The organism is Streptomyces sp. NPDC023527 (assembly GCF_055560115.1).
Genome location: NZ_JBVHJJ010000008.1, coordinates 1 through 57671 on the forward strand (window position 1 = coordinate 1; position 57671 = coordinate 57671).

Consider the following 57671-nt stretch of genomic DNA (forward strand, 5'->3'; position numbering starts at 1 on the left):
CCCCCACCCCCCGGCGAGCGGTCCCCCACCCCGCCCACTACGCCCCTTCGTACGTGATCTGGGCCCTATGCCCGGCCTCACACCGGAGGCCATTCCCCCTACCCCTCCGCAAGATCACGTGCACACAGCGTGTGCGGTGACAGCAGGGGGATCAGGGGGTGCGCTGCGCGCTCGTAGGCTCTGGTCCATGTGGCGATTCGAGACTGCGGTCAGCAAGGAGCGGGAGGACTGGCTCGGCGAGCGGCTGGGCGAGAGCAATGCGGCCGCCTCCCCGCCGATGGCCGCTCTGCGGGGCACACCGGCCGAGGACGAGGTTCCGCTCCAGCTGTACGCGCTGGACGCCGACGGCTCGGTGGTGGGCGGGGTCACCGGTCGCACGTGGGGGCGGTGGCTCCATATAGAGCTGCTGTGGGTCGACGCGCGCCACCGAGGTCGCGGGCTGGGCGCCGATCTGCTCCGGCGGGCCGAGGGGACCGCCCGTGACGAGCGCGGATGCGGGTACGCACGGGTGGAGACCTGGGACTTCCAGGCCCCCGCCTTCTACCGGCGGCAGGGGTACACGGTGGTCGGCGAGGTGCCGGACTATCCGCCGGGGGTGACCGAGTACATCCTGGCCAAGCCGCTGGACTGAGCAGGGGCCTCAGAACGTGTCGGCGCCGCGCAGGACGGCGTCGGCACCGCCGTCGAGGAAGACGACTTGGCCGGTGACGTGCGTGTTCTCGGGGGATGCGAGCCAGGCCGGCAGGTGGGCGGCCTGCCGCGGGGTCGCGTGGCCGTGCAGCGGCATGGGAACGCTCGCGTCCGCGATCGCGCGGATGGCGGGGTCGCCGAGCATGGGCTCGGTCATGGGGGTGAGGACGATGCCGGGGGCGACGGCGTTCAGGGCGATGCCCGTGCCCGTCCAGTCGGCGGTGACGGCGGTGCGGCGGACCCAGCGGGCCACCGCCTTCTTCGACGAACCGTAGATCACATGACCCTCACCGCGGTCCACAGCGGCCCGGGCCGCGGTGACGGCCGCGGCCTCGTCGCCGGCGAGGGCGGCGTCGACCATCGCCGTGTCGTGCGGGTGGACGGCGGCGACGGAGGAGACGGCGACGGCGCGCGGCCGCGTACCGGCGGCGAGCAGGGGGCGCAGGCCCTCCAGGACGGCGACCGTGCCGAAGTAGTTGACCCGGACGGTGACCGGCTCGAAGTGGCCCACGCCGGCGGAGGCGATGACGGCGTCGAGGCGGCCTCCGGTCAACTCCCCGGTCTTCTCGACGGGTTCGAGGCGCCCTTCGGCGGTGGCCAGGTCGGCGTCGATGTCGCAGCCCTTGAGGTCCGCGCCGATCACGCGGTGGCCCCGCTCGCGCAGGAGGACCGCCATGGCCCTGCCGATGCCGGAGGCGGCTCCGGTGACGAGGTAAGTGCGGGGCATGGTCGGCTCCTTCAGGTGCCTTCCGGCGGTGGCCGTGTCACCGTCTCTTTTTGGCACGACGTGCCATAAAATCCTTCCGTGACAACATGAGGTCCCACGTACGACTACGAGGAGATGGGATGACTGCCACCCGAGGGCGGCCGACACTGACCGAGGGGCGGCGGCAACACACCCGGCTGGAGATCGCGGAGGCGGCGGCGCGGCTCTTCGCCGAGCGCGGTTACGACGCGACGACCGTCGAGGACATCGCCGGCGAGGCGGGCATCTCCCTGCGTACGTTCTACCGCTACTGCCCGGCCAAGGAGGACGCCCTCACCCCCGTCCTGACGTCGGGCATCGGCCAACTCGTCGATCAGCTGGCGGCCCGCCCCGCCGACGAGCCGCTCACCGCGGCCGTCGAGGCGGCGTTCACCACCCCGGTGTCCGAGCGGCGGCTCGCCGACGCCGAGCAGGCGCGCCGGCTGATCCGCGTGATGGGCACCGTGCCGGCCGTCCGGATGCGCTGGCTGGCGGCCGGGCAGGAGATGCGGGACCGGCTGTTGCCAGTGCTCGCACCCCGTACGGGCCGGCCCGCGGACAGCCTCGAAACGCACCTGCTGGCCACCACCGTGATCGGGGCGATCACCACCGCCATGGAGCACTGGGCCCGACAGGACGATCCGGAGGACGTGCTGGCGGTGACCCGGCGGGCGCTGGCGTTCCTGCGCGTCGGCGAAGCACCGCGAAGGAGCTCCTCATGACACTCGATCTGCTCACCGAGGTCGCGCAGACCGGCCGTTACGGCTCCGTCCACTGCGGCCTGCGGATGTCCGACGTGGTGGCGGCACTGGGCGATCCGTGGGACACGGGGCTGCCCGGCGACGAGCCGCCCGGCCTGTTCGCGTACGGCGACCTGGAGTTCGGCGTCTGCCGGTGCCGCACCGTCCACACCATCTGCGTCCAGGCGTGGCGCGAGGTCATCGAGCTGCCGGATCCGGACGGCTCCGGGATACGGGTCCTGCCGGCATCGGTTACTCGGTCGCGGCTCGTCGCCGCGCTGGAGGAGCGGGGGTGCCCCTGGCAGCCCTACGAGGCGCTCACCTTCGGCGACCAGGTGTCGCTGACCGCCGGTGCGCATGGAGCGGTCTTCACGTTCGAGCTCCTGGACGGGGACGAGCCCGTACTCAACGTCCTCGGCGTCTCGGACTACGGACATTCCTGCCCGGCCACCTAGTACGCGCAGGAATCGCTGCCGGCGGCCGGCGGGCCTGATCGCGGCCGGACGCGGTGTCGTCATGGGCGTTGCTCCCATGAGGTGGACAGCCCTGAGGACGGGAAGGCGTGGTCGGTCAGTCGTTGGGACAGCCGCCACAGTCGCTCGACGGCATCGGCGTCACGCGCTCGTCGCGCGGGTACTCGCACGGGGAGACCGGACCATTCCAACCGCCCGCCCGGGCCGAGGAATTCGCCGCTGCTGACACGCGGGTCGTTGCTGCTCGCACCAGCGGCCAGGCCGCCTGCGAAGGAGGGTGCCATCGCGCCTGCACCCACTCCAGCAGCCGTGCCTCGACGTGCCGGCCGTCGGCGTGCAGCGCGCTGGAGCCGAGAGTGGTGTTGACCAGGCCGGGATGGGCGGCGATCGCGTGCAACGGCAGCTCGCGGGTTCGCGCCCACGTCGCGAGTCCCTGGGCGAACAGCAGATTCGCCAGTTTGGAGTCGAAGTAGGCCGGCCATCGGTGGTAGCGCCGGGGCAGGTGCGGACGGTTGGTGCGGCACCGGCCCAGCCAGTGCAGGACGGAGGAGACGTTCACCACCCGCGGCCGGGGCGCGTTCAGCAGGGCGGGCAGCAGATGGCCATGCGGCGCCCGGCCCTGCCTCGCGACCGAAGCCGCCGAAGCGACAGAGGAGCCACCCGACCATCCCCTGCCGTCGGCGAGCGATACCTGCCGGCGCGAGGAGTGACAGGCATGGACGGCCTCCTCGGCCCGTCCGCAGGTCTCTGCCCAACGTGCGGGCACAGGCGTCCAGTTTGCCAGGCCATGCCTTGTCAGATCGTACTTGAGTCGACCCGCAGGCACAGGTCGGCTGACGACGAGACCGTGGTGAGCCGGCCGTAGTAGTGGCGGGTGCGTAGGCAGAAGGTGAGCAGGGCCAGAAGGCTGGTGGCCGCGAACCAGTACAGAGCCGGGGCCGCGCAGGTGAAGGAGGCCGTGTGGGCGAAGGAGCCGGCCAGGGCCGCCTGCGCGGGTCCGTACAGCGGCAAGGCACTCAGAAATCCCTGGTCCCCGGCCGGGTTCGAAACCGGGCTTTGCATGCCGACATCGATCAGCGTGGCCATCACCACGACGAAGAATCCTTCCAGTTCGTTACGCAGCAGGTAGCCGGTCATGATGCCCAGTCCTCCGTAGGCCAGGATGGCCGCTGCCAGGGCGGCGGCCACTGCCCCGGGTTGGGCCAGCGGCCAGGACAGCCGCAGCAGGCCGAGGGTGTAACAGGTGAGCAGCGCCGTGACGACGAGGAGGGCACCAAGTTTGGCGGCCAGCAACTGCAGCCGGGGGTAGCCCGCCAGTACCAGGCGCAGGTCCATGTCCCGGGCGCTGAAGGTGGCCATGAACATCATGAAACCGGCGATCACCGTGACCGCGTGCAGGGAGCTGGAGACCTGGATGGTGCGGTTCATCGACGCCACCACGTCGATGCCGAGCGCGCTGCTGTTGAAGGTGATGTCCTTGTTGAGAGCGGTGACACGGACCAGGTAGATCCAAGTCGGGACAAAGAAGGCGATCATGGTCATCGCAAGGCGGTTGCGCAGGTGACCGGTCAGCGTGAAGCCGAAGGCCACCGTGAACGCCGTCCACTGATACCTCATCGCGGCACTCCCTCCTCGTGCAGGCGACCGTCGCGCAAATGGTGGACGGTGTCGAAGTGCTGCAGGTCGTGCAGCAAATGGGAAACCACCACCACCGAGCGCCCTTTGCTGCGCAACCGCCCTGCCAACTGCCAGAATCGCTGGTGCGTGTCCCAGTCGAAGCCCTGGTAGGGCTCATCGAGCACCAGCAACGGCGGATCGTGCATGAGCGCCAAGGTCAGGTTGAGCTTCTGCCGGGTGCCGCCACTGAGCTCGCCCGCCCGGGTGCGCCGCTCGCCGCCGAATCCGAGCAGGTCCATCAACTCCCAGGCGTGATCCAACCGGGGCAGCCGGTAGGCGACCTGGAACAGCCGCAGATGCTGAGCGACCGTCAACGTGTCATTGACCACCGCCCGTTGCGGGCAGTACCCCAGCGCGCTGAAACGCCGCACGGAGCCGCGATCCGGCATGAGCTGTCCCACCGCGATGCGCAACAGCGTGCTCTTGCCCGAGCCGTTCTCGCCCACCACACCGGCGAGCATGCCGGCCGACACCGTCAGGTCGGCGCCGCGCAGCACCGCCCGTCGGCCGTACGTCTTGTGCACGGCCCCGATGTGCAGCCGCGTGTCTGGTGCCATGTCGTTCCATCCCTCGCCACCTACCGCACAATCAACGTCCGCCCGGACAACGGGAACAGACGGCACGCGGACACGCCTGAACGGTGCCTGCCCGGACACGGAGGACACGCCCGGTGGGCGGGCAGTCGTGCACGCTGCGTACGTCGGGGCCCTGGGTGTCGTAGCAGGCTCACAATGGGCCGACCGTGGCGCGTTTCGGCAGTGAACTTCGCAAGGGCCGTTTCGTTTACCTGTCGTGACGATGATCACCGTAGGATCCGGCCGCACGAGACTGGCGCGGCAGTTGAGCCTGTACTTCTCTCCTCCCGTCATGCCGGTCGTTGCCGGCGGCGCAGTCAGCTGGCATACGACCTGGCCCCACTACGACGGCCTTCTGTGGGGGCTGTGCGGCAGCAGTTCCTGGGCGCTGCTGTGTGCGGCCCTGGCCTGTGCCGGCGCACGCCTGGGATGGTGGCCCGCCCCCGTTCCTTGTCAGCGCAGACACCGGCTGATGCTCCTGGGTGCGAGCGCCGTCGCCGCAGCAGTCGTATGGCTGATCTGCGGGCTCCTGGGAGCTCCCGCGCCACTGCTGGCCCTGGGAAGCACGGCCCCGCTGCTGGCAGCCCTCCTGCTCGCATGCACCTGGGCCGGCAATGTCTCCCTGCACACCAGCGCGGCAGCCGCCGGCGTCACTCTCCTCACCCTCCACCTGGGCCCCGGCTCGGCCTCGCTGTACCTTCTCGTCGCATCCATCGGCTGGTCCCGCCTGCATCTGCGCGTCCACACACTGGACCAAGTCCTCATGGGTGCCGTGCTAGGAGCAGCGACATGCGTCGTCATGTTGTGTTTCGGCCCGTAAGCGGGATCCAGGCGCGGATCACCCCGTCCACGACCTGATTCGTCGCGCCGGTCCGACCTGCGCGCGGGGCGCGTACCGCTCGGCGACGAAGTGGACGTCACACCATGGTGTAGCCGCCGTCCACCGGCAACGCCACGCCCGTCACGAAGGACGCGCGGTCGCTGCACAGCCATGCCGCCGCTTCCGCTATCTCCTCCGGCGCCGCCGTGCGGCCCTGCGGTGTCGCCCGGTGGAGCTCCTTCTCCATGCCCGGGTTGCGCTCGAACCAGCCCTCGATGATCTCGCTCCGGGTCGTCCCGGGGGCCACCGTGTTCACGCGGATTCCCTGCCCGGCGTACTCCGCGGCCGCGGCCTTCGTCAGGCCGATCACGGCGTGCTTCGAGGCGATGTACGGAGCCGCGGCCGGAATGGCCTGGAACCCAGCGACACTGCTGTTGTTGACGATCGCGCCGCCGCCGGTCTCCAGCATGGCGGCGATCTCATGGCGCATCAGGTTCCATACGCCGCGCACATTCGTGTCCATGACCTGGTCATAGACCTCGTCACCCATGAGATGGAGGGGTGATTGGTCCCAGCCGATCCCGGCGTTGTTGAACGCCGCGTTCAGCCGCCCGTACCGCTCCACCGCGAACTCCACCGCGCGCCGGGCGTCCTCGCCCCGCGACACGTCCGTGACGACGTAGTCGGCCTCGCCGCCGCTCTCGCGCACCTCGTTCACCAGCGAGGCGAGGCGGTCCTCCCGCCGCGCCGCCAGTACGACCGCGGCGCCCTCCCGCGCGAACACCCGCACCGCGGCGGCGCCGATCCCACTGCTCGCCCCCGACACCAACACCACTCGGCCTGACAACAAACCCGCGCCACCATGATCAACAGTCACGGCCGAATACTCCCATCCGCCACCATCAGACATCTACCCTCGGAACACCACATTCCGTATTTCATGCGCCCAAGCCGGGCCGGCCACCGCTACCGACGCCCCGTCAACCCCCCGTCGGCGGACACCGATACGGCGCGACCCCGCCCCGGTGAGGTTCCGGAACGGGGTACGTGGTGCGGCCGGGCGGTGGTCAGCCGAGCTTGGCCAGCTGGGCGTCGATGACGGCCTTCGGCTGCTCCGCCTTGCCCGCGAGGCTCTGCGCGTAGAAGGACGCGAGCGTGCCGCCCTTGCGCACCGCCACCAGGTGAGCCGTGCCGGTCTCGCCCTCCAGGTCGAGCGTCAGGGTGAAGGCGATCGCCTCGTCACCACCGCTGTAGGCGGCCGGGGCGACCTTGGTGATCTTCGTCTTGTCCGAGCCGGCCACCAGGTTGAAGCCACCGGCGCAGGCCTGGCCCGCCGAACGCAGCTTGGCGAACGCGTCCGAGGCGCCCTTGGCCTCGTACGAGCCGAGCGCGTCGGCCGTCACCGTCGCGCCGAGGGCGTTCAGTCCGGCCTTCGCCTTCTCCTCGGGCGAGGCGTTCTCGGCCGGCTTCGGGGGCATGGCCACGATCTTGCGGAGCGCGGACGCGGCGGGCGCGCCCACCGGCCGGAGCGCCATGACGTCGACGAGCGGCTTGCACTCGGCCTTGTCGGCGGTGACGGCCTTCGCCGTGGCGATGTCCGCCTCGGTGGCCTTGGCGACCTTGTGGTCCTTCAGGTCGCTCTCGGTCAGGGTGAGCTTGTCCAGCTCGGCCTGCGAGAGGGCCTTGGCCGCGGGGCCGGTGGCCGCGCTCTCCTTGGCCCCGTCCTTGCCCTTGGGGGTGGTGTCGGCGGCGGGCTCGTCGGATCCGCAGGCGCCGACGAGCAGGGCCAGGGAGATCGCGGAGGCGGCGACGGCGGTACGGCGGACGATGGTGCGGCGCATGAAACAGCTTCCCTCTTGGTCGGTGAACAACGTCCCCACGCGAAGTTCACTCGTTCGGTGACACGCGGAATCTGTTGTGAGCCCTGAAAATACGGCCTGTATCCGACCCGGTATCAACGGAATGCGCCCGCCTCCGCAATCGTGACGGCCACGCAATCCCAGAGGCGCGCAATCGAGACGCGTTCCCGTACAACCCTCGGCCGTGTGACCGAGGCCACCCGGCGGATCGAGGGCGAGGCCCCGGGCTCAAGGGCCGGCGATCGTAGGCGCGCGGCGGCGCGTCCCGGGTCACCGTCGCCGCCCCGCCGTCGATGACGACCGCCAGTCGAGGGCCGCCCCTGGTGGCGAGGTCGACGGCGACGCTGACGCCGCGCGCCTTCGCCGTGTCGAGGGCGAGCGGCATCATCGTCGGCATCGACTGGCCGAGCACCAGGCGCGCCTACGGGCCCGCGGAATACCGCCGGTAGCCCGCATGCGACAGACATGCGTGGAACAACTGTCGTGCGTTCCGAGGGAGATGGCCTAGCCGGACCGGGCGGAACGATCTACGATCACACCGGGCTCAGGCATACGTACGAGGGGGGCTCCTGATGCTGCCGGTCGAGATCTCGGAGACGGTGCAGCGAAGGAGCCGTAGCGCCTGCGTGAACGGCGTACGTGCCGGCGGCCGCCGCGGTGTGACGGTGACACCGTGACGGCGCGCGGCTACCGGGTGAGGTGTCCCCCCGTCCCTGCGAACCGTGGAGAGACGACTGAGATGCACTGGCGGAATCTGCGCCGCCGATGTCAGAAGGTGATCGGCTCGATTCCCGTGCCGGACCCGTTCTCCGCCCAGGCGCTCTGCGCCCGCCTCGCGGAGGAACGCGACCGGCCCCTGCGGCTGCTCGCCCTTCCCACACCGACGGTCCCCGGCACCCCGTCGGGACTGCTGCTGTCGGTCGAGCTGGAGGATTACATCCTCTACGACGCACAGACCAGCCCCTTGCACCAGGAACACATCATCGTCCACGAAATCGGTCATCTGGTGTGCAACCACCGATCGGTGGCTGAGGACATCCAGCTCACGCGGCATCTGGACATCGCCGATCCGCGGTCCGTCCGCCGGATGCTGCCGCGGATCACCTACGGCGACGAGCAGGAGCAGGAGGCCGAGATGATCGCCACGCTGATCCTCGAAGCCGCCGGGCGCATACCGGCTCCGACACCGCTGTCGGGGATGCTGGGCGGCCTGGAGTCGGCGATGGGGCTGCGGCCGGCCCGGACCGCGGGGGCGTCATGTTCGGCTGGTTAGAGGGCGAGTGGCTGGAGAACGCCGGCATCATCGCCCTGTGGACGGCGGCCCTGGTGCGCGCCCCGCAGGGGGTGCGCCATCGCGAGCAGCGGCCGCTGTGGTTCGCCGTCGTGATGATCGCGCTCGCGATGTCCATGCACCTGGAGCCGGTGACGGCGGTGCTGGCCCGCCTCGTGCCCGGCCCGCACTGGGTCGACCTGACCACACATCTGCTCAGCATCGTGGACGCGGCGGCCGTGCTGTGGTTCATCTTCGGAGCGGCGGGCCGGCGCCGGCGCGGCGGCGTGGTCTTCGGCGCGGCCGCGGCGGTGATGGTGACGCTGGTGCTGCTGGACGCCGGCGCCCCGCCGCACGCCCGTAACGCGATCGCCCCCTCGCCCGACATCCCCGGCGCGCCGGACGCCTATTGGTGGGTGTTCTTCGCCTTCCATCTGGCGGCGGACACCACCTGCGGGTTCGTGTGCTGGAGTTACGGCAGGACCGGCACACCGCGGCTGCTCCGTTACGGCCTGCGGCTCTTCGGCACCGGCATCCTGCTGGCCTCGCTGCTGTGGATCCTGAAGCTGTTCTATCTGCATACGCGCTCGGCGGTGTTCGCCCCGTTGTTCTCGCCCGTGACGGGTGTCGAGGCCGCGTTCATGGCACTCGGGGCGGCGCTCCCGGTAGGGGCGCGGATCCGGGCCCATCTGGCGGACCGCAGGTCCTACCGGGGCCTGGACCCGCTGTGGCAGGACCTGACGGCGACCACCCCCGATGTCGTCCTGCGGCCGGGCAACCGGCTCGGGACGGTGGCCGTACCGCTGCAACTGCTCCTGTACCGCAGGGTCATCGAGATCCGTGACGCGATGATCGTGCTGCGCAATTACGTACCGCCCGCCACCTTGGGCGTCGTCCGCCGGCACGTGCGGGACCGGTCGGTGCCCGAGGAGCTCGTCGAGGCGCATGTGACGGCCTGCTGGCTGGCGGCCGCCCTGCACGCCCGGCGGACCGGGCAGGAGCCGCAGGCCCAGACCGCCGATCTCGCCGGGCCGGGGGCGGACGACCTGGCCGAGGAGATCGGCAGCCTGCTGCGGGTGGCGTCCGCCTACCGCTCCCCCGCCGTGCGCGCCTACCGGGCCTCGTTGTCCGCCTGATCCCTCCGCCCGTCCCCTTGACCCCGCGCCCGTGTCGAGAAGAGGAAGTCCTGCCGTGCTCGTCGCCTTCACCCTGACCCCTCTCGGCGTCGGGGAGTCCTTCGCCGACCACATCGCCGACGCTGTGGAGATCATCCGTGAGTCGGGGTTGCCGACCCGCTCGGACTCCATGTACACGATGATCGAGGGCGAGTGGGACGAGGTGATGGACGTCGTCCGCCGGGCCACCGAGGCCGTCGCGGCGCGGGCGCCCCGCGTCCAGCTGGTGCTGAAGGCCGATCTGTGGCCCGGCATGCCCGGTCCGCTGGACGGGAAGATCGCGCTGCTGGAGCAGCGGATGACCGAGAGGGACGGTGCGGACGAGCCGGGCGCCGCTTCCGTGTAAGACGTGAAGGCCGCCTCACCCACGGCACGCCCGATCCGGACGCGCGGGTGTGACGCCGTGCGAGCGCGCTCGGACCTCGGCGCCGCGGAGGCCGCGCCGGCGTCCACGGCCGCTCGTTCGTCCGCCGCCCGGGCCCGGCCCTCAGTCGGCTGACAGCCCATCAGTGGCCGGCTCCGCCGAGCACCGGGCTTGAGGGAGCCAGTACCAGGCGGCGGCCGTCGCGGCCAGGGTGACGGTCGCGGCGGTGGCGGCCGTGGTGGTCACGGCGGCGGCGAACGCCTCCCGGACGGCGAACGGCAGCGGTCCGGGGACAACGCCGGCTGGCGGCGACAGCGGACCGGCCGGTCCGGCGCCGAGGGCGTCGAGGCGCGAGGTGAGGGCGGCGGCGAGGACGGATCCCTGGACGGCGACGCCGAGGGCGGAGCCGACCTGGCGGCCGGTGGCGTCGAGGAGCGGGCCCAGATGCGCCCGCTCGTGGGGAACGGCGCCCAGGACGGCCTCGCCGGCCGCGCGGGCGGCCAGTCCGGCGCCGAGTCCGGCGATGACCTCGAAGGTGGCGGCACGCCCGTAGCCGGAGTACGCGCGGGTGCCGGCCTGGACGGCGAAGGCGGCGGTGACCAGCGTCAGGCCCAGGACGACGGGAAGGCGCTCACCGAAGCGGGACACGAGCGGGGGCGCGCCGACGGCACCGGCGACCAGGGCCGCCGGCAACGGCAGGGTCCGCACGCCCGCCTGCCAGGGGGAGCAGCCCAGTACCTCTTGCAGATAGAGGGTGAGGACGAGCAGCGCGCCGAACAGCGCGAGGGACAGCAGCGTCAGGCATGCCGTCCCGGTGCTCACCCGGGCGTCGCGCGGCGGGGGCGGTGGGAGCGCCGGGCGGCGGCGCGAGCGGTGGCCGTCGGCGTCGCCGCCGCCCTGCGCCGCGAGGCCCCTCCACCGCCGGAGGCAGACCGGCAGGAGGGCCACGACGGCGAAGGCGGTGAGGGCGGCCGCGTGGGTCCGACCGTGGGCCGGGCCTTCGATGACCGCCCAGGTCAGGGCGAGGAGGCCCGTGGCGGGCAGGGCGAGCCCGGCGATGCCGGGGCGCGGGCCGTGGGACCGGCGGCGCGGCGCGGGTACGAGGACGGGCGTGAGGGTGACGGCGACGGCCGTGAGAGCGACGGTGGCCCAGAAGCAGCCGCGCCAGGAGCCCTGTTCCATGACACAGCCGCCGATGGCCGGCCCGGTCAGCCCGCCGAGGACCCCGGTGACCGCGCAGGCGGCGAACGCCCGGCGGCGCGCGGCGGGCTCGGGGAAGAGGTCGCCGACGAGGAAGAGGGTGGCGGGCATGGCCAGGGCGGCACCGGCGCCCATGCCGCAGCGCGCGGCGATCAGCTGCGGGGAGGTGTCGGCGAGGGCTCCGAGGGCGGCGGCGAGGGCGCAGACAGCGAGGCCGCCAGTGAAGGAGCGGCGGTGGCCGATCCGGTCGGTCACGGCGCCGGCCGCCGGCAGGACGGCGCCCACGGCCAGGGCGTAGCCGTCGACGATCCACTGGATACGGGCCAGGTCGGCGCCGAGGTCGCGGTGCAGGGCGGGGGCGGCGACGTCGAGGACGGTCAGGTCCGCGCCGAGGGTGAACAGGCCCAGCCACAGCACGGCCGCGGCCGCCCGCCACCGGACCGGTCGGCGAGGTCTTCGGTCCATCCCTGTCCCCCGCATCTGTCACCACCCGGCCGCTGGGAGCCTTCCCTGCGCGCGACCGGAAAACAGCCGCCGCCACCGGCCGCCCCGAACGAGTGACGGAAGCCGTCGCGTGGACGGCCCGGGCGGGCCCGGTGGCGCGTGGCGGGTCGGGGCCATCCGTGTTGCGATGGAAGGGAGACCACGCATGGAACACGACAGAGAAGATCACGTACGGGAACGCCCGAAGGAACGGAAGACGGAGCCACCGCACGGGAGACGGGAGCGATCATGGCAACGAGGAAGCAGCTCAAGGCCCGCGACATCATGTCGAAGGGCGTGCAGTGTGTCGGGGAGCACCAGTCGCTGTTCGAGGCGTCGAAGATGATGCGGGATCTGAAGGTCGGCTGCCTGCCCATCTGCGGGGACGACAACCGCCTCAAGGGCCTGATCACCGACCGTGACATCGTCGTACAGTGCGTCGCCGACAACCGCGATCCGTCGAAGGTGCGGGCCGGGCAGCTCGGTGGCGCGTTGCACTGGATCGACGCGGACTCCGACGCGAACGAGGCGCTGGAGATGATGGAGCGCCACCAGATCAAGCGCCTGCCGGTGATCGATGTCCGCGGTGACCACAAGCTGTGCGGCATGATCACGGAGGCCGATCTCGCGAAGAACCTGAGCGACGAGCAGATCGCCGAATTCGCCGCCCGGGTCTACGCGACCGCCGGCTGACCTGCCCCTGCCCTCGATCGCCGGGCGAGCCGGGAGATCCGGCCCGCCCGGCGATCGCGGTCCGGGATCGGGCTCGCACGGTTCTTGACATCTCCATCATTGCCATGGACATTCCCATCGCGCGCTCCCACCCCCCACGGAGCCCCGCCCTGGAGGAGCCCCATGACCGGATCCCGCTTCCGCCTGGCCGCCGCCGCCCTTCTCACCGCGTGCGCCCTCGCTGCCCCCGCCGCACCCACCGCGGCGGCCCGTACACCGTCGCCCGACGCCCCGCACCAAGGGACGGTCACCCTCGCCCGGGACCCGGCCCACTCCCCCGCCTCCGGACGCGACCGGGCCGTCCGCGCCTTCGCCGAAGGGCGGCGGGCGAGGAGCGGCGGCGCGTTCGAACACCACCCGCGGCTGTCCGGCCGCCCGGCGGACGCGGCCGAGCTCACGCACAACTGGTGGGGCGTCTACCCCCAACCCGGTACGCACGACGGCGTCATGGCCACCCACAGCGTCGACCCGAGCTACCGCGTAGGCGACTCCGAGAACTTCACGTACGCGCCCACGACCAAGGCCCAGAAGTCCTGCATGGAGGTCGTCACCGCCTATTGGGACACCGGCAACGAGCTGTGGGCCTGGGACTGGTGCTCCAGCCCCGGCGGCCCGGCCAAGATCCTCCCCATCGACGCGGCATTCCTCTCCACGTACACCGTCAACACGTCCGGACGCCCCGCCTACAGCGTGCGGATGGTCCAGGACGACGCCGGCGCCAACCGCTGGTCGGCCTATCTGTTCAACCACCGCACCGCCGGCTGGGACCTGCTCTACCGCCAGTCCGGAAAGGACCTGAGCGAGCTGGAGCACGGCTGGGACATGTTCGAGATCTACGCGAGCGTCAACCCCTCGACCGGCGTCGGCTACTACTGCACCGAGGCCCGCCGCACGGTCTTCGACAGCGGTGCCGTCCAACTCCGCGCCCACGGCGGCTGGCGGCCCGCCCGGCCGGCCGACTCGCCGTGGACCGAGGACCGCCCCGACGGCCGCGACTTCCTCTGCCCGCCCCTGCGCTTCATCCAGGCGGGCGCCAACGACCACTGGACCGTGCGCCAGTAGATGTGACACACCGTCAGTCGGGTCTCGGCCAGCCCCGATTCCGTCCGTCGTCACTCCTCGTCACCCCCGTACCGCGCGCACCGGGACGAAAGGGGCTACCCGGTGGGCACGCCGCTCACACCTCGTATCACCAGTGCGGGGGAGACTTTCGCCGATCTCCCCCTGCCGCCCGGGAAGTTCACGAGAGTTGACCGCATGAGCTTGACCACCGCAGGGAAAACCCCCGGGCCCGTCCGGTTCTATCTGGCATGCGATCACCGCGGCTGCGACGCACGGACCACCTTCGACCTCGTCATCGCCGACCCCGGCCCCTCCCGCGACGACGACCTGTGGGGGTATCTCCTCCACCACGCCCACACCGCCACCCCGCACATCAAGGAGCTCGGCTGGGCCTACATCAACGGCGACGGCTATTGGTGCCCCGACTGCCGCGTCCCGGCCCACCACCACCCCCAAACACTCCCCGGACCCACCTCCCACACCTGATACCGCCCGCACCGGACGTACGGTCTAATGGCAGAAAGGCACAGCAACCACAGCCGGACAGCGGCCGGCGTCCGCAGGAACGACGGCCGCCGGGCGGGCAGCGCAGCGAAGTGCGGTGTCCGCCCGGCCGGGATCGCGCGTACGAGTCGTCGGTACGAGGGAGGACCGTGGACGAGCCGGAGCAGGCACAGGACCGGGAGCGGGCCCGGGAGCAGGCGAGGTCGGCGGCGCGTCAGGAAGCCGCTCAGCTGACCGCGAAGAACATCCACGGCGTCGCCCTGACCTGGGTGGACAATGCCGGGCTGACCCGCGTCAAGACCATCCCGACCACCCGTCTGCCCGACACCGCCCGTTGGGGCGTGGGCATGTCCCCCGTCTTCGACGTCTATCTGTCCGACGACTCCAGTGTCACCAGCGAGCACATCGGCGGCCCCGACGGCGACCTGCGGCTCGTGCCCGACCTCGACCGCCTCACGCCGCTGGCCGCACAGCCGGGCTGGGCGTGGGCCCCGGTCGACCGGTACGAACAGGACGGCAGCCCGTACGCCGCCTGTCAACGGCGGTTCGCCCGGCGCATGACCGCCCGCGCCGCGGCACGCGGCCTGGGCCTGCGCATGGGCATCGAGACCGAATGGTCCGTCACCACCCGCCCCGCCCCGGACGCGCCGGCCGGCGCGGAGGCGCGCCACGCCGGCCCGGGGCCGGCGTACGGCATGGCGCGCGTGGTGGAGCTCTCCGACTATCTCGGCGACATCCTCCAGGCCCTCGCCGCGCAGGACATCGAGGTCCTCCAACTCCATCCCGAGTACGAACCGGGCCAGTTGGAGGTCTCCACCGCCCCGGCCGACCCCGTCACCGCCGCCGACCACACCGTCCTGGTCCGTGAGACCATCCGTGCCGTCTCCGCCCGGCACGGGCTGGCCGCCTCCTTCGCGCCCGTCGTGCGGGCGGGAGCCGTGGGCAACGGCGCGCATCTGCACCTGAGCCTGTGGCAGGGCGACCGGAACCTCTGCCGCGGCGACGGCCCGCAGGGGATGACCCCCGAGGGCGAGGGCTTCCTCGCCGGGGTCCTCCGGGAGCTGCCCGCCCTGCTGGCGCTGGGCGCGCCCCTGCCCGCCAGCTATCTGCGCCTGGAGCCCTCCCGGTGGGCGGGCGCCTTCCACTGCTGGGGGGTGGAGAACCGCGAGGCGGCGCTGCGCTTCATCCCCGGGCCGCCGCACGCCCCCGATGCCGCCAATGCCGAGGTCAAGTGCTTCGACCCGGCGGCCAACCCGTATCTGGTCATCGGTGCGGTCATCGCCGCGGGTCTCGCGGGCATCGACGACCGCCTCACCCTCCCGCCGCCGGTCGCCGGCGACCCCGTCGCGACCGGCACCGTCCCGCGCCTGCCCGTCTCGCTGCCCGAGGCGATCGAGCACTTCACCCGCTCGGGACTGCTGCGCACGGCGCTCGGCGATCCCCTCTTCGAGGCGGTCCTCGCCGTCCGCCACGGCGAGGTCGCCCTCGCGCGGGGCCGGGGGCCGCAGGAGCTCGTGGACGCCCTCCGGGGCCGTTACTGACCTCTCCCCGTCTCCCTTCCCCATCTCCTCATCACAGGCCGCGTGACAATCCCGTCCGAGCGACAGCGAAGGTGGAAACGGTGACCACGATCGAGGCCCCCGACCGTCTGGTGGATCACCACTGCCACGGCGTCGCGCGCCATTCCCTGACGGCCGCGCAGTTCACCGCCTACCTCACCGAGTCCGACGCCCCGCCGGCCGCCGGCACGACCTTCTTCGACACCCAGCTCGGCTTCGCGCTGCGCCGCTGGTGCCCACCGGCGCTCGGCCTGCCCGCCCACTGCCCGCCCGCCGACTACCTCGCCCGCCGCACCGAGCTGGGTCCCGACGAGGCCATCCGGCGCCTGCTCCGCGCCAGCGGCATCAGCGACTACCTCATCGACACGGGCCTGCCCGCCGGCCTGACCGGCCCGGGCGAGGTCGCCGCGGCCTCCGGCGCCCGTACGCACGAGATCGTACGGCTGGAGTCCCTCGCGGAGAGCGCGGCGGACGGCGCCGGCAGCGGTCAGGACTTCCTCGGCCGGCTGACGGCCGCGGTGCACGACGCGGCCCGTACCGCCGTCGCCTTCAAGTCGGTGGTCGCCTACCGCCACGGGCTGGACTTCGACCCCCGGCCGCCCCGGGCCCAGGAGGTGCACGGCGCGGCCGGCCGCTGGCTCGCCGTCCGGCAGACCGGCGACCGCCTGCACGACCCCGTCCTGCTGCGCCATCTGCTGTGGACCGCCGCCGAGACGGGCCGCCCGCTCCAGCTGCACACCGGCTTCGGCGACCCCGACCTGCGCCTGCACCGCAGCGATCCGCTGCTCCTGACCGACTTCATCCGGGCCGTGCGCCCCACCGGCTGCCCGCTGATCCTGCTGCACACCTACCCGTACCACCGCAACGCCGCCTACCTCGCCCACGCGTATCCGCACGTCCACACCGACATCGGTCTCGCGATCCCGCACACCGGCGCGCGGGCCGAGGCGGTGCTGGCCGAGACCCTCGAACTGGCGCCGTTCGGGAAGCTGATGTTCTCCACCGACGCCTACGGGCTTCCCGAGCTCTATCTCACGGGCACCCGGCTCTTCACCCAGGCCCTCGCCCGCCTGCTGACCGCCTGGGTGCGGGAGGGCGCCTGGACGCCGCACGACGCCCGGCGCGTGGCGGAAATGATCACCTCGGGCACCGCGCAGCGGGTCTACGGGCTCGATCCGGGGTCGGCGCGGCCGTTGTGATGTCCGCCGGATCACGGCAACAACCGCTGGTGCGGGCGGGGTCGGCGGCCCAGGATGGGGACCATGGCACTTCGTACCCACCTCACGCACATCCCCGCCCCCGAGGGCGTCGCGCCCGCCACCGGCTACACCCAGGTCGTCGCCGGCACCGGTCGCTTCGTCGCCGTATCCGGTCAGGTCGCCCTCGACGAGCGCGGTGACCTCGTCGGGCCCGGCGACCCGGGGGCGCAGGCCCGGCAGGTCTTCGAGAATCTGCGGCGCTGTCTGGCGGCGGCCGGCGCGACCTTCGACGACGTCGTCAAGCTCACCTACTTCGTCACCGACATCGGCCATCTCCCCGCCGTCCGGGCCGCGCGCGACGAGTTCGTCGACACCGAGCGGCCGCCGGCCAGCTCGGCGGTGCAGGTGGCGGCGCTCTTCCGGCCCGAAATCCTCCTGGAGGTCGAGGCGTTCGCGATCGTCGGGGAGACAGCCGCGTAGCTTCCCGGGTCAGCGGGTGGTGGCGGGCGGGGCGTCGTGGAGGGCCCGCAGGCGGGTACGGACGTGCTCGGCGGCGTCCCGGCCGCCGGGGACCCGCTCCCACAGGGCGAGCAGCTCGGGTGCCAGGCCGGGGGCCTGGTCCCCGCTGTGCTGCCAGCAGTAGTGCGCCCGTTTCACGGCGGCGAGTACTTCGCCGTCCGCCGGTCCGCTGCGCGCCATGCGCGCCCGGGCTGCGGCCATCCACAGCCCGGCGGCGCGGACGTGGTCGCCGGCCAGGCGGGCGAGGTCGGCCCGGACCTCGGTCCACAGGCCCGCCTCGGCACTGTCGGGGCCGTGCAGGCGCAGGGTCTGCTGCTCCCAGGCGGCGGCCATCGCGGCCGCCTCGTTGTGGCGGCCCGCGTGGGCGGCGGCCAGGATCCCGGGCAACAGCTCCTCCCGGGCCGGCAGCGGCGCGGGGGCGGGCTCCGGGGCTCGTACGGGCTCCGGCCGGGGGTGCTGTACGGGCGTGGGCAGCGGCGCGGGTGCCGCCGCGACGGTCGCGGGCCGGGCGGAGTGGGCGGAGTTGGCCAGGATCGGGTCCGCCGGGCCGTACCGCAGGGGCAGCGTCTCCGCTCCGAACCCGCCCACGGCGAACGCCTGACGGTGCACCGCGGCGACGTCGAGCACCGGTCCGGCGTTGGGGTCGCCCGCGCGCAGCGCGTCGAGGAATGCCGAGGTGTACGGGCCTGCCTCGCGCGAGGGGGTGGTGGGCGCGGGGGTGACCACGCCGAAGAGCGGCACGCCGTCGGCCAGCCGCCCGCTGTTCGCCGCGGCCACCAATTCCGGCCGGGTCGCGGCGTCGGCCTCCACATCGGCCAGGACCAGCAGCGGTCCGGCGTGGGCGCGCAGCGTGCGGGTCAGCCAGGCCCAGGGCAGTCCGGTGTAGCGGACGGTCCCCGGGGTGCTGCCCGACAGGCCCAGGTGCAGCTCCTTGCCCCGGCGCGAGGGCACCATCAGCCGTCCGGTCACCCACACCAGCAGGGGGCCGGGTCCGGCGGCGGCGTGCTGAAGGTAGGCCAGCACGCTCTGCGGGCCGGCGACTCCGGGCAGCTGCACCACGTCGACCGAAGGGGCGGCGAGGAAGCGGCGCGGGTCGGCCCCGGCCAGAGCGTGCGCCGTCGGATTCGGCACGGCGCCACGGGACCGGTCGGGCGTCCCGTCCAGTAACAGCACACAACCCCGAACAGGGTCACTCACAGCGCACATCCTTCCGACCGGTGCCGCAACCCACCCCCGGGCGGTGACGACAGGTCACGGCCGCGGCGGAAAATGGCAAAGCAAAGGCAACTGTAGAGGCCACGGCCACGACACGGGCCCAGACGGCCCCTCTTCCCCTTTTCCGCCATATGGCGCAGCCGTGGGCAGGCGTACACCGCCCGCCTTGCCGAATCACCCCGTCACATCTCATATGAGTCATATGAGACGTTCCGGCCGTGAAGCGAGGTGAGGCGGATGACGGCACGCCGGTCCCGGATAGCCGCGGCCGCGCTGGTGATGCTCGGCGCCATGGCCTCGGCAAACTGTTCCGCGCCCACCGCCGGCCCCGGCCGCGAGCCGGGGACCGAGCGGAACACGCACGCCAAGGCGGCGGAGCGACGCGGCTTCACGCTGGTCGCCACGGGGGACGTGCTGCCGCACGAGGAGATCATCCGGCAGTCGCGGCGGGACGGCGGGCCCGGCGGCCCCGACTTCCGGCCGATGCTCGCCGGGGTGAAGCCGGTCGTCTCGGCCGCCGACCTGGCGATCTGCCACATGGAGACGGTCTACGGCAAGGAACGCGGGCCGTTCCGGGGCTACCCGGCGTTCCTCTCACCGCCGCAGATCGCGCGGGCGCTGAAGGCGACGGGGTACGACTCCTGCTCGACCGCCTCCAACCACACCCTGGACGCGGGCGGCGAGGGGGTGGCGCGGACGCTCGCGGCGATGGACGCGGCGGGGCTGCGCCACACGGGCTCGGCCCGGTCGGCCGCCGAGAGGTCCCGGGTCGATCTGCTGCGGGCGGGGCCGGCCAAGGTCGCCCAGCTCTCCTACACGTACGGCACCAACGACATCCCCGTGCCGGCGGGCCGGCCCTGGACGGTCGACCTCATCGACGCCGACCGGATCCTCACCGACGCGCGCGCCGCGCGCCGGGCCGGGGCGGACGTGGTGGTGGTCAGCCTGCACTGGGGCACCGAGTGGCAGCGGACGCCCGACGAGCAACAGCTGACCCTGGCCCGCCGGCTCACCGCCGCCGGCTCCGCCGCGCGACCCGCCGTCGACCTGATCCTCGGCACACACAACCACGTGCCGCAGCCGTACGAGAAGGTCAACGGGACGTGGGTCGTGTACGGGATGGGCGACCAGCTCGCCGGACGGATGTTCAACCCCGAGGGCGAGCCGGACACCCGCGGCAATCAGAGCTCGATCGCCCGCTTCACGTTCGAGCCTCCGGCGCGGGCGGGCACGCGCTGGCGGGTGGTCGGGGCGGAGTTCCTGCCCCAGTTCACCGAGCAGGGCGCGCCGTACCGGGTGCTCGATCTCAACCGCGTCCTCGCGGCCGACCCGGGCCGCACCGACCTGCTCCGGGCCCGGAACGCGATCCGTGAGGCCGTCCTCTCCCGGGGCGCGGGCAAGGACGGCCTGGTCATGGGGCGTTGAGGCGACTCATACGACGATGAGGGCCTCCCGCGCCGCCTGTTCGGTGGCGCGGCGCCTTGCCTCGGCGGCCTGGGCTGTGTCACCGAGCCGGCGGCGAGGCGTGCCCGGGCTCGCCAGTTGCAGGGGCACGTCGGCCGCAGGCTGATGCGCTCGCGTGTCCCGGCGGCCCTCCATCCCTGCCCCCTCGCACGGGCCGGGATGCGGCCCCCTTCCCTCGGTACGGATTTCCGTGCCCCGGATAGGCTGCCGGGCATGACCATGATCAACAGTGGGATCTCCGGTCTCGTCGTCCTCGACGCGAGGGAGATCGCGTCCGATCCGGAGCTCGCGACCCGCTTCGCGGCGTCGGCGCACCGGATCCTGGCGGACCTGGTCCATGGGGGTGCCGCGCTCGGCTGGGTCGAACCGCCCTCGCACCACGAGGTGGCGGAACTCCTCGACCACGTCGTCACCGCGGTGCGGGCCGGGGACGGGTCCCTGCGCGCCGCCTACCTCGACCGCCGGCTGGTCGGCCTGGGGTACTGGCTCCGCTACGCCCGGCCGACCCATCGGCCGCACGCCGATCTGGAGAAGCTCGCGGTGGGCGCCGCCGCCCAGGGGCGGGGCGCCGGCCGGACGCTGACCGCCGCGCTGATCGCCGACGCCCGGCAGGCGGGCATCGAGGTGCTCACCCTGGACGCCCGGGGCGACAACGGCGCCGCCCTGCGCCTCTACCACTCGCTGGGCTTCACCGAATACGGTCGGCTGCCCGACTTCGTCGCCGTCGGTGAACGCCGTTACGACAAGGTCTTCTGCATGCTGGACCTCCGCCCGCGAGGCTGACCGGTTCGGCGACGGCCTGCGCCATGGTGCAGGGCGTGTGCAACCTCCTGCCACTGGTGGCGGTGGGACGTCTGTGACGGCCGAGGGTCAGACGACGAGGGCCGGATGGCGTACGACGGCGTCGAAGAAATAGCCCTGGTCGTTGGGCACGGCACGGGCGGGCTGGGTGTTGCCCGCGGTGTCCGTGGCCCGGGCCATCAGCTCGGCGCGACCGGTCGTCCGGGGCGTCCAGTCGGTGCTCCAGCGCGTCCAGCCGTCGCGGTGGGGCCGGTCGTGCAGGCGTGCCGGGCGCCAGGTCGCGCCGCCGTCCACGCTGACCTCCACACGCCGGATGCCCCCCGAGCCGGACCAGGAACGGCCGGTCAGCCGGTGCCGGGCGCCGGCGGCGAAGGCCGTGCCGGGCGCGTACTCGAAGGCGCTCCGCACGGGCTGGCGGGTGATCGGGGCGCTGCCGCCGGGCGGGTGGGCGGCGCCGAAGAGACGGTAGAAGACGGTGTTCCACGGTGAGAACAGCGGGCGGTCCGCCACCTCGATATCGCCGACCCACTTGATGGAGGCGATGCCCGACCAGGACGGCACCAGGAGACGGACCGGTCTGCCGTGGTCGTACGTGAGGGGCTCGCCGTTCATCTCGTAGGCCAGCAGCACGTCGTCGAGGGCCTTGGCCACCGGCATCGGTCTGCGGACCCGCCCGAAGTTCGTGCCGTCGCCGATGAAGTCCCCGTCCAGGCCGCGCGGCATCACGTCCACGGCGTGCGGCCCGATCCCGGCGTGGCGCAGGACGTCCGCGAGGCGCGCGCCGCGCCAGCGGGCGGCGCCTATGGCGCCCATCGTCCACGGGGTGCCGGTGACCCGGTCGCCCTGCTGGGTGGTGAAGTAGCCGCGGCCGTTGCCCGCGCACTCCACGCAGGCGTCCCGGGTGACGGCGGGCAGCGCGCGCAGGTCGTCGCGGGAGAACTCCACCGGCCCGCCGCGCAGCCCGCCGCCCCATATCCTCAGCCGCCAGGTGCGCGGGTCCAGGAGAGGGGTGGCGGTGTGATTGCGTACGAAGAACCGGTCGACGGGCGTGTGGTAGCCGGTGCCGCGCAGGGCTTGCCAGTTGGTCTCGGCGTTGGTGCCGCGCACGGTCAGCAGTTCGGGAGGCAGCGGTTTCACGATGCCCGGGGCTTGGCCGTCCGCCAGGGCCGGTGCGGCGGGGACGAGGGCGGCCGCGGCCCCGGCCGCCCCCAGGAACCTGAGCACGTCGCGGCGCGAGGGGCCACCGCCGGTCGTTCCGATCTCTCCGACAAGCCACTGCCGCAGCCTGCGACGGTCGTAGGCGGTCTCCTGGGCGGCGGGATCGGACGCCAACGGTCTGTCTCCTCACGGAAGGCGGCATGGACACCGCCCGACGCTAGGCGACGGAACACCGGAAACCCGAGGCGCGTTCCGGCCAGGACGGGCACGACACCCCCGGCCGGGCGGACCACCGCGCGGGCACGCCGGTCCTGAACCCGCCGCCGGCGATCGTCGAGGAGGCGGTCCCCGCCCGACGGTCGCCGGCGAACGGCCCTTGAAGGGGCCTACGCGGGCAGCCGGCCGAGGAAGTCCAGAAGCGCGGCGTTGACCTCGGCGGGGCGTTCCTGCTGGGTCCAGTGGCCGCAACCGGGGAGGGTCACGTCACCGAGCAGCTTCGGGACGATCCGCTCCAGGGAGGGCAGCAACTGGTCCATGCCGGGGAAGGCCCGGACCAGGTCGCGGTCGCCCGCCATGTACAGCGCGGGGACGTCGACGCCGCGGTCGTGGAAGGGCGCGAGCAGCTCCCAGTTCCGGTCGAGGTTGCGGTACCAGTTGAGGCCGCCGGTGAAGGCGCGGTCGCCGTGGTGGGCGTACTCGCGGACGAAGACGTCGATGTCCTCCTCCGTGAGCCAGCCGGGCAGTTCCTTGGGCGCGGGCATGGATTCCAGGAGGTTGCGGCCCTCCGGGATGACCCAGGGGCGCGGCGGGTCGGTCATCGGGCTGTCGCCCGAGGCGCCCGCCAGGAAGCCGCGGAAGGTCGCCGCGGTGTCGTGCGCCAATTCGGCGTCGGCGACTCCGGGTTCCTGGAAGTACGCCTGGTAGAAGCCGTCACCGAGCACCGAGCGCAGGGCCGCCAGCGGTGGCACCGGTCCGTGCGGGACGGGCGGAACGCTCAGGCCGACCACGCCGCGTACGACGTCCGGGCGCAGCGTGGCGGTCGTCCAGGCGACCGGCGCTCCCCAGTCGTGGCCGACGACGACCGCGCGCTCCTCGCCGAGGGCGTGGATCAGTCCGATCACATCGCCGGTGAGGTGCAGCATGGTGTACGCGGCGATGTCCTCGGGCTGCGCGCTGCGGCCGTAGCCGCGCTGGTCGGGTGCCACCACCCGGTAGCCGGCCTCGGCGAGGGGTGCGAACTGGTGCCGCCAGGAGTACCAGCACTCCGGAAATCCGTGCAGCAGCAGGACCAGCGGGCCCTCCCCCTGTTCCGCGATGTGCAGAGAGACGCCGTTCACCTCGACGAAGCGGTGCTCGACCGCGCTGGCCATGGGTCCTCCCGCAGCAGATCTACGTGTTCATGCCGACGGGGCTCACAGTACGGGCAACTTCCCCGGCCCAGGTATCCGTTGGGGGGCGCGGACCCCCGAAGCGGCCGACATCACATGTCGTTCGCGAGCAGGCCCCGCACGACCCTGCCGAACAACAGCCGCCCGCACCCGGCCGTCAGCGCGTCGAACAGCCGGGGCAGCCCCCTGACGCGGAGGTCCTCGCGCCAGACGATCCACGACCCGGGACCGTACGCGCGCACCTCGATCTCCGCCCAGCCGGTGACCACCGAACCGCGCTTCTCCAGGCGGCAGCGTCCGGGGCCGCCGCCCTCGGTGGGCGGGTCCCAGCGGGCGATCTCCATGACGTCGTCGAAGGCGGCGCGCCCGACGCCGGTCCGGGCCACGATGCGGGTGCCGATGCCGCTCGGCGGCGGCGTCACCGTGATCCGGGTGAGCGGGACGTGCGCGGCATGGCGTTCCCAGTCGGTGAGCCGTCGCCACGCCTCGCCGGCGGCGAGCCGGGACGGGCGTTCCAGGACGAAGGGGGCCATGACGGCAGCTTAATCAACCGTGCGCCGACCGGCCTCGGGTTAGGGTCGGCTGCCGGCCCCGGCACACCCGTGGCGAGGCGGTGGTGACGTCCAGTGAGAGGAACACACCGACGTGAGCAGCACCGAGGAGAGCACCCGCGCCGTCGTACAGGACTTCCTGGTCCGGGTGGGCGAAGGGGACCCGGACCGGATCGCGGCGGTGTTCGCGGAGACGGTCGACTGGATGATCGCCGAGAACCCCGTCGTGCCGTGGCTCCGCCCGCGCTCGTCGCGCGCGGACGTCGCCGCGCACTTCCGGGAACTGGCCGAGGGCATGATCCCGGCGCCGGACGGGCGCGCGATCGAGGCGATAGTGGTGGACGGCGGCGAGGCGATGCTGGCGGGACACCTCGCGGGGACGGTACGGACCACCGGCAAGACCTTCCGCTCCCCCTTCGCGGCCCGGCTGACGGTCGAGAACGGGCTGATCACGCGGTACCGCCTGTACGAGGACAGCCTCGCGATCGCCGAGGCGTGCACGCCTGACGCGTAGGGCCTCGGTCGGTTGGCCGCAGTCGGTCGTCCGCGACCCGTGGGTCCCGGCGGCCCTGTCGCGAGCGGCGGCCCACGGCCCCCAGGTCAACGCCCCATGAGGTAGCACGCATAGCCGGTGGCCGCGGCCAGCAGCAGGGCACCCGCGGTCGCGGCCACCCGTCGGAGGAGCGAGGCGTAGCGCCCCGTGAGTGTCTTCCGGTCGGCGGCGCGGCGGGCGACCAGGAGGGCCGGTGCGAGTACGAGTACATGCGCCGCCCACCAGGACAGGCCGAACGCCCACGAGGCACGCGCGCCCGTGTACACGGTGACCAGGGGAGGCACGACCACCGCGCTCAGGGCCACGTGGACGGCCAGGCACCGGTGCCAGGTCTCGTCATGGCCCCGGGAGCGGGAAGTCCATCGGGCGAGTACGAGGGTGAGCAGGACCGTAGGCCCTCCGACCGCGCCGAGCAGCAGTGAGGCGGGGGCGGCATAGACACACGCGAGGAGGGCCGCGGCCGCGCCTTCGGACAGGGCGTGGCCCAGCCCCGTTCCCCGGCTCGGGGGAAAGCCTGTCACGAGCGATCCGAACAGCAGGAGGACGCTTTCCGCGGACAGGCATACGACCGCCCCCCACAGTGCCGCGGCCCACCCCGCGGTGATGCCGCCCGGGTGGGTCGGGACGGTGCTTGAGCGTGGTGCCTGCTGTGCTGTCATGGTGATGCCCCCTTGCCGGCATCCATGATCTCCCGTACGCCGCCGGGACCGGGGGCCGGGGGCTCCCGCGGCCCGCGTCAGGACGGCTCCGCGCCCGGAGCCGTTCCCGCCGCGCGGTAGCGGCTCATCTGGCCGACGCCGGAGCGGACCGCCCAGAAGAAGATGCCCAGGGTGACGGCGGCGACGGTCAGCGAGTCGTACGGCGCGGGCAGCCTGCCGGAGCCCTTGAAGGTGCCCAGCCACGACAGCGCCGTCAGGGCCACGAGATAGACCACCAGCCACGCGCCCTCGCGCAGTTCGCCGGCGAGCGGGCGGTCGTCGTGGCCGGAGCGCCGCATCGCCAGGAAGATCAGTAGACCGGCCAGGACCAGCGGCAGGGCCAGGCGCAGGTCGTGCCAGCCCGACCAGTAGACGAACTCGCTCGCCACGACGAAGCTGACGGGGGCGATCCAGCGCAGCCCCGGTACCCAGCCGGCCATCGGCGTGCCGGGGTCGGCGCGGAAGACGGCGACGGCGACGGCCGAGGCGGCGTAGATCAGCAGGTACATGTCGCCCATGATGCTGACGATGGACTGCCACCCGCCGAACGGCAGCAGGAACACCACGATCACGGCGAGGTTGAGCGCGAGCGCCCGGTGCGGGATGCCGGAGCGCCGGTCGACCCGCATGAAGGTCCGGGGCAGGGTGCCGTTCTTGGCGAGGGCGTAGGTGTGGCGGGCGTTGAGCGCCACACCGACGTAGGCCGAACCGCCCGGTGAGACGACCGCGTCCGCGTAGAGCAGGCTGGAGAGCCAGTGGAGGTTGAGGATGAGGGCCAGCTGGCCGAAGGGCGATTCGAAGCTGACGCCCTTCCAGCCGTGGCCGAGCAGGTCCTCGGGCACGGTGAAGAGGAACGCCAGCTGGAGGGCCAGGTACATCAGCAGGGCCAGGCCGATGCCGGTGAGGACGGACGCGGGGATGGTGCGGCGGGGGTCGCGCGTCTCGCCGGAGAAGTCCAGCGGCGCCTGGAAGCCGTTGACGGAGTAGACGATGCCGCCGCCGGCGAGTGCGGCCAGGCAGGCGGTGTAGCCGTAGGGGGCGAATCCTCCGTGGTCGGTCAGGCGCCCGGAGTGCCAGCCGGAGGCGAACAGCGCGATGACGGTGATCACCGGCACGACGACCTTGAAGACCGACACGAGGGTGTTCAGCCGGGCGAACGTCCGTACCGCGAACCAGTTCAGGGCCGTCAGCAGGACACTGAGTCCCACGGCGACGCCGAGGCCCGTGGGGGTGAGGACGTGACCGCTGTAGAGGTCCGGCAGATAGTGGTTCGCGTACTGCATGATGGCGCTGATCTCGGCGGCGGTGCCGCCCACCGACAGCAGCACGGACCAGCCGACGAGCGTGCCGACGAGCCGTCCGCCGGTGTACAGCGGCCAGCGGACCGTTCCGCCGCCCTCCGGGCGTGACGCGCCGAGCTCGATCATGACGAGCGCCACCAGACCGCACAGCACACCCGCGCCCACCCACGTGAGCAGCGCGGCGGGGCCGGCGGTCCGTGCCGCGTACATGGCGGCGAACAGCCAGCCGGAGCCCACGATGTTGGAGAAGCCGATCCCTGTCAACGCCCAGAACCCGAGGTCCCGGTGCAGTCGCCGTTCCTGTTCGACCGCCTCGGGAGCTGTCGCCTCCACCGGCATCCGTCCGTCCGCCACGCGCTGTTCCTCCTGGCTCCTGGCCCCGGGTGCGACCACCACGTCCGCTGACGGCGGCTCACACCATCTTCGGGATAACACAATCCGTTCTCGCGGCGCCGTGCACCACCCCGGAGCGGCCGCGCCCTTCCGCATTGACCCGAAGTGCGTGAATGGCCGCCCCTCGGATACCGGACCGCCCTGGGGTCGCCATGCCGCGCCGCCGCCCGTACTCGCATAAACGACCGGAATGGCACACACATACCGAAAAGATGGCCGGTGACCCTCCCGTGCATCGATCTTGGCGGCTCCAGGATTCGGCATAGGCACGCCGCACCCTTGGCGGGCCACGCACGACGGAGGAGCTGGTCGAAGTGAGCGATGCGCTCATCGAGAGGGACGAGGCACTGGCATCGGCGGCACGGGCCGTGACCCGGGCTCGGGCGGGGTCCGGTTGGTGGGTGTCGTTCGAAGGGTTGCCCGGCACGGGGCGCAGCGCGCTTCTGGCGGAGGTCGCGCGGCGGGCCGGCGCGGGCGGGGCCATGAGGCTGTCGCGTGCGCGGTGTTCGCCGGAGGAGGCCGCCTTCCCCTTCGCGCTCGTACGGCAGCTCTTCTCCACCGCGGGCCTCGGCGCCGACGGCATTCCCTTCGCCGATCAGTCACCCGTGGAGGAACAGCGGGTGTTCCACCGTCTTTTGGCCCGCTTGACCGCGATGGCCCGGGTGCGCCCGGTGGCGCTGGCCGTCGACGACCTCCACGACGCCGACCCCGTCTCCCGGCGCTGGATCGGCTACCTGGCCCGGCGGCTCGTCGACCTGCCCGTGTTCCTGGCGGTCACCGAGTGCGTCACGCGGCCCGATGACACGGCCCGGCTGCCGTCCGCGACGGGGGAGGTCGTACCCCTCCTGCCGTTGAGCGCGGCGGCCGTCGCCCGGCTCGCGCGTACCCACGGGGCCGACGCGGTACGGGCCGAGTTGTGCGTACGGGCCTGCGCGGGCAGTCCGGCCCTGGTCAAGGCGCTCCTCGCCGACCTGGACCACGGTGCGGACGTCGGGGATCCCGGCGGCGCGGGGCGCGATCGCTACCGAGCCACGATCGCCCACTGGATCCGGGAGAGACTGGGCCCCCGCTCGCGTCACACCTGTCTCGCGCTCGCCGTACTGGCGGACGGGCCGGGACCGGGCACCGAGGCCGGAATGACGGAGCAGGTCCTCCTGGAGGTCGCGGCCGGCCTGTGTCCCGCCGCCGGCGCCGCACCGCCGATCAGCGCCTTCGCGGCCCGGCTCCTGTGCCACGCGCCCGCCCGGGCGGCGGTCCTGGAGGCGGCGGGAGCGGCCGAACGGCGTGGATTGCGCGTGTCCGTGGCCCGGCTGCTCGACGAGCGCGGCGCGCCGGCGGCCACCGTCGCCGCCCATCTGCTGCGGATCGACGCGCCCGACGAGGAGTGGATGACCCAGTCACTCGAGGACGCCGCCGACGCGCTGCGGCGCGACGGCCGTACGCGGGAGGCGACCGCGATGCTGCGGCACGCGCTCACAGGGGCACCTCCGGCCCGCCGTGCGGCGCTCGCGCTGAGGCTGGGAGCCCTGGAGCTGCCGGTCAGCGCCGACGCAGGCACCCGCAGGCTGCGCGCCGCGCTGGAGCTGCACACCGACCGCCGGGACCGGGCCGAGGCGGCGCCCGCGCTCGGCGCTGCCCTGGCCGTGCAGGGCCGCACCCACACCGCTCTGAAGATCCTGGAACACGAGGGCAGGGCGGCGGGAGACGCCGAACTGGTACGGATACTGCGCTCCATCGCCGCCCTCATCGCCTCGCACGACGCCGCCGCGTGGCGCGACGCCATCGGCCGGATGCGGGCGCTCGCCCGGTCGGCCCCCGCGGCGATGGAGCCGCTGGCCTGCGGCCTGGTGGCCGAGTACGACACCGGGGCGGGCCGCTTGTCGCACGAGGAGGTTCTCGCCCAGGTCCTGCCCCGGCTCGCGGCCCCGGTCGACCCCCGGATCCGCACCGCCTGGCTGGGCAGCGCCGCCACGCTGCTGCAGTGGGCGGACCTTCTCGACGAGGCACGGACGATCGCCGATCAGGTGCTGCCCGCACCTCCCGCACCGCCGGACCTCACGGACGTGGGCCACCAGTGCCTGGTCGGTGTACGGGCCGAGGCGGCCTTGTGGAAGGGCGACTTCCAACGGGTCGTCGACGAGAACACTCCGCTGATCTCCGTGTCCGCCGGGCGCGGCATCCGCATGCCGCACCTGGTGGCGATGGTGGCGCTCGCCCACCACGAGCTGGGGAGTTCGCCGTCCGCGTGGCGGCTGGTCGCCGCGGCGGGTGACGGCGCAGCCGATTCCGGCAGTTCCTGGGAGTGGAACGAACTGTGGTACGCGAAAGCGGAGTTGTCCGCGGGCGCGGAGGACTGGGAGGCGGCACTGGACAGTTACCTCGCCTGTGGGGCGGGGCAGAGCGCGCGTGACTTCGTCAGCCCGGTCGCCACCCCATGGCGATCCGGTGCCGCACTGGCCCTGGCACGGCTGGGCCGGTTCGCCGAGGCGAGAACGTACGCGGAGGAGGAGCTGCGGCACGCTCGCACCTGGGGCACACCCCGTACGGTCGGGCGGGCCCTGCGAGCCATGGCCGCCGCCGGTGGTGGACGAGGGGCGCTGGAGGCGTTGTCGGAGGCCGTGGAAGAGCTGCGGAAGGCGACGGCACCGGTCGAGCTGATCGAGTGCCTGACCGACCTGGGTCGGGCGCACCTGTCGGCGGGCCACGGCCGCAAGGGCCGCGACCACCTCCACGAGGCACACGCCCTGGCGATCCGGCTTCAGGCACGTGGCACCGGTGAGGACGCGGCGACCGAAGGCACCTCCGGGCAGCGGGACGAATCCGGGGCCGCGCGGCCGCGAACACCACCGATCCGCCGCTTGGTCCGGACGACCGAGCGGGCTCTCACCGAGGGGACGCCCCGCACCATGGGGCGCCGGGCGACGGCCGACGGGAGCGCCCTCAGCGCCGCCGAGCAACGCGTCATCGACCTCGCGGCCCAAGGGATGACCAACACCCAGATCGGCGCGGTGCTCCACCTGGCCCGCCGCACGGTCGAGACCCATCTCACGCACGCGTACCGCAAGCTCGGCGTGTCCCGCCGCACCCAGCTCATGGCGAGGCTCGGCGCGCCGTCCGCCTGAGGTGGCGTACGTACCGAGCGCGACGGTGTGCCCGTCCGCGCGGTGCGTCCGCCGGTCCATCAAAGGTCGTGGTCTTCCACGATGGCCGGGCCAGTCCGCCCCTTGGCAGGGTGGGACCCGCGCCGGAGCCCGGACGCGGCAGGAGCGTGAGGGGGCGGGCCGCCGGCCGGCAGCACACGCGACACCTTCCTGCATCCGCGGGCGGCTCGTACGTCCCCGTCTTTGCTCGTCCCACCGGCCAGACCGTCGACAAGGAGACACCATGAAGACCACCCGCCGCAGATCCGTACGTTCCATGGCGATCGCGTTCGTCACCGCGGGCTCGCTCGCGACCCTGGCCACGGCCACGGCGACGGCCACCCCCGCGGGGAGCCCGGCCGTCACGCAGTCGACGGGCGGCGCGAAGGCGGCGGCCGCGCAGTCCGCCCTGCCGCCGCAGGAACTCTGGCAGTTGCGTCAGCGCGGCAAGAACTTCGAGATCGTCAACTACAACAGCGGTCTGTGTCTGAAGGTGAAGGGCGCCTCCACCGACAACGGGGCCCCGGTCGTCCAGGCCGAATGCGGCAGCTCCCCCGAACAGGCGTGGAAGACGAAGCTCACGGACGGCGGGACCTATCTCGAAGCCCGCAACGCCTATTCCAACAAGTGTCTGACCATCCAGGGCTCCGCCGTGAACGGCGCCAAGCTCGTCCAGTACGACTGCGTCGGTGCCCTGACCCAGAAGTGGTGGGACACCGACGGCATCGACGGCAACCCCGGCTTCTGGATCAGTGGTACCACTCCGAGCGGTGCGCCGACGTGGATGTGCGCGGACATGCCGGGCGCGAGCAGGACGTCGGGCACGCAGGCCGCCATGTACCAGTGCATCGGATTCTGACGGAACCGGCTCGGCCCGCACCTCGCCTCGGACGTGTGGTGGCCCGGTAGTACGACGAGCGCGGCGGCGCCGATCAGCGCCACCGCACCGGATATGCCATGCCGTGCTCTGGATGAAACGGGGAAGAGGGAAATGCGTGGGCGGCTCTCGGACCCGGGTGGCGGCCGTCCCGGCCCGCCGTCACGACGTCATTCGGGGAGGCCGACGGTGTTGTGCGCGCTCGCCGGCGCGTACGCCCTGTCGCCGTCGAAGGTCGCGTCGTAACCCCGAAGCAGGAGCTGCGCGAGCGTGAGCGGCGCGACAGGCATGGGGGCGTTCTTGCACTCCGCGTAGCCGTTGGTGTCGGATGTCCAGCCACAACCGTCCTACCACCGAACAGGAGGCCTCCTACCTCACGGAGGTGCACGCCATGGATCTCCCCATGGCGGCCCGACCGACCCGGTAGACCAGTCGCATCCTGGTGTGACCTCACCAAACGCAGGACGGTACCCAGGCTCCTGAAGCTGCCGCGTGCCCGCGGTAGGCAAGCGCTCGCTCAGAGCCGGATCAGCGCCAGCCCGATGCTGAATCCGCTGGCGAGACCGATGAGGGCGACGAGGTCGCCGGGCATGACGCGATCGGCCTGCTGGGCCAGGGTCAGTTGCAGGGGGAGGGACGCGGAGGCCGCGTTGCCGTACCTGTCCACCGTGGCCAGGAATCGGCTTGCCGGCAGGCCGAGCATGGTGCAGGCCTCCTGGAACTGTGGCATGGAGATCTGGTGGATGGCGACGAACGCGCTCTGCCGCACCAGCGCCATCTCGTCCGTGGCGTACTCCACCACGAAGTTGGCCATGCGGCGGCCGGCCTCGGACAACTGGTCGTCGTTGAGCCGGAGGCACACGTGGTCGTCGTGCGTGGAACGCGGGTGCATCGAGCCACCGGCCGCGACGGTGCACGCCTCCCAGGCCGAGGAGTCCGCGGCGAAGATCGTGTGGAGCACTCCGGGGTCGTCCGGTCCCGCCGGTCCCGCGGTCAGGAGGAGGGCGGCGCCGGCGTCGGAGACGGTGTAGCCGGGCAGGTGGCGCATGAAGGTCTCGTAGTCGGGCACGTGCCAGCGGGCGGTGAGCGTCGCCGTCTCCCCGCAGGCGATCAGAACGGTGCGGTGCCGGCCGCTCTCGATGAAGGCCGCGGCCGTCTCCAGGGCGTTGAGCACGCTGTTGCAGGCGTTCTTCACGTCGAACACCGGGCAGATGGCCCCGAGTTTGGCGGCCACGATGTGGGCGGTGGCCGGTTCGACAAGGTCCTGGCCGCTGGAGGCGAACAGCAACAGGTCGATCTCGTCGATGCTCGCGCCCGCCATGTCCAGCGCCTTGACGGCGGCCGCCGCCGCGAGGTCGGACGCCTGCTCGTCAGCGGACTTCACATGGACGCCGCGTACGCCGGTGATGTCCTCCAGCAGGCCGGGCGGAGGCACGAAGGGACTCCTCGCCGCGGCGATGGCCGCCCGGGCCTGCTCCATGGTCCGGTACTGGGGCGGGAGGTGCACAGCGGTCGACACCAGCCGGGCACGGCAGGCGGGCGACACCGGACCACGGTACGGAAGCGGCATGGGCGAGACCAGACCTTTCCGGTGCGAGCATCACGTGCCCAGCGTTTTATGGGCACTTCGGCCGATCCCACCCATCCTGCCGCGCCCCCACCCCGGTCGGGCGGGGCGCATGAGCCGGCAGGGCCACACCGCATCAATAGGGAGGGAAGGTTAACTACCCCAATTTTTCAGTGACTTAACCGACACGGGTTAATAGTCGCATGGCCGGTTCTGGGCCGGGTAGGGATACGGAACCGGCCATACGCGGGAACCGGACGGGGGATGAGGATGGAGTTCAACGACCGTGCGCTGGCCGTCGTGGGCGCCAGCTGTCGACTGCCTGGAGGGATCTCGGACCTGGGCGGGCTGTGGGCGGCCCTGCGCGAGGGCAGGGACGCGGTCGGCGAGGTCCCGGCGGACCGGTTCGACAAGACCCGTTTCGTGGACCCCGGTGCTCTCCGCCCCTGCCGGAGCTACACGGCGGCCGGGGGCTTCCTCGACGACGTGGCCGGGTTCGACGCGGCCTATTTCGGCATCGCTCCGAAGGAGGCCGCGGCCATGGACCCGCAGCAGCGGATCCTGCTGGAGCTGGCCGCGGAGGCCCTGGACGACGCCGGGATTCCCGCCGAGTCACTGGCCGGGTCGGACACCTGTGTCTTCGTCGGCATTTCCGACCCGTTCTACGGGGTGGTCCAGGGCACCATCGAACAGTACGCCAACCCCTACACGATGAGCGGATCCACGCTGTCGATCGCGGCGAACCGCCTCTCGTACTGCTTCGACCTGCGCGGTCCGAGCATGGTGATCGACACCGCCTGCTCCTCCGCGCTGGTGGCACTCGACCGTGCCTGCCGCACCGTGCTGGACGGCACCAGCCGCACCGCGCTCGCCGGCGGCATCAATGTGCTGGGCGGCCCCTTTCCCTTCGTGGGCTTCTCGCACGCGGGCATGCTGTCACCGCGCGGCCGGTGTGCGGCCTTCTCCGCCGAGGCCGACGGTTTCGTCCGGGCGGAGGGCGGGGGCGTGGTCGTCCTCAAACGACTGGCCGACGCGCTGGCCGACGGCGACCGGATCCACGCGGTCATCGCCGGTACCGGCACCAACTGCGACGGCCGCACCCACGGCCTGGCCCTGCCCAGTTTCCAGGCCCAGGAAGCACTGCTGCGCACCGTGTACGAGCAGGCGGGGGTGGATCCGGACGATCTGGTGTACTTCGAGGCGCACGGCACCGGCACCCCCGCCGGGGACCCGGCCGAGGCCCGGGCGATCGGACAGGCCCTGGGCCGGCGTCGCCGGACCGTGGGGCCGCTGCCGGTGGGCTCCGTCAAGTCCAACCTGGGGCATCTGGAACCGGCCTCGGGCATGGCGAGCCTGTTCAAGGCCCTGCTCGTCCTGCGGCACGGCGTGGCCCCGGTGACCCTGCACGCCCAGCCGCTCAACCCGGACATCGACTTCACCGGACTCGGCCTGGCCCCCACGGTCGAGCCCGTCGAACTCCCCCGCACGGCCGGGGCCGCGGTGGGTGTGAACTCCTTCGGCTTCGGCGGAGCCAACGCCCACGTCGTCCTCACCGCTCCACCGGCTCCGCCGCTCGGGGACGACCGCGGCGGCGGCACGCTTCCCGTCGTGATCTCCGCCCGTTCGGCCAAGGCGCTGCGGGAGCTGGCCGCGCGCGTCTCGGCGCGGCTTCGAAAGGCGGCGCCCGAGGAGTTCTACGACCTGGCACACACCAGCACCCTGCGCCGCAGCACCCACCCGCACCGCGCCGCCGTCCTCGCCGGCGGGCCGGACGAGGCCGCGGACCGGCTGGACCGGCTCTTCGCGGACACACCCGCCCACGGGGCCAAGGTCCGGAAGGCCGAGCGGGGCACGGTGGCGTTCGTCTTCTCGGGCAACGCCTCCCAGTGGCCCGGCATGGCCGCCGATCTCCTGGACGGCGCGCCGGTCTTCCGCACCGCCGTCGAACAGGCCGATGCCGCGCTCGCCCCGCACCTGGGCTGGTCGGTGACGGAGGAGCTGGCCGAGCCCGACGCGTCCCGCTGGCAGCGTACCGAGATCGCCCAACCCACCCTGTTCGCCGTGCAAGTGGGGCTGGTCGCCCTGCTGGCAGCGGGCGGGCTGCGTCCGGCGGCCGTTGTCGGGCACAGCGTCGGCGAAGTGGCCGCGGCCCATGCCGCCGGGGCGCTGACCCTGGAGCAGGCCGCCCGGGTGATCGCCGAACGCAGCCGCGCCCAGGGCGTCACCGCGGGCACCGGCCGGATGGCCGCCGTCGGACTGCCCGAGCAGGCGGCCCGGCAGGAACTGTCCGCGTACGCGCCCGCCTTGGAGATCGCCGGCATCAACGACGACCGGAGCGTCACCGTCGCCGGAGACCCGGAGGCCCTGGCCGCCCTCGGCGCGGAACTGACGGCCCGGGACGTCTTCTTCCAGGAACTCGACCTCGATTACGCCTTCCACAGCCGCGCCATGGACCCCCTCGCCGACCCGTTGCGGGCCGCGCTGGCCGGACTGGAGCCCACCGCGGCCCGTATCCCCTTCGTCTCCACCGTCACCGGCGCGGCGCTGGCCGGTGAGGAGCTCACCGCCGGCTACTGGTGGCGCAACGTCCGCGAGCCGGTCCGCTTCCACGAAGCCGTCACCCGCGTCCTCGCCGATCACGCCGGCATCCTCGTGGAGATCGGACCCCACCCGGTATTGCGCCCCTACCTGCGGCGCACCGACGCCACGTACGTTCCCACCCTCCACCGCGACGGCGACGGCCACCGCGAGACGGCCGCGGCCGTCGCCGCCCTGCTCGCGGCCGGCGCCCGCGTCGACTGGCGGAGCCACTTCCCCCGCCCGGGCCGGGTGACCGACCTCCCGGCCTACCCCTGGCAGCGTGAACGGCACTGGCTGGGCGCCCCGCAGGACCTGGTCATCCGCACCAGCGGCACCGGCCTGCTCGACCACCCGCTGCTCGGCGAACGCCTCCCGGCTCCCCACCCGGTGTGGGAAGGCGCCATCGAGCCCCAGCTCGTGCCCTGGCTGGGCGACCACAGGATCGTCGGATCGGTATTGATGCCCGCCGCCGCGTACGTCGAGATGGCGCTGTCCGCCGGACGACGGGCGCTGGACCGGCCGGTGGAAGTGCGGCACCTGGGCATCATCACTCCGTTCCCCATCGCCTGGCCCGACCCCGGTACGGCCCGGATGCAGACCTCCGTGACGCCCGAGGACGGCGCGCTGACCATCAGCAACAGCGAAGGCCGCGGAACCGAGAGCCACACGGTCGTACGTGCCCAGGTCCGCACCCTGCTCGGCACGGCTTCCGCTCCGCTCGACCCCGCGGCGGTCCGCGCACGCTGCCCCCGCACGGTGACCAGCCCGGATTTCTACCGTACGTGCCACAGTGCCGGCTTCGACATCGGTCCGGCCTTCCAGCTGCTGCGCGAACTGCACGTCGGGGAGGACGAGCTGCTGGCCTCCTATCGGCACGAGGACCCGGGCGACGCGTACACGGTGCACCCGGTCCTGCTGGACGGCCCCTTCCAGGCCACCGTCGCGCTGTTGGAGCGGCTCATGAGCGGCGGCGAGGTCTATCTGCCGTCCACGTTCGACTCGGTGCGGGTATGGCGCACCCCGGCACCCACCGGCGTCATCCACCTGCGCCGGCGCAGCCACACCGAGACGGAAGTCTGCTGGGACGTCATCTATGCCGACGAGGACGGCACCGTCACTGCCGAGATCGAGGGGTTCCGCACCCGGCGCGTGTACAACACCCAGCACACCCCGCTGACCGTCCAGCAGACGGTGCTGCGTGCCGCACCGCACCCGGCGGCCCCGGCCGGCCCTTCGCCGCTGCCCCCGCCGGCGGACCTGGCGACCGCCGTCCAGGACCGGATCACCCGACTGCTGGACGCCCTGCGGGAGACCGGTCACGACCGCTTCACGGCGGCCGTCGACGAGACGGCCGCCCATTGCTGGGCCTCGGCCGTAGCCGGCCTGCTCACCGACCCGGCCGCCGCGTTCGGCCTGTCCGACCTCATGGCCGGCGGACTCCAGCCCCGGCACCGGCGACTGGCGCTGCTGATGCTCCCGCTGATGACCCGGCACGGACTGGCCCGGCCCGCCGGTGACGGCCGATGGCGGCTGGCCGGCGCCGAGCCCCGCCACGAGGGACTGCTGCGGGCCCTGGTGGAGGATCATCCGGCCTTCATCACCGAGACCACCCATCTCAACGCGCACCTGCGGCGCCTGCCCGCGGTGCTGCGCGACGCCCCGGAGGCACAGGAACTCCTCCAGGCCGGCGACAGCGCGTACGAGCAGCTGTACGCCGTCGCACCGGTCCGCCGCTTCACCCACCGCGTCGCCCAGGCCCTGCTCGGCGAGATCGTCCGCCGCTGGCCCGGCGACCGCCCGCTGCGCGTACTGGAACTCGGCGCCAGGACCCACGGTCTCACCGCGGCCCTGCTCCCCCTGCTTCCGGCGGACCGCACCCGCTACACCTGCACCGACCGTTCGTCGGCGGGCTTCGCCGGTGCCGGACACCGCTTCGGCGCCTACGACTTCGTCGAGTACCGGACCCTCGACCTGGACACCGACCCGGCCGTCCAGGGCTTCGACGGCGGCGGATTCGACCTGATCGTCGCCGACGACGCCCTGCACACCGCCGCCGACCTGGCCGAAGGGCTGCGCCGCGTCCACACCCTGCTCGCCCCCGGCGGGCATCTGCTCGCCGCGGAGTCGCACGACGCGCGGCGGCTGGGCCTTCTCCGCGGCGGCACCGAGGCGTTCTGGCAGCGCAACGACCGTACGCTGCGCCCGGAAACGGTGCTGCCGGACCGGGACCAGTGGGTGCCGCTCCTCGGGGAGTGCGGTTTCACCGGCACCGTACGGACGGGCACCGACGACCGCTCCGTCCTCCTGGCCGCCGCCGGACATCTCCTGGTCGCCGAGCCCGTCCCGGCCGCCGAACCCGCCCCGCCCGCGCCCACGCCCGCGCCGGCACCGGCACCGGACACCGCCTGGGTCGTCTCCCCCGAGACGCCCGGCGAGACACCCACCGCCCAGGCGCTGTCCGATCTGCTGGGCGGCGCCGGCATCACCGCCGCCACCGACGACTCCGCCGCCTGGACCACGGCACTGACCGCCGACACCACCGGCGTCGTCCTGCTCCTGGGCGAGCACCCGGACAGCCCCGACGACCCGCGAGGGACGGTCGCCGGCACGACGCGCCGCGCCGCCGTCCTGCGGGCCCTGGCCGCCGCCTGCGCCGGGCGGGAGGACGGAACCCACCCCGAGGTGTGGCTGGTCGCCCGCCCCAGCGGTCTGTTCCCCGCACCGGAGCGCCCCGCCCACCCCGCCGACGCGGCGATCTGGGGTGCCGCCCGCACCCTGGCCAACGAACAGCCCGGCCTGCGGATGCGCCGGATCTCCCTGGACCGCACCGGCGACCCGGCCGCCGACGCCCGTCGCCTGGCCCGCGAACTGCGGGCGCCCACCGACGAGGACGAGATCGTGCTCACCCTGGGCGGCCGGTTCGTACCCCGCCAGGTCCAGCGCCCGGCCGATCAGCCCGCCGCCGCCCCCTCCGGTCCACCGTTCATCCTGGAAGTGCGCAACCCCGGGCTCTCCCGCCGGCTCGTGTGGCGCCGGATGGAACCGCTCCGGCCGGAGCCCGGCGAGCTCTTGGTGGAGATGCGGGCCGTCGCCCTGAACTACCGCGACCCGATGCGCGCCAACGGGCTGCTGCCACCCGAGGCCGTCGAGGGCACCGTGCTCAGCCGCGGGCTGGGCACCGACGGGGCGGGCGTCGTCAGCGCCGTCGGTGCCGGGATCACCACGTACGCGGTGGGCGACCGGGTCTGTGGGCTGACGCCCGTGGCGCTCGCCTCCCACTCCGTCATGCCCGTCGCGGCCGCCTGCCCGATCCCCGACGGCATGAGCTGGGCCGAGGCGACGACCTTCCCGGTGGCCTTCTCCACCGTCCACCACACCCTCGTCGACGAGGCCCGGCCGCTCCCCGGTGAGACGGTGCTGGTGCACGGCGGAGCCGGAGCCGTCGGCCTGGCCATCATCCAGTGCGCCCGGTCCCTGGACCTGCGCGTCATCGCCACAGCGGGCACCGAGACCAAACGCGATCTGCTGCGCACCCTCGGCGTCGAGCACGCCCTGGACTCCCGCACCCTCGACTTCGCACCCCGGGTACGCGAACTGACCGGCGGGAAGGGCGTCGACATCGTCGTCAATTCCCTCAGTGGCGAGGCCATCGCCCAGAGCCTCGACCTGCTGCGCCCCAACGGCCGCTTCATCGAGCTCGGCAAGCGCGACATCTTCTTCAACAACCCCCTCCTGCTGCGCCCCTTCCACCGCAGCATCACCTTTCTCGGCTTCAATCTCGACAGCATCGCGTTCGACCCCGTACGCGGCCCTCGTCTGATGCTCGACACCACGATGCGGGTGGCCTCCGGCGAGTACCGTCCGCTCCCGCACTCCGTCTACCCGGCCGCCCGCGTCGACGAGGCATTCCGGCTGCTCCAGCACTCCCGCCACACCGGCAAGGTCGTCATCTCCTTCGACCCGCTGGACGAGCCCGTTCCCGTCGAACCCACCCTGTCCGCCCCGGTGCTGGACCCGGCGGGGACGTATCTGATCACCGGCGGGCTCAGCGGCTTCGGCGCGGCCACCGCCGACTGGCTGGCCGACCGGGGAGTCCGGCACCTGGCCCTGCTCGGCCGCCGAGGAGCCGACGCGCCGGAGGCGACCGACGTCCTCGACCGGCTCGCCCGACGCGGGGTATGCGCCACCCCGTACGCCGCCGACGTCACCGACGAGGCGGCCGTACGCCGCGTGATCGCCGCCGTGGATGCCACCGGGCATCCCCTGCGCGGCGTGGTCCACTGCGCCATGCACCTCGACGACGCCCCGCTGGCCGACCTCACCGACGAGCGCTTCGCCGCCGTCCTCGCCCCCAAAGCCGCCGGCGCGGACGTCCTCGACCGGCTCACCGCCGACCGCGACCTCGACCTCTTCCTGCTGTACTCATCGGTCACCGCGGCCACCGGCAATCTCGCACAGGCCCCGTACGTCGCCGGAAACGCCTACCTGGAGGCTCTCGCGCGGGCCCGCCGCCACGCCGGACGCACCGCCACGACGATCGCCTGGGGCCCCATCGCCGACACCGGATACGTCGCCCGCAACAACCTCGTGGCCACCATGACCGGCCTCGGCTTCGATCCCGTCTCCCCCACCGACGCGTTCACTACCGCGGACCACCTCCTCACCGCGGACACCGACGTCGCCGGCGTCGGCCGCTACCGCTGGGCCCGCGCCCGCCGCCTCCTCCCCTCCCTCTCCACCCCCCGCTACGCCCACCTCGTCCCCGCCGGCGCGGCGGACACGGACGAATCCCGCGAGGAGCTGCTGCGCACCCTGGCCGCGATGACTCCCGAGGACGCCGTGCGCGCCATCACCGACATGCTGGCCCGCCACCTCGCCACGGTTCTGCACACCGACCCGTCGGAACTGGACCCGGACCGCCGCCTGGAGGAACTCGGCCTGGACTCCCTCATGGGTGCCGAATTCATCCTCAAGGCCCGCGAATACTTCGACGTCCACATCCCGCCCAGCGAACTCTTGGCCGGCGGACGGACCTTGACCCACTTCGCCCGTCTGATCCACGATCGCCTGGGCGTCCACCCGTCACACCCGGCGCAGGCGGCCATCGCGCCGCCGGCCCCGTGAGGGGCCGGGGGTAAGGGGCGGGCTCGCGTCGGCGCGTCCGGCCGACGGTCCCGTCATGCTCAACCGGCGTCCGGCTCCCCCGGCTTCGCGTCACGGGCGAGCCGGGCGGCGGCCCAACGGGACAGCCCCGTACGGTCGATCTTCGCTCCGTGGCGGTGGTCCATCGGCAGTGACCGGTGGAACAGCACGGGCACCACACCGGTCACCGGCCGCTCCAGACCCCCCAGCGCCTCCTGGATGGCGCGGCGCACCTGCGCGCGAGCCGCGCGCGGTGTCCCCGGCTCCATCTCGACGATCACCACGGGGCGCTGCGCGGTGGCCGCTCCGACGCCGACCAGCGCGGTGCGGCGCACGCCGGGCACGGCGTCGAGGGCCGGTTCGACCTGCTCGGTGAACACATCGCCTTCCGCGGTGCGCAGCCGGTGCGCGAGGCGGCCGTAGAACCAGATGCGACCCTCTTCGTCCAGCGAGCCGACGTCGCCCATGCGGTGGAGGGCGCCGTCGTCCGTTCCGTGCACCTTCGCGGCCCGGGTGTCCTCCGGATCCAGGTAGGCCGGGCTGACGTTCGGGCCCGCGACGGCGAGTTCGCCGGCCATGCCGCACGGCAGCCCTGCGGTGTACGGCTCCGGGTACGGCATATCCAGCGGCAGGACGCGGACGGTGACACCCGGTACGGGCCGGCCCAGGCACACGCCGTGCCCCTGGGCGGTGGCGGAGCGCAGCGGGAGCAGCTCCCGGTGGTCGATCGCACTGACCGGCAGGGCCTCGGTGGCGCCGTAGACGCTGTGCACGGTCGCGGCGGCGGGCAGGCACACCCGCAGGCGGTCGAGGACCGCGTAGGGCAGGGAGGCGCCGAAGGAGAAGACGTGCCGCAGGGTCGGCAGGGGTGTGAGCGTGCGGACGCAGTGTCGGGCCAGGCGGTCCAGGAGCGCGGGCGAGCCGAGAAGCACCCCGGCGCCCGTGCGGTTGACGGCATCCGCCAGGGCGCGTGCGCGGACGCGGGCGGGCCGGGTCAGGTCGAGGCGGGGGATCACCGTGGTGGCACCGAGCAGCGGCCCCAGGACCGCGGCCGGTACGAACGCGGCCACCACCGTCTGCCCGGCCGGTTCCAGGCCGCGCGGGAGCGCCTGGATCTGCGCCCGTACGGTGCCGTGCCGGTAGAGGACTCCCCTGGGCGGCCCCGTCGCACCGGAGGTGAAGACGACCATCGCCGGGGCGTCGTCGTGGGAGTCGGTCATGGTCTGCCAGGGGGGCACGGCGCGGCGCAGCCGGTCCAGGGTCCGGCCGGGCCAGGCCGGTGGTCCGGCCACCACGCGGTGGCGTACGGTGCCCCCGCCCCAACCGAGGAGGCGGGCCGCGACGTGGGCGAGCGGCTCGGCCAGCAGGGCGTCCGGCGCCGCGGCCGCCAGGCACCGCGCCATCGTGGGCAGCGGCAGGGAGCCGTCGACGAGGACGGGGACGGCACCCATGCCGGTCAGGGTCAGCACGCAGGTCCCCAGCTCCACCGGGTCGCGGGTGAGTACGGCCACGCGGTGCCCGGGACGGATCCCGGCGCGGGTCAGGGCCGCGGCGGTCGACAGGCTCCTGGCGGCTGCGTCGGCGTTGGTGAGCGCCGCGAAACCCCGTAGGCCCCGCGGGTAGTACAGGCACACGCCCTCGGGTGCGTCCCGCAGGGCGCACAGGACGGTACGGGCCAGCGGGGCCACGGGCGGACACCTCCGGTGCGGTGTGGTCGACGGTCCGGAGCGGCGGCACGGCACCGGCACCGCGCCCGGCGCGTGGACGGGAAAGGGCGTACGGGCCGCCCCGGCCCGGTCCGACACAACCGGCCGCCGCCCGACCGCTGCGAGGACGGGCTCGCTCTACCAGCATGCGGATCACACCGTCACCCGGGCATCACCTACACGAGTGAATCAGGTGCGCCCCGGCACAAGACGGCCCACGCGAGGGCAAGAACTCTTCGCCAGAGCAACGCAGTTGGCGGCCGTGTCGGCGTCACGAAGGGCGGTCCACCGAAGGGACCTATCACGACAGGCCCGTATCAAGAGAGGCCGTATCAAGGTCGTACCAAGAGAGGCCGCTTCCGTGCGCGCAGCAACCGAACGCCCCAGCCGGCCCGACTACCCCTTCACCTCACGGTGGTTCCAGCACGCCGACGGCCGGCAGCACTACCTGGACGAGGGCGCCGGCCCCCCGGTGCTGATGGTGCACGGCAACCCCGCCTGGAGCTATGCCTGGCGCCACCTGGTGACAGGACTGCGCGACGCCTACCGGTGCGTCGTGCCGGACCTGCTCGGCATGGGCCTGTCCGAGCCCCTGGCCGCGCCGCCCGCGCTCCTGGCGGGGTATCAGATCGCCGCACTCGACGACCTGCTCCGCCATCTCATCGACGTACGCCGGGCACCGGATCGCGGGTGGACGGTGGTGGCCCACGACTGGGGCGGACCCATCGCGCTGGCGTGGGCCTGCCTCAACGCGGAGCGAGTGGACCGGGTCGTCGTGCTGAACACCGCCGTGTTCCGCTTTCCCGAACAGGGCCTTCCACCGTGGTGGTTCCGCCTGCTCCGGCTGCGCCCCGTCAGCGCCCTGGCGGCGCACCACACGCCGGGCTGGGCCTACGGGGCCGCCCGGCTGGGCGTGACCACTCCACTGCCGGCCGAGGTCCGTCGCGCCTTCACCGCGCCCTACCGCCGTCGCCGGCACCGCGCCGCCCTCGCCCGCTTCATCCAGGACGTCCCCGTCACCCGCGCCGACCCCGGCTGGTCGCTGCTGGCTGTCGTGGAGCGGATGCTGCCCGCCCTGCATCAGGTGCCGCTGCTGGTCGGCTGGGGCATGCGCGACCCGGTCCTGCGACCGCCGCTGGCCGACGAGTGGCAACGGCGCTTCCCCCATGCCCGGGTGCTCCGCTACCCGGAGGCCGGTCATTACGTACTGGAGGACGCGCGCACCGAACTCATCCCGGCCATCCGGCACTTCCTCGACACCACCGCGCCACCCGCGCGGGCTCAGGACAGCCGCGGTGAGTGCCGATGAGGGTCCTGGTCACCGGCGGCAGCGGCTTCCTCGGGCACGCGCTGTGCGACCAGTTGGCCGCCGCCGGACACGAGGTCAGGTCACTGCAACGGCGCTTCAGCCGGCCTCTCGCGGCACTCGGCGCCGTCCAGCGCCTGGGCGACATCCGCGACGCCGGCACCGTCCGTCGCGCGATCGCCGGCTGCGACGCGGTCCTGCACACCGCCGCCCGCGTGGGCACCGCCGGCGACCCGGCCTCCTTCTTCGGGATCAACGTCACCGGAACCCGCCATGTCGTGGACGCCTGCCTGCGCCACGGCGTCGGCACGCTGATCCACACCTCCAGCCCCAGCGTGGTCTTCGACAACGCCGACATCGACGGCGGCGACGAATCCCTGCCGTACTCCCGCCGGCCCCTCGGCCCCTACGCGGCCTCCAAGGCCGTCGCCGAACGCCTGGTCCTGGCGGCCAACGGGCCCGGTCTGGCCACCGCCGCCCTGCGCCCCCACTGCATCTGGGGCCCCGGCGATCCGTACTTCGCTCCCCGGCTCCTGCGCGCCGCCCGCCTCGGCGTCTTCCCGCTCCCCGGCGGAGGCCGCAAGCGCATCGACACCGTCTATGTGGACAACGCCGCCCACGCCCACCTCCTGGCCCTCGGCCGCGTCCTCCCCGGCGCACCGGCCGCGGGCCGCCCGTACTTCATCTCCCAGGGCAGGCCCTGCACCTTCGCCCGGACACTGACCGCCTTCTTCCGTGCCCTGGGACGCAGTCCGCGCCTCCAGACCGTCCCCATCCCCCTCGCCCGCGCGGCCGGCATGCTGTGCGAGGACGGCTGGAGCCTGCTGCGCCTGCCCGGAGAACCCCCGCTCGACCGCTGCCTGGCGGCGGGGGCGGTGTACGCGAACTGGTTCGACATCTCCGCCGCCCGCACCCACCTCGGTTACGCGCCCGTCGTCAGCACCGGGGAAGGGCTCCGACGTCTGCGACAGACGCCATGACCCGTGACCGCTCCGTCGACCCCGCGGCCACCGGGTGCGCGCAGGAGGCCGGGGCAGACGACGCCGTTCGTACGGACAGCGCCGACACGGGGGTGAGGGCGCCGTGAGCCCCCGGCCGCCCCTCTCCGCCGAGCAGGCACGCCGCCTGCCGGACTACCCCTTCCAAGGGCACTGGTTCGGCCACGGCGCTTGGCACCAGCACTATCTGGACGAGGGCCGGGGCAGACCGGTCCTCATGATCCACGGCAACCCCACGTGGAGCTACATGTGGCGCCACCTCGTCCTCGGACTGCGGGGACGCTACCGCTGCATCGTCCCCGACCTGAGGGGGATGGGGCTGTCGGACCGGGCGCGCGATCCGGACGGAGGACTCCTCGCCGAGATCCGCGCACGGGATGTGGGACTGCTGGTGGACCACCTCACCGCCGAACGGGGCGCACCGGCGCGCGGCTGGACGCTGGTCGTGCACGACTGGGGCGGACCCGTCGGCATGTGGTGGTCACACCTGCGCCCCGGCGTCGTCGACCGCCTCGTCGTGCTGAACACCGCCGCGTTCCCCATGCCTGCGGGGTACCGGCTCCCGTGGGGCACGCATGCCCTGAGGCAGCGGGTGGTGGGCCGGTTCGCGCACGCCTCGAACGCCGTGGCGCAACTGGCCCTGCGCCAGGGCCCGCGCCGCCCCCTGCCACAAGCCGTCCGCGACGCCTACCTGGCCCCGTACCGGCGGCAGCGTGACCGCCCCGCGCTGGTGCGCTGGGCACAGGACTTCCCGCTCGGCCCGGCCGACGCCGGATGGCCGCACGCCCAGCGGCTGGGCGAGGCCCTCATCACCTTCACCCAACTGCCCGTCTTCATCGGCTGGGGCATGCGCGACCCCCTCTACGACGACCTCGTCCTCGCGGAGTGGACGCGGCGCCTGCCTCAGGCGTCACTCCACCTCTATCCCTACGCCGGGCACTACGTCCTTGAGGACATGACGTGGCAGCTGGTCGAGGACATCCGGGATTTCCTCGCCGTCACCGACCGTGGGCAGGGGGCGTGCCGGTGACGTCCGCGAGGTATGCGGGCGTGTCACGCGCTGGTCGGCACGCCCGCGTTGGTGAGGATCTCGCGGGCCGACAGCGCCACGCTCTGGGCGGCGGTCAGGCCGGATGCCGCCAGGTGGGCGTCCACGATCCGCAGTCCGGCCGCGTATCCGGCGCAGTCCGGCAGCCCGACGGGCTGCTGCCCCATGCGCCGCGCGATGGCGTCGCCGTACACATACGCGGGCAGGTTCCCCATCCCGGCCACATCGATCCCGGCCGCCACCTTCCCGTAGACGTCGTCCAACTCCTTGTCGGACAGCCCCGTCGCCCAGGGGCCCATGGCTTCTTCGCCCGCCAGTTCCCGTACGAACGCCTCGGCCAGCCCCTCGGCCACGACCTGCTCGCCGACCGTGACCGCCGCCGGGTCCGAGATCACGTTGGCATAGCGCACGTTGTGGTGGAGCTCGTGCGCGGCGGCGTAGCCGATCTTCGCGAGGCTGGTCGCGGTGGGCCACATCGTCAGCTGGATCGCTCCCGGGATACCGCCCATGCCGAAGTAGCCGGCATTGCGGACGGTCAGCAGGTCGTCATCGGGATTGCCGAGCACGAGGACGACATGCACGGTCTCGGCACTCTTGATCCCGGGCACCGCACCGCTCAGCCGCTCCCACGCCGCGGCGAGGCAGTTCTCGATCCGGTCCCATACCCCCGCGTCGCGCATCCGCCTCAGGGCCGTCAGGTAGCGCGGATCCTCACGATCTATGCGGAAGCCACTGCCCATCCGGTGCATCTGGACCATGTCCAGGTCACCCATGATGGACATCACGCTCTGCAGAGGGCTGAGCATCTCCCGTAGGGCATCGGGCCGTTCCTCCAGCGGGCGCCGCAGGAGATCGAGCATGGCGGACGCCGTGTCATGAACAATGATCTTCATGACCTGGGACCGTAGAGGCTTCCGTTACGTCAAGGTCAAGCCGTTCGGGCGGACGGAGCGATCGCGCCCCAGTCGGGCGCCATGGCCCCGGACGGTGGCGTTGACCATCTCGGCTCCTGGAACCCAGCGCCAGTCCACGGCGTTTCGCGCTCGGCCATTTCCGCCCTGCGGAGAGGAGACGGTGAAGTACCACATCCCTTCGGGCATGTTGTCAGCGGCGACGCAGCCAGTACGCCGCCGCCGCGGCCGTGGCCGAGGTGACGGCTGCCGCTGTCAAAGTGGTGGTCGCCATGGCGTCGATGAACGCGTGGCGCGCCTCCGCGGCGACTGCCGCGCGGTGGGCCGGTGGGAGCGCGCCGGTGTCGAGGGCTCCGGGAAGTCCGTCGGTGGCGAGGCGTTCCGCGACGGGGCGAGGAAGGTGCAGGCGGGCGAGCCGGTCCGGCAGGCGGTCGGTGTACACGGTGGCGAGGAGGGAGCCGAGTACCGCGACGCCGAGGGCCGCGCCGACCTGGCGGGTCGCGTCGTTGAGCGCCGAGCCGAGGGCGGCGCGTTCCGGTGTGACGGCGCTCATGACCGCCTCCGTGCCCGCCGTCGCCACGAGGCCCGTACCGAATCCGGCGATGAGCTGGACGGTGAGCAGGCGGGCGTAGTCCGATCCGGTGCCCGCGCCGGTCCACAGCGCGAAACCCGTGGTGAGGGTCAGCAGGCCGAGGACGACGGGGACCCGCTCGCCGTACCGGGACAGCAGGGGCAGGGCCGCCACCGCGCCGATGACCATGGCCCCGCACTGCGGCAGCGTACGCAGCCCGGCCTGCCAGGGGGTGTACCCGAGGACGTTCTGCAGATACAGAGTGAGGACGAACAGGGCGCCCAGCGAGGCGAAGGACATCAGGGCCAGGGACGCGGCGCCCCCGCTGATGCGGCGGTCGCGCAGGAGGCGCGGCGGGAGCATGGGAGCCCGGGCACGGTGCTGCCAGGTGATGAAGGCGCCGAGCAGGAGCGTGGCGAGGGCGAAGGCGAGGAGTACGGGCGTACTGCTCCAGCCGCGACCGGGGGCTTCGATGATGGCCCAGACGAGGGTGGTGAGCGCGCCGGCCGACAGGAGGGCTCCGGCCAGGTCGGGTTTCTCGGAGCGCGGGGCGCGGGTCTCGGGGACCAGGAGCAGGGCGAGCGCGACAGCGGCCACCGCGATGGGCACGTTGATCCAGAAGCCGGCGCGCCACGAAAGGTGTTCGACCAGCGCTCCGCCGATCACCGGACCGGAGAGCATGCCCAGACTCGCCACGGCCGCCCAGGCGGCGATCGCCTGGCGGCGCAGGGCGGCCTCGGGGAAGAGGTTGCTGATGACGGAGAGGGTGGCGGGCATGAACAGGGCCGCGCCGGCGCCCATGCCGCCTCGTGCGGTGACGACGGCTCCGGGCGAGGTGGCCAGCGCGCCGAGCACGGAGGCCCCGGCGCACAGGGTCAGGCCGGCGACGTAGGCGAGGCGTCGGCCGATGCGGTCGGTGACGCCGCCGGTGGACAGGACGAGGCCGCCGAGGACGAGGGCGTAGCCATCGATGATCCACTGCGTCTGGGCGGCGGTGGGGTGCAGATGTCTCTGGAGGTCGGGGATGGCGACGTTCAGGACGGTGAGGTCCATGCCCAGCAGGTACAGGCCCAGACAGACCGTGGCGGCCGCGGCTCGGCGACGCCTCAGTGTCATGGCGGGCCGCGGGGAGGTGGCGGAAGGAGCGGGGCCGGTCACGGGGTGTGGCCCGCGTGGGCGAGGGCGGTGTGCAGGTCTTTGGAGAGCCGGGACAGGAAGAGTTCACTGTGGGTGGTGAGGTAGTCATGAGCGCCGGGGAAGATGTGAGGGGTGACGGGCGTCGTGAACAGATCGCCCCAGGCGGCGAGTTGTTCGACCGGCGCGAGGGGGTCGTCCCGGCCGCCGTAGAGGACGAGCCGCGTGTCCAGGGGTGGCTCCTGGCGGTAGCGGTAGTGCATCAGCATCAGCAGGTCGGCGAGCAGCGGTACGCAGACCCGGGCCAGTTCTTCGGCGTCGCTCGTGGTGGCGGTCGGCAGGAACGACCGTGGCCCGGGCAGTGGAGCGTGGCTGGATGTGGCCGGGGACACGAGCTGGGTGAAGAGGTGGAGATGGGCCCCCGTGTGGGGAGCGGTTGCGGCCGACAGAGCCAGCAGGAGAGGTGTCCGGCGGCGGGAGCGGTGCAGCCGGCGGGTGGTCTCGTAGGCGAGGAAGGCGCCGATGCTGTGGCCGAGGAAGGCGACGGGCCTGTGGTCGTCCCGGGGGCCGTCGATGAGGTCGGCGAGGGCTGACGTCAGCAGCAGCGGGTCCGTCCAGGAAGGGTGACCGGCCAGGGCGCCACGACCGGGAAGGTGGACGGCCGCCACTTCGACGGTGGCCGGAAGCCGTTCGGCCCAGGGCCGATAGAGCTCGGGCCCCGATCCGGCCGGGGGAAAGCAGTACAGGCGTATCGCGGCTCGGGGACGCGGGTTCGGCAGGGTGATCGCCGGCTGTCCGCGGTCAACGGGGACGGGGGAGGCGGGAGGCGGCATCGCGTTCCTTCCGGGCCTGTGGGAAAGCCGGCCGAGCGACTGGTGAGGTCGCGTGGAAGCGGTGGGAGGACCGGATCAGGTCGTTGGTCGTTCCGTGACGTTCAGACGGGCGAGGAGGCGCGGGGCGAGTTCCCGCAGGCCGGCGGCTGTGGCGAGTTCGACGGTGGTGATGGTGCAGCCGGTGCCTTGATGGACCAGGGCTGCCAGTTCGGTGGCCATGAGGGAGTCGAGACCGAGCTGGTCCAGGCGGCGGTTGCGGTCGACCTGGTCGGGCGTGGTGTGCAGGACGCGGGCGAGGAGGGCGGTGAGCTCGTTCTCCAGCAGGAGCGTGGCTTGTTCCTTGGGGCTCCTGGCGAGCACCGTGCGCAGGTGTTCGCTGTTCAGGGTCTCCGCTTGGGTGGGCAGGAGAGCCGCGGTGCGGGGGGCCCGCAGCCGGGGGAGGTAGTGCCGCACCTGATTCCAGTCCACCGAGGCGAGCGTGACCGTGCCCGCGTCGGAGCCGGCCAGCAGTTCGTCGAGCTGGGCCAGGGCGTCGGCGGACATCATTCCGGACAGCCCCAGTGCGTTCAGCTGATGGGTGAGACCCACGCGGTGGGCGTAGCCGGTGTCGGCGATGGTGCCCCATTGAACGGCCAGGCCGGGCAGCCCGGCGCGGCGGCGGTCGTGGACGAGGGCCTCCAGCGCGTGGTTGGCGGCGCTGTACGGGGTCTGCTTGATGTTGCCGCCCAGTGTCGAGATGGAGCTGTAGACGACGAAAAAATCCAGACCGCGGTGGCGGGTGAGGCCGTCCAGCAGATGACCTGCGGTGATCTTCGGAGCGAGCACGGCTCGGAGGCGTTCGTCGGTGAGCTCGGGCAGGGGCGCGTCGTCGAGGACCATGGCCGCGTGGATGACGCCTGCGAGGCGACGGCCGGCGGCGTCCACGCCGCGGAAGATCTCCCTCATGGCCTCCGCCGATGCCGCGTCCGCCGCGTGTACGGTCACGTGTGCGCCGAGCGCTTCGAGCTGGTGGACGAGGCGCGGGCCTTCGGGTGCCCGGTGGCCGCGGCGGCTGATCAGCGTCAGGTGGCGGGCTCCGCGCCTGACGAGGTGGCGGGCGGTGGCCGCGCCCAGACCGGAGAGCCCACCGGTGATCAGGTAGGTGGCCCGTGGGTCCAACCGTGCCCTGGTACGCGGGGCGAGGGGTACGGGTTCGTCGAAGGTGACGACCAGCTTGCCGATGTGCCGCGAGTGCTGGAGGCAGGCGAGGGCCTCGTCGATGCCCGCCGCCGGGAACACGCGGAAGGGAAGGGGCCGGTAGACGCCGGCGTGGACGGCCTCACGGATCGCCGACCAGGCGGCAGCGGCCTGCGCGGGTGCCTCTTCGGCGAGCAGCCCGACGTCCACACCGAAGAAGGCCAGGTTGGCCAGGAACGGCGCCTGCGGCAAGTGCGCGCCGGCGAGGAAGTCGCGCTTGCCGAGCTCGATGAACCGGCCGTGCGGTTTGAGCACCCCCAGGCTGCGCGACTGCGCAGGTCCGGCGAGGGAGTTGAGGACGACGTCGACGCCTTGGCCGTCGGTGAGGTCCTGGATGTCGTCCGCGAAGCGCAGGCTGCGCGAGTCGAACACATGGCGGACGCCGAGCAGACGCAACAGGTCACGCTTGGCCGCCGTCCCGGCGGTGGCGATGACGTGGGCGCCTACGTGCCGGGCGTACTGGAGCGCCGCCAGACCGACGCCACCGGCCGCGGCGTGGACCAGGACCGTCTCGCCCGCCGTGAGCCGCGCCAGCGTGCCCAGGCTGTGCTGCACCGTCAGGAACACGATGGGCAAGGTGGCTGCTTCGGCGAACGACATGTGCGCGGGCACCGGGATCAGCGCCTCCGCACGGGTGAGCACGTGGGAGCCGAAGCAGCCACGACCCGCGCAGGCGACACGGTCGCCCACGGCGACCGTGTGCACACCGGGGCCGGTGGCGACCACGGTGCCGGCGCACTCGTGCCCCAGGATGCCCGCGTCCGGCCGGCGAGCGTCCACCTCCGGCGCGAGCTGTCCCGTGGCGATCAGGACATCGCGGTAGTTCAGGGCGGCGGCCGCGACCGCGATGAGCACTTCGCCCTCTTGTGGCACCGGCACCCGGGCCGGGCGCCAGTTCACGCGGAAGTGCAGGCCCGGCTCGCGCACGTCGAGCGCGTAGGGGCTGCCGGAGGCCGGGTCGACCGGAACGGGACGCGGTGCGTACGGGACGACCCGGCCCACGAACCGCCCGCCGGGGGTCAGGAACACCTCGCTCTCCTCGGTACGTCGCCCGAACTCGGCCAGCACACGTCCGGCCAGCGCCGCGACGGCTTCCTGTCCGCCGTCGGCTCCGCTCACACAGATCTGGCGAACGGTCAGCCACAGCTGTTCGTTGGCCAGGCTGCGGGCCGCTCCCCAGACCGCGGCCGCGGCTCCCGGCGCCGTGCCCGGCGTGCTCCCGGGCTCGTCGCCGCCGGCCCCGTCCGCCACGATCCATACGGTCGTCGGGTGGTCCTCGGGGGCCTGCCCGAAGGCCGTGACGAGCGCGCGCAGGACGGAGAGGTGCCGTACGGCCGCTTCGGTGGTCCCTGCCGGTTCGGCGGTGCCGGAACCGCAGAAGAGCACCACGTCGGTCGCTCCCCGACGGGTCGGCGGCAAGCCGGTCCAGGAGGCGGGGTCGGCCGGGTCGTCCACCAGGTGCACCGCATCGGTGCCGGTCCGAGCCACGAGGGCGTCCTTCACCTGGTGCGACAGCCGGTGGCGGTGGGGCCCGCGGGGCTGGACCTCGGCGAACAGCCAGCGCCTGTCGTCCGCCGAGGCGGCGGGCGGTTCCGGCGCGGGACCGGCGACGGCCGCGGGCCGGGGTCGGCGCGCCGTGAGGATGACGCTCGCGTACTGCCCGCCGAGCCGCACGGTGGGGCCGAAGCCGCACTCGTCCAGGAGCGCCGGCCAGGTGTCGGGCGACAGCAGGGGGCCGTGGGGGCGCAGGCCGGTGTCGGTGATGCTCCAGAAGGACCCCAGCAACCCGAAGACCGGCGCGAGCGCGTCCAGGTCGTGGCCCTCCACCACGAGCAGATGGCCGCCGTCCGCCAGCAGGGCGGCGACCCGGCGCAGGGCCGCGGCCACGTCGCGCGCGGCGTGCAGGACGTTGGACGCGATCACGATGTCGAACGAGCCGGGGGCGAAGCCCTGGGGCTCGGGGTCGGCGTCGAGATCCAGGCGCTGGTAGCCGAGGAAGTCGTAGGCGGCGAACCGGGACCGGGCGGCGGGGAAGAAGGACGGGGAGACGTCGGTGAAGAGGTAGTGAGTACGGTCGCGCGGCAGTCGGGGCAGCAGGGCTGCCGTGGTGCAGCCGGTGCCCGCACCCACTTCGAGGACCCGTAGCTGTCGGCCGGCCGGCCACCGGCGGACCGCCTCGCGCAGCAGTTCGGCGGCGGCCTGGTTGTGCCGGGACAGAGCGGGGAAGCTGTCGTAGAGCCGGGCGGCCAGCGCATCGGTGTTGCTGAACAGGAGCTCGAGCGGGTCGCAGCGGCCGAGGAGGACGTCGGGAAGGTGAAGGCCGCACACGCCATAGGCGTGCAGGGTGGCCGAGTCGGCCGGGCGGCCACGCAGGGCGGCGGTGAAGTGTTCCTGTGGCGCCGGTCGGGCGACCGCGCGCCAGCAGGGGCCCTCCGCCGCGAAGAGACCATGGCGCGTGGCAGAGGCCAGCAACGTTTCGAGCAGCGGACCGTACGCCGGATCGACGCCGGCCGCGAAAAGGTCCTCCAGGGACAGGCGGGTGCGGCCCGGCAGGATCCGCCGCACCGCGGCGGCGGTGAAGTGGGCGCACATCCGCAGCAGATAGTGCCGGTAATCCGCGTACGTACGCCCGTCGGCCACGGCGGCCGCCGCCTCTCCGGCCGCGAGGACGCTCTCCGGGTCGGGCAGCGGACTCGACGCGAACCCGCTCTCGGGCAGAGGGGCGGCACGGAGGACCTCCGTGTGCGGTGGCGTGCGTACGGCGCGGCCGGCGTCGGCGCGCCGCAGTGTGTAGCCGAGCAGTTCCACGACCACCTGGCCGTCCTCGTCCAGGATCCGCACGTCGCACGCCGCCGTGTGCCCGGTGACCTCACGGGCGCGCACGTGCACCAGCCCCTCCGGTGGCACCGCCCGCCAGCGGCGCACCGTCTTGATGCCGGACGGCAGGTACAACACGGACTCGCCGTCGTCGGTCATCAGGAGGGGAACGATCAGCTGGGAGGCGCCGTCGACGACCGTGGGGGCGGCCGCGTGGCCCTCGTCGGGCTCGACGGTGACGCGGTAGCCGGCCAATGCCTCCTGGTCACCGAGACGCACGCCGTCGAGTACGCGGAAGGCCGGGCCGTAATCCAGTTTCCCCGCCTCGCAGAGGGCGTACAGATCCTCCTGGGTGAGGTCCCGGCGCAGACCCGCCCGGATCGCGTCGAGGTCCATACGAGGGGCGGGGCGCAGAAGTCGCCGCACGCGACCGCGGGCGTGCTCCACCCAGTCACCCCGTTCACCGCTGCGACCCGCCACGACGACGGTGTCCTCGGCGGTGAGCGAGGTCTGCAGGGTGACCTCGAACTCCGGGTCGTCGAACTCCAGGGTCCGGGCCCGGACGATGGACACCCCGACGATCTCGGCCGGGGCGTCGAGGATCTCGCGGCCGGCGCCCAGCATGATGTCGGCGTAGGCGGCGGCGGGCAGCATCGCCGTACCACCGACCTTGTGGTCGGCGAGCCAGCCCACCAGTTGTGGTGCGAGACACCGCTGCCAGGTGGGGGTCGCGCCGGCCTGGCGGGCTCCGAGCAGTGGGTGCGTGCCGCCCGCGCCCGGAAGCAGCCACCAGTCGGGGTGCCCTCTCCAGTGCCGCTTGCGGTGCCACGGATAGGAAGGGGCGTCCGTGACGCGTCCGCGGTGGGGAAAGTGCCTCTCCCAGTCCACTCGGGCGCCCACGGCCAGCAGGAGCGCGTACGCGGTGTCCAGGGAGTCCGGGCCGCTGGAGGTGCGGGAGCAGGTCGGTACGACGGCGACGGGACGGGACAGGCCGGCCGCGGCGCGGCGCAGGTAGGCGGAGAGTACGGGGTGCGGGCCGATCTCCACCAGGACGTCGCAGCCTTCCGCGCCCTCGGTCAGGGTGGTGACGGCGTCGGCGAACCGGACGGGCTCACGGACGTTGCGCCACCAGTACGCGGCGTCCATCGCCGCACCGGCGAGCACCGCGCCCGTGACCGAGGAGGCCAACGGAACACGCCCCTCACCGGCCTTGATCCCGCTCAGCGCGTCCTGGAGCCCGTCGGCGACACGGTCCATGGCGGCGGTGTGGAAGGCGTGGTCCAGCCCGAGGTCGCGGACGAAGACGTCCCGGTCGGCGAGCGAGGAGCACACGGCGGCCAGTGCCGTGGCGTCACCGGCCAGGGTGACGTCCCGGGCGCTGTTGATCCCGGCGATGACGACACGATCGGCGCATTCCGCCTCCTCCAGATGCCGTTGCGCCTCCTCGGCGCCCAGCCCTACGGCGGCCATGCGCCCGGACCCCGCGGTGACGGCCTGGGCCAGTCCGCGTTCGGCGATCACCCGGCAGGCGGAGGAACGGTCCAGGACCCCCGCGCAATACGCGGCGGCCACCTCCCCGACGCTGTGCCCGCACACGGCGGCCGGCCGCACGCCCCGCGAGGAGAGCGCCGCGACCAGGCCCGCCTGCACGGCGAACAACAGCGGCTGGGCCACCTCCGTACGCCGCAGCCGGGCGTCGTCCGGCCCGGCCAGCGCCTCCAGCACCGACCAGCCCAGCAGCGGCGCCAGTTCGGCGTCGACGGCCGCCACCTCCTGGCGGAACGCCGCGTCACCGGCCAGGAGTTCGGCGCCCATCCCGGCCCACTGCGCTCCGTTGCCGCAGAAGACGAACGCGACTCGCCCTCGCTCCACGGCGGTCCCCGTCGCCGCCGCGGCGACGGGCTCCCCCGCGGCCAGGGCCCGTAGGCGGTCGGCGGCCTCCCGCGGGTCACGGGCCAGCACGGCCATGCGCTGCCCGTGCCGGGCGCGACGACGACATGCCGTGTACGCCAGATCGTAGAAGTCCTCCGTGCCGGTCCGATCCGCCTGCCCGGCCCAGCGAAGGGCGGCTTCCGTCAGCGTCTCGGGTGTACGGGCGGAGACGAGGAGGGGAAGCGGTTCCGTGCGCTTCCCGGAGGTCTCCGCGGTCTTCCGGCGTGATGCCGACGGGGGCGCCGGGGTCGTCGGGTCCGTCGGGCGCGTCAGAGGGCCGGATGCCAGGACGATGTGCGCGTTGGTGCCGCCGAAGCCGAAGGCGTTGACACCGACGACACCGTGCTCCCGGTCGGCCAGTGGCCGGGCGGTCGTGACCGGTTCGAGCCCGAGCCCCGCGAAGTCGATGTCCGGGTTGAGTGGTTCGGCGCCCACGGTGGCCGGGATGACGCCTCGACGAAGCACCAGCAGGGCCTTGAGCAGCCCGGGCACTCCGGCCGCGGCCTCCAGGTGTCCGAGGTTGGACTTGACCGAACCCACCGCGAGCGGTCCCGCGTTCCGCCGGCGCCGCCCCAGCGCCCGGCCCAGGCTCTCGCATTCCGCGGGGTCCCCCGCGCGCGTACCGGTGCCGTGCGCCTCGACGTACAGCACGTCGTCCGGGACGATGCCGCACTCCTGGTGCACCCGCTCCACCAGTGCCGCCTGCGCGGCCGCGCTCGGCAGGGCCAGACCGCTGGTCCGCCCGTCGCTGTTGACCCCACTGCCGACGATCACCGCGTGCACCCGGTCCCCGTCCCGCAGCGCCGCGTCGAGGGGTTTGAGGAGAAGGACACCCGCGCCCTCGCCCCGGACGAAGCCGTCCGCCTCGGCGGAAAAGGGCCGGCACCTGCCCGACGGCGACAGCATGGACGCCGCCGAGAAGGCGACGAACGGCCCGGAAGACAGCAGCACGCCCACTCCACCCGCGAGAGCCAGCGAGCCGCGCCCACCACGCAGCGCCTCGCACGCGGCGTGCACCGCGGCCAGCGCCGAGGAGCACGCGGTGTCCAGCGCGTAGGAGGGGCCGTGGAGATCGAACACGTACGAAAGCCGGTTGGCCGCGCTGCTGGCCGCCGTGCCGATCGCGCTGTAGGCGTTGCTCGTCGCGGCCGGGCATCCCTGCATGACGGTGAAGTCGTCCGCGGAAATCCCCATGACGACCGCGGCGTCACCGCCCGCCACGGTGGCCGGATCGATCCCGGCATCGTCGAAGGCTTCGACGGCGCACTCGAGCAGCAGCCGGTGCTGAGGGTCCATGCGGGAGGCCTCCCTCGGTGAGATGCCGAAGTAGGCCGCGTCGAAGGTGGTCAGATCCTGCTCGACGACACAGCAGGCGGCGGTGTAGCTCTTCCTCGGCCTGCTCGGCCCCGGGGTGACCAGCCAACGGGCATCGAACCGGTCCCGGGGCACCTCTCCCACCAGGCACCGGCTCGCCATCAGGCTGTCCCACAACCCGTTCAGCGAGCAGATCCCGCCCGGCAGCCGCATCCCCACCCCGACGATCGCCACGGCGTCCGGGGGAGGCCATGCCTCCTGACGGTCACCGGGATCGCGTGCCTGACGTCCAGCGCTGTGTGCGTGAAACCGAGGCGGACCCGACACCAGACACCCCCACACGCAGGAAACCGGCCACCGCCCTCCTTACCGCATGAACAGATCAAAACACGTACATGGTTCGCCTATGACCGCATGGGGTGACGGACAGAATCTTCGTCCGATTAAAAGCAGTTCATAGGCAATGCGTACCGGCTGTATCGGCGCGCTGGAACCCCGGCTGTTGGTGCGTGAGCGAGCCGGAAGGAGGCGGCAGAGCCCCGGGCCGGCATCCGTCGCCTCGCCCCGCTACCGACCGGGTACGTTCCTCGCGGCGTCCCGGCAGCGTCCGAGCCGAGAACGGCCGACACGTTACGCCGCCCGGGCGGCGGTTCGTCTCGGTGCGGGCCGTCGGCCGCGCTCAGGTGATCCTGGCTATGGACGGGTTTCGTAGTGGGCCAGAGCCAGGCCGAGGGCGAAGAAGGTGGGAGCCCACTCACCGACGAAGAGGCCCCAGCGGTCGGCGCGTGCCGTACCCGCCGATTCGGCCTTGAGGGATCCGGCCCAGGCGACCACCGTCAGGCCGATGGAAGCGAACGCGGCGCCGTAGGCGTGCTCGCTCTTCATCCCCGCCTCGTGCAGCTTCCGGACGATCATGCTGGCCTCCTGCTGGAATGGGTTTCCCGCTCATGGAGCGGCTCACCGTTCCAGCCTGTGCGCACCAGCGGCCCGCCGCATCCCGGCGGCAGCCGGGGGCGGAACAGAAAGGGCCCGGCCCGATCACGTGGATCGGGCCGGGCCCCTGGGTGTCGCGAGGCGTCAGGTCACCATCGATACCAGCGGCCACGACTGCCACCGGCGCTCGTGGAGCGCATGAGGAAGCCGAGGAGCCAGATCACCAGAACGGCGACGGCGACCCACCACAGGATCTTCACCGCGAAACCGGCACCGAAAAGGATCAGTGCGAGGAGCAGTACGAGAAGCAGGGGAACCATAGTCATCAACCTCCGAACCGACGCATGCCCTGCGTTCTCCCTTTCACACCCACTCTGTTTCAGGGGCGACCGCAGCGATTGCGGACCCCAGGTGAAAGTGTTTGTGTGGCCGATGCCAGGGAAACCGGTGTGTCATCA

General features: G+C 72.9%; 44 protein-coding genes. 23 read left to right on the top strand and 21 right to left on the bottom strand.

Features of this window, described 5'->3' with window-relative positions; genetic code table 11:
• Positions 1–187 precede the first annotated feature (187 nt).
• Entirely contained in the window at positions 188–631 is a 444-nt protein-coding gene (locus tag ACZ303_RS17125) for a GNAT family N-acetyltransferase (RefSeq protein WP_467339668.1), read from the top strand.
• A 9-nt stretch (positions 632–640) separates the two neighbouring features.
• Here the strand turns inward: ACZ303_RS17125 and ACZ303_RS17130 are convergent, their stop codons facing one another.
• Entirely contained in the window at positions 641–1417 is a 777-nt protein-coding gene (locus tag ACZ303_RS17130; RefSeq protein ID WP_467339670.1) for an SDR family oxidoreductase, read from the bottom strand.
• 119 nt (positions 1418–1536) lie between these two features.
• Between ACZ303_RS17130 and ACZ303_RS17135 the strand changes: the two genes are divergently transcribed.
• Complete coding sequence (locus tag ACZ303_RS17135) at positions 1537–2157, top strand: TetR/AcrR family transcriptional regulator (RefSeq protein ID WP_467339672.1); 621 nt, start codon at positions 1537–1539, stop codon at positions 2155–2157.
• The gene (locus tag ACZ303_RS17140) at positions 2154–2630 is read left to right on the top strand and encodes a hypothetical protein (RefSeq protein WP_467339673.1); all 477 of its coding nucleotides are present in this window, start codon (positions 2154–2156) and stop codon (positions 2628–2630) included. Before ACZ303_RS17135 ends, ACZ303_RS17140 begins: the two co-directional genes overlap by 4 nt.
• 115 nt (positions 2631–2745) lie before the next feature.
• On the opposite strand, the gene ACZ303_RS17145 is transcribed toward ACZ303_RS17140, so the two are convergent.
• From ACZ303_RS17145 to ACZ303_RS17155, 3 genes are read right to left on the bottom strand one after another with little or no spacing between them, the layout of a single operon-like run.
• Positions 2746–3414 carry a Rossmann-fold NAD(P)-binding domain-containing protein gene (locus tag ACZ303_RS17145; protein WP_467339674.1) on the bottom strand — a complete coding sequence of 223 codons (669 nt, stop codon included), beginning with the start codon at positions 3412–3414 and terminating at the stop codon, positions 2746–2748.
• Between the two features lie 29 nt (positions 3415–3443).
• A complete protein-coding gene (locus tag ACZ303_RS17150; RefSeq protein ID WP_467339676.1) occupies positions 3444–4265 on the bottom strand; it encodes an ABC transporter permease in 822 nt (273 codons plus the stop codon).
• Positions 4262–4882 (bottom strand): ATP-binding cassette domain-containing protein, encoded by a 621-nt coding sequence (locus tag ACZ303_RS17155; protein WP_467339678.1) that lies wholly within the window; start codon positions 4880–4882, stop codon positions 4262–4264. The genes ACZ303_RS17150 and ACZ303_RS17155 overlap by 4 nt, the downstream gene beginning before the upstream one ends.
• 310 nt (positions 4883–5192) lie before the next feature.
• Here ACZ303_RS17155 and ACZ303_RS17160 point away from each other — a divergent pair, with 310 nt between their 5' ends.
• Positions 5193–5720, top strand: coding sequence for a phosphatase PAP2 family protein (locus ACZ303_RS17160; protein WP_467339680.1), 528 nt, complete (start codon positions 5193–5195; stop codon positions 5718–5720).
• 97 nt (positions 5721–5817) lie between these two features.
• On the opposite strand, the gene ACZ303_RS17165 is transcribed toward ACZ303_RS17160, so the two are convergent.
• Entirely contained in the window at positions 5818–6630 is an 813-nt protein-coding gene (locus tag ACZ303_RS17165; protein WP_467339682.1) for an SDR family NAD(P)-dependent oxidoreductase, read from the bottom strand.
• Positions 6631–6787: 157 nt separating this feature from the next.
• Positions 6788–7561 (bottom strand): hypothetical protein, encoded by a 774-nt coding sequence (locus ACZ303_RS17170; RefSeq protein WP_467339684.1) that lies wholly within the window; start codon positions 7559–7561, stop codon positions 6788–6790.
• 341 nt (positions 7562–7902) lie between these two features.
• Between ACZ303_RS17170 and ACZ303_RS17175 the strand changes: the two genes are divergently transcribed.
• The 4 genes from ACZ303_RS17175 (at position 7903) to ACZ303_RS17190 (ending at position 10370) form a co-directional block, all read left to right on the top strand.
• The gene (locus ACZ303_RS17175) at positions 7903–8028 is read left to right on the top strand and encodes a hypothetical protein (protein WP_467339686.1); all 126 of its coding nucleotides are present in this window, start codon (positions 7903–7905) and stop codon (positions 8026–8028) included.
• Positions 8029–8318: 290 nt separating this feature from the next.
• The gene (locus ACZ303_RS17180; protein ID WP_467339688.1) at positions 8319–8852 is read left to right on the top strand and encodes a M48 family metalloprotease; all 534 of its coding nucleotides are present in this window, start codon (positions 8319–8321) and stop codon (positions 8850–8852) included.
• Entirely contained in the window at positions 8837–9985 is a 1149-nt protein-coding gene (locus ACZ303_RS17185) for an MAB_1171c family putative transporter (RefSeq protein ID WP_467339690.1), read from the top strand. The genes ACZ303_RS17180 and ACZ303_RS17185 overlap by 16 nt, the downstream gene beginning before the upstream one ends.
• A gap of 55 nt (positions 9986–10040) precedes the next feature.
• Positions 10041–10370 carry a thiamine-binding protein gene (locus ACZ303_RS17190; protein ID WP_467339692.1) on the top strand — a complete coding sequence of 110 codons (330 nt, stop codon included), beginning with the start codon at positions 10041–10043 and terminating at the stop codon, positions 10368–10370.
• A 141-nt stretch (positions 10371–10511) separates the two neighbouring features.
• On the opposite strand, the gene ACZ303_RS17195 is transcribed toward ACZ303_RS17190, so the two are convergent.
• A complete protein-coding gene (locus ACZ303_RS17195; RefSeq protein ID WP_467339694.1) occupies positions 10512–12053 on the bottom strand; it encodes an MFS transporter in 1542 nt (513 codons plus the stop codon).
• A gap of 267 nt (positions 12054–12320) precedes the next feature.
• Between ACZ303_RS17195 and ACZ303_RS17200 the strand changes: the two genes are divergently transcribed.
• The 6 genes from ACZ303_RS17200 (at position 12321) to ACZ303_RS17225 (ending at position 17607) form a co-directional block, all read left to right on the top strand.
• Positions 12321–12764, top strand: a complete 444-nt coding sequence (locus tag ACZ303_RS17200) for a CBS domain-containing protein (RefSeq protein ID WP_467339696.1) — start codon at positions 12321–12323, stop codon at positions 12762–12764.
• Positions 12765–12926: 162 nt separating this feature from the next.
• Positions 12927–13865: a carbohydrate-binding protein gene (locus ACZ303_RS17205; RefSeq protein ID WP_467339698.1), complete on the top strand. Its 939-nt coding sequence runs from the start codon at positions 12927–12929 to the stop codon at positions 13863–13865.
• A gap of 195 nt (positions 13866–14060) precedes the next feature.
• A complete protein-coding gene (locus ACZ303_RS17210) occupies positions 14061–14351 on the top strand; it encodes a hypothetical protein (protein WP_467339699.1) in 291 nt (96 codons plus the stop codon).
• A 167-nt stretch (positions 14352–14518) separates the two neighbouring features.
• Positions 14519–15910 carry a type I glutamate--ammonia ligase gene (locus tag ACZ303_RS17215; protein WP_467339700.1) on the top strand — a complete coding sequence of 464 codons (1392 nt, stop codon included), beginning with the start codon at positions 14519–14521 and terminating at the stop codon, positions 15908–15910.
• Positions 15911–15999: 89 nt separating this feature from the next.
• On the top strand, positions 16000–17127 hold the full coding sequence (locus ACZ303_RS17220) for an amidohydrolase family protein (protein WP_467340182.1): 1128 nt from the start codon (positions 16000–16002) through the stop codon (positions 17125–17127).
• A gap of 63 nt (positions 17128–17190) precedes the next feature.
• The gene (locus ACZ303_RS17225; RefSeq protein ID WP_467339702.1) at positions 17191–17607 is read left to right on the top strand and encodes a RidA family protein; all 417 of its coding nucleotides are present in this window, start codon (positions 17191–17193) and stop codon (positions 17605–17607) included.
• 9 nt (positions 17608–17616) lie between these two features.
• Here the strand turns inward: ACZ303_RS17225 and ACZ303_RS17230 are convergent, their stop codons facing one another.
• A complete protein-coding gene (locus tag ACZ303_RS17230; RefSeq protein WP_467339703.1) occupies positions 17617–18777 on the bottom strand; it encodes a hypothetical protein in 1161 nt (386 codons plus the stop codon).
• 321 nt (positions 18778–19098) lie between these two features.
• On the opposite strand from ACZ303_RS17230, the gene ACZ303_RS17235 reads away from it, so the two are divergent.
• Positions 19099–20286 (top strand): CapA family protein, encoded by a 1188-nt coding sequence (locus ACZ303_RS17235; RefSeq protein WP_467339706.1) that lies wholly within the window; start codon positions 19099–19101, stop codon positions 20284–20286.
• Between the two features lie 252 nt (positions 20287–20538).
• Positions 20539–21108 carry a GNAT family N-acetyltransferase gene (locus tag ACZ303_RS17240; RefSeq protein ID WP_467339708.1) on the top strand — a complete coding sequence of 190 codons (570 nt, stop codon included), beginning with the start codon at positions 20539–20541 and terminating at the stop codon, positions 21106–21108.
• 87 nt (positions 21109–21195) lie between these two features.
• Here ACZ303_RS17240 and ACZ303_RS17245 read toward each other — a convergent pair whose 3' ends face one another.
• From ACZ303_RS17245 to ACZ303_RS17255, 3 genes are all read right to left on the bottom strand, one after another.
• Complete coding sequence (locus ACZ303_RS17245) at positions 21196–22458, bottom strand: sulfite oxidase (RefSeq protein WP_467339710.1); 1263 nt, start codon at positions 22456–22458, stop codon at positions 21196–21198.
• Between the two features lie 212 nt (positions 22459–22670).
• Positions 22671–23654 (bottom strand): alpha/beta fold hydrolase, encoded by a 984-nt coding sequence (locus tag ACZ303_RS17250; RefSeq protein ID WP_467339712.1) that lies wholly within the window; start codon positions 23652–23654, stop codon positions 22671–22673.
• 110 nt (positions 23655–23764) lie between these two features.
• Positions 23765–24205: an SRPBCC family protein gene (locus tag ACZ303_RS17255; protein ID WP_467339714.1), complete on the bottom strand. Its 441-nt coding sequence runs from the start codon at positions 24203–24205 to the stop codon at positions 23765–23767.
• Between the two features lie 112 nt (positions 24206–24317).
• On the opposite strand from ACZ303_RS17255, the gene ACZ303_RS17260 reads away from it, so the two are divergent.
• Positions 24318–24737, top strand: a complete 420-nt coding sequence (locus tag ACZ303_RS17260; protein ID WP_467339716.1) for a nuclear transport factor 2 family protein — start codon at positions 24318–24320, stop codon at positions 24735–24737.
• Between the two features lie 86 nt (positions 24738–24823).
• On the opposite strand, the gene ACZ303_RS17265 is transcribed toward ACZ303_RS17260, so the two are convergent.
• Together ACZ303_RS17265 and ACZ303_RS17270 are read right to left on the bottom strand one after the other, a co-directional pair.
• Positions 24824–25435, bottom strand: coding sequence for a hypothetical protein (locus tag ACZ303_RS17265; protein WP_467339718.1), 612 nt, complete (start codon positions 25433–25435; stop codon positions 24824–24826).
• Between the two features lie 77 nt (positions 25436–25512).
• Positions 25513–27114 carry an APC family permease gene (locus tag ACZ303_RS17270; protein ID WP_467340184.1) on the bottom strand — a complete coding sequence of 534 codons (1602 nt, stop codon included), beginning with the start codon at positions 27112–27114 and terminating at the stop codon, positions 25513–25515.
• A 368-nt stretch (positions 27115–27482) separates the two neighbouring features.
• Here ACZ303_RS17270 and ACZ303_RS17275 point away from each other — a divergent pair, with 368 nt between their 5' ends.
• Positions 27483–30290: a helix-turn-helix transcriptional regulator gene (locus tag ACZ303_RS17275; protein WP_467339720.1), complete on the top strand. Its 2808-nt coding sequence runs from the start codon at positions 27483–27485 to the stop codon at positions 30288–30290.
• A 262-nt stretch (positions 30291–30552) separates the two neighbouring features.
• Positions 30553–31167, top strand: coding sequence for an RICIN domain-containing protein (locus tag ACZ303_RS17280; protein ID WP_467339722.1), 615 nt, complete (start codon positions 30553–30555; stop codon positions 31165–31167).
• A gap of 535 nt (positions 31168–31702) precedes the next feature.
• Here ACZ303_RS17280 and ACZ303_RS17285 read toward each other — a convergent pair.
• Entirely contained in the window at positions 31703–32755 is a 1053-nt protein-coding gene (locus ACZ303_RS17285; RefSeq protein ID WP_467339724.1) for a 3-oxoacyl-ACP synthase III family protein, read from the bottom strand.
• A gap of 267 nt (positions 32756–33022) precedes the next feature.
• Between ACZ303_RS17285 and ACZ303_RS17290 the strand changes: the two genes are divergently transcribed.
• Positions 33023–40456: an SDR family NAD(P)-dependent oxidoreductase gene (locus tag ACZ303_RS17290; protein ID WP_467339726.1), complete on the top strand. Its 7434-nt coding sequence runs from the start codon at positions 33023–33025 to the stop codon at positions 40454–40456.
• Between the two features lie 59 nt (positions 40457–40515).
• Here the strand turns inward: ACZ303_RS17290 and ACZ303_RS17295 are convergent, their stop codons facing one another.
• Positions 40516–42162 (bottom strand): AMP-binding protein, encoded by a 1647-nt coding sequence (locus ACZ303_RS17295; protein WP_467339728.1) that lies wholly within the window; start codon positions 42160–42162, stop codon positions 40516–40518.
• Positions 42163–42541: 379 nt separating this feature from the next.
• Here ACZ303_RS17295 and ACZ303_RS17300 point away from each other — a divergent pair, with 379 nt between their 5' ends.
• From ACZ303_RS17300 to ACZ303_RS17310, 3 genes are all read left to right on the top strand, one after another.
• Positions 42542–43489, top strand: a complete 948-nt coding sequence (locus tag ACZ303_RS17300; RefSeq protein ID WP_467339730.1) for an alpha/beta fold hydrolase — start codon at positions 42542–42544, stop codon at positions 43487–43489.
• On the top strand, positions 43486–44466 hold the full coding sequence (locus ACZ303_RS17305; protein ID WP_467340186.1) for an NAD-dependent epimerase/dehydratase family protein: 981 nt from the start codon (positions 43486–43488) through the stop codon (positions 44464–44466). The genes ACZ303_RS17300 and ACZ303_RS17305 overlap by 4 nt, the downstream gene beginning before the upstream one ends.
• A 103-nt stretch (positions 44467–44569) precedes the next feature.
• Positions 44570–45514 (top strand): alpha/beta fold hydrolase, encoded by a 945-nt coding sequence (locus ACZ303_RS17310; protein ID WP_467339731.1) that lies wholly within the window; start codon positions 44570–44572, stop codon positions 45512–45514.
• Between the two features lie 23 nt (positions 45515–45537).
• Here ACZ303_RS17310 and ACZ303_RS17315 read toward each other — a convergent pair whose 3' ends face one another.
• The 6 genes from ACZ303_RS17315 to ACZ303_RS17340 all read right to left on the bottom strand — a co-directional run bounded on the left by ACZ303_RS17315 (position 45538) and on the right by ACZ303_RS17340 (position 57533).
• Positions 45538–46425 carry a DUF2268 domain-containing putative Zn-dependent protease gene (locus tag ACZ303_RS17315; RefSeq protein ID WP_467339733.1) on the bottom strand — a complete coding sequence of 296 codons (888 nt, stop codon included), beginning with the start codon at positions 46423–46425 and terminating at the stop codon, positions 45538–45540.
• Between the two features lie 211 nt (positions 46426–46636).
• The gene (locus ACZ303_RS17320; protein WP_467339735.1) at positions 46637–48130 is read right to left on the bottom strand and encodes an MFS transporter; all 1494 of its coding nucleotides are present in this window, start codon (positions 48128–48130) and stop codon (positions 46637–46639) included.
• A gap of 38 nt (positions 48131–48168) precedes the next feature.
• Positions 48169–48981 carry a thioesterase II family protein gene (locus ACZ303_RS17325; RefSeq protein WP_467339737.1) on the bottom strand — a complete coding sequence of 271 codons (813 nt, stop codon included), beginning with the start codon at positions 48979–48981 and terminating at the stop codon, positions 48169–48171.
• Between the two features lie 75 nt (positions 48982–49056).
• Positions 49057–56514: an SDR family NAD(P)-dependent oxidoreductase gene (locus ACZ303_RS17330; protein WP_467339739.1), complete on the bottom strand. Its 7458-nt coding sequence runs from the start codon at positions 56512–56514 to the stop codon at positions 49057–49059.
• A 459-nt stretch (positions 56515–56973) separates the two neighbouring features.
• Positions 56974–57195: a hypothetical protein gene (locus ACZ303_RS17335; RefSeq protein WP_467339740.1), complete on the bottom strand. Its 222-nt coding sequence runs from the start codon at positions 57193–57195 to the stop codon at positions 56974–56976.
• A 167-nt stretch (positions 57196–57362) separates the two neighbouring features.
• Entirely contained in the window at positions 57363–57533 is a 171-nt protein-coding gene (locus ACZ303_RS17340) for a hydrophobic protein (RefSeq protein ID WP_467340188.1), read from the bottom strand.
• Positions 57534–57671: the final 138 nt, after the last annotated feature.

Excerpts from the sequence above, each read along its gene's own strand:
- ACZ303_RS17320 (WP_467339735.1), bottom strand. The coding sequence starts at position 48,130 with ATGACACTGAGGCGTCGCCGAGCCGCGGCCGCCACGGTCTGTCTGGGC.
- ACZ303_RS17290 (WP_467339726.1), top strand. The coding sequence starts at position 33,023 with ATGGAGTTCAACGACCGTGCGCTGGCCGTCGTGGGCGCCAGCTGTCGA.
- ACZ303_RS17135 (WP_467339672.1), top strand. The coding sequence starts at position 1,537 with ATGACTGCCACCCGAGGGCGGCCGACACTGACCGAGGGGCGGCGGCAA.
- ACZ303_RS17315 (WP_467339733.1), bottom strand. The coding sequence starts at position 46,425 with ATGAAGATCATTGTTCATGACACGGCGTCCGCCATGCTCGATCTCCTG.
- ACZ303_RS17305 (WP_467340186.1), top strand. The coding sequence starts at position 43,486 with ATGAGGGTCCTGGTCACCGGCGGCAGCGGCTTCCTCGGGCACGCGCTG.
- ACZ303_RS17265 (WP_467339718.1), bottom strand. The coding sequence starts at position 25,435 with ATGACAGCACAGCAGGCACCACGCTCAAGCACCGTCCCGACCCACCCG.
- ACZ303_RS17170 (WP_467339684.1), bottom strand. The coding sequence starts at position 7,561 with ATGCGCCGCACCATCGTCCGCCGTACCGCCGTCGCCGCCTCCGCGATC.
- ACZ303_RS17180 (WP_467339688.1), top strand. The coding sequence starts at position 8,319 with ATGCACTGGCGGAATCTGCGCCGCCGATGTCAGAAGGTGATCGGCTCG.
- ACZ303_RS17255 (WP_467339714.1), bottom strand. The coding sequence starts at position 24,205 with ATGGCCCCCTTCGTCCTGGAACGCCCGTCCCGGCTCGCCGCCGGCGAG.
- ACZ303_RS17285 (WP_467339724.1), bottom strand. The coding sequence starts at position 32,755 with ATGCCGCTTCCGTACCGTGGTCCGGTGTCGCCCGCCTGCCGTGCCCGG.
- ACZ303_RS17205 (WP_467339698.1), top strand. The coding sequence starts at position 12,927 with ATGACCGGATCCCGCTTCCGCCTGGCCGCCGCCGCCCTTCTCACCGCG.
- ACZ303_RS17200 (WP_467339696.1), top strand. The coding sequence starts at position 12,321 with ATGGCAACGAGGAAGCAGCTCAAGGCCCGCGACATCATGTCGAAGGGC.
- ACZ303_RS17155 (WP_467339678.1), bottom strand. The coding sequence starts at position 4,882 with ATGGCACCAGACACGCGGCTGCACATCGGGGCCGTGCACAAGACGTAC.
- ACZ303_RS17340 (WP_467340188.1), bottom strand. The coding sequence starts at position 57,533 with ATGGTTCCCCTGCTTCTCGTACTGCTCCTCGCACTGATCCTTTTCGGT.
- ACZ303_RS17225 (WP_467339702.1), top strand. The coding sequence starts at position 17,191 with ATGGCACTTCGTACCCACCTCACGCACATCCCCGCCCCCGAGGGCGTC.
- ACZ303_RS17280 (WP_467339722.1), top strand. The coding sequence starts at position 30,553 with ATGAAGACCACCCGCCGCAGATCCGTACGTTCCATGGCGATCGCGTTC.
- ACZ303_RS17240 (WP_467339708.1), top strand. The coding sequence starts at position 20,539 with ATGACCATGATCAACAGTGGGATCTCCGGTCTCGTCGTCCTCGACGCG.
- ACZ303_RS17335 (WP_467339740.1), bottom strand. The coding sequence starts at position 57,195 with ATGATCGTCCGGAAGCTGCACGAGGCGGGGATGAAGAGCGAGCACGCC.
- ACZ303_RS17210 (WP_467339699.1), top strand. The coding sequence starts at position 14,061 with ATGAGCTTGACCACCGCAGGGAAAACCCCCGGGCCCGTCCGGTTCTAT.
- ACZ303_RS17140 (WP_467339673.1), top strand. The coding sequence starts at position 2,154 with ATGACACTCGATCTGCTCACCGAGGTCGCGCAGACCGGCCGTTACGGC.
- ACZ303_RS17325 (WP_467339737.1), bottom strand. The coding sequence starts at position 48,981 with ATGCCGCCTCCCGCCTCCCCCGTCCCCGTTGACCGCGGACAGCCGGCG.
- ACZ303_RS17250 (WP_467339712.1), bottom strand. The coding sequence starts at position 23,654 with ATGGCCAGCGCGGTCGAGCACCGCTTCGTCGAGGTGAACGGCGTCTCT.
- ACZ303_RS17235 (WP_467339706.1), top strand. The coding sequence starts at position 19,099 with ATGACGGCACGCCGGTCCCGGATAGCCGCGGCCGCGCTGGTGATGCTC.
- ACZ303_RS17185 (WP_467339690.1), top strand. The coding sequence starts at position 8,837 with ATGTTCGGCTGGTTAGAGGGCGAGTGGCTGGAGAACGCCGGCATCATC.
- ACZ303_RS17165 (WP_467339682.1), bottom strand. The coding sequence starts at position 6,630 with ATGTCTGATGGTGGCGGATGGGAGTATTCGGCCGTGACTGTTGATCAT.
- ACZ303_RS17160 (WP_467339680.1), top strand. The coding sequence starts at position 5,193 with ATGCCGGTCGTTGCCGGCGGCGCAGTCAGCTGGCATACGACCTGGCCC.
- ACZ303_RS17270 (WP_467340184.1), bottom strand. The coding sequence starts at position 27,114 with ATGCCGGTGGAGGCGACAGCTCCCGAGGCGGTCGAACAGGAACGGCGA.
- ACZ303_RS17125 (WP_467339668.1), top strand. The coding sequence starts at position 188 with ATGTGGCGATTCGAGACTGCGGTCAGCAAGGAGCGGGAGGACTGGCTC.
- ACZ303_RS17130 (WP_467339670.1), bottom strand. The coding sequence starts at position 1,417 with ATGCCCCGCACTTACCTCGTCACCGGAGCCGCCTCCGGCATCGGCAGG.
- ACZ303_RS17195 (WP_467339694.1), bottom strand. The coding sequence starts at position 12,053 with ATGGACCGAAGACCTCGCCGACCGGTCCGGTGGCGGGCGGCCGCGGCC.
- ACZ303_RS17150 (WP_467339676.1), bottom strand. The coding sequence starts at position 4,265 with ATGAGGTATCAGTGGACGGCGTTCACGGTGGCCTTCGGCTTCACGCTG.